The 57,671-nt window shown below is 38.8% G+C and carries 62 protein-coding genes and 2 pseudogenes (1 of these 64 cut by a window edge); 46 read left to right on the top strand and 18 right to left on the bottom strand.

Features of this window, described 5'->3' with window-relative positions:
* The 4 genes from EDX97_RS06250 to EDX97_RS06235 form a co-directional block, all read left to right on the top strand.
* Positions 1–245: the 3' portion of a tetratricopeptide repeat protein gene (locus tag EDX97_RS06250; RefSeq protein WP_128520308.1), read on the top strand. It extends 475 nt beyond the left edge of the window; only the last 245 of its 720 coding nucleotides appear in the window; its start codon lies off the left edge, out of view; it ends in the stop codon at positions 243–245.
* Positions 235–921: an N-acetylmannosamine-6-phosphate 2-epimerase gene (locus EDX97_RS06245; protein WP_128520307.1), complete on the top strand. Its 687-nt coding sequence runs from the start codon at positions 235–237 to the stop codon at positions 919–921. Before EDX97_RS06250 ends, EDX97_RS06245 begins: the two co-directional genes overlap by 11 nt.
* Positions 922–1,039: 118 nt before the next feature.
* A complete protein-coding gene (locus EDX97_RS06240) occupies positions 1,040–1,471 on the top strand; it encodes a LytTR family DNA-binding domain-containing protein (protein WP_128520306.1) in 432 nt (143 codons plus the stop codon).
* Between the two features lie 9 nt (positions 1,472–1,480).
* Entirely contained in the window at positions 1,481–1,876 is a 396-nt protein-coding gene (locus EDX97_RS06235) for a DUF3021 domain-containing protein (RefSeq protein WP_128520305.1), read from the top strand.
* A gap of 21 nt (positions 1,877–1,897) precedes the next feature.
* On the opposite strand, the gene EDX97_RS06230 is transcribed toward EDX97_RS06235, so the two are convergent.
* Positions 1,898–2,581, bottom strand: coding sequence for a dioxygenase family protein (locus tag EDX97_RS06230; protein WP_221175900.1), 684 nt, complete (start codon positions 2,579–2,581; stop codon positions 1,898–1,900).
* A gap of 196 nt (positions 2,582–2,777) precedes the next feature.
* On the opposite strand from EDX97_RS06230, the gene EDX97_RS06225 reads away from it, so the two are divergent.
* Together EDX97_RS06225 and EDX97_RS06220 are read left to right on the top strand one after the other, a co-directional pair.
* On the top strand, positions 2,778–3,125 hold the full coding sequence (locus tag EDX97_RS06225; RefSeq protein WP_128520304.1) for a winged helix-turn-helix transcriptional regulator: 348 nt from the start codon (positions 2,778–2,780) through the stop codon (positions 3,123–3,125).
* A gap of 46 nt (positions 3,126–3,171) precedes the next feature.
* Positions 3,172–4,926: a 1-deoxy-D-xylulose-5-phosphate synthase gene (locus tag EDX97_RS06220; protein WP_128520303.1), complete on the top strand. Its 1,755-nt coding sequence runs from the start codon at positions 3,172–3,174 to the stop codon at positions 4,924–4,926.
* Positions 4,927–4,994: 68 nt separating this feature from the next.
* Here the strand turns inward: EDX97_RS06220 and EDX97_RS06215 are convergent, their stop codons facing one another.
* The gene (locus EDX97_RS06215) at positions 4,995–6,587 is read right to left on the bottom strand and encodes a hypothetical protein (protein WP_128520302.1); all 1,593 of its coding nucleotides are present in this window, start codon (positions 6,585–6,587) and stop codon (positions 4,995–4,997) included.
* Between the two features lie 123 nt (positions 6,588–6,710).
* On the opposite strand from EDX97_RS06215, the gene EDX97_RS06210 reads away from it, so the two are divergent.
* The 4 genes from EDX97_RS06210 to EDX97_RS06195 all read left to right on the top strand — a co-directional run bounded on the left by EDX97_RS06210 (position 6,711) and on the right by EDX97_RS06195 (position 11,402).
* Positions 6,711–8,099, top strand: a complete 1,389-nt coding sequence (locus EDX97_RS06210; RefSeq protein ID WP_128520301.1) for a TldD/PmbA family protein — start codon at positions 6,711–6,713, stop codon at positions 8,097–8,099.
* The gene (locus tag EDX97_RS06205) at positions 8,092–9,417 is read left to right on the top strand and encodes a TldD/PmbA family protein (protein WP_128520300.1); all 1,326 of its coding nucleotides are present in this window, start codon (positions 8,092–8,094) and stop codon (positions 9,415–9,417) included. Before EDX97_RS06210 ends, EDX97_RS06205 begins: the two co-directional genes overlap by 8 nt.
* A 10-nt stretch (positions 9,418–9,427) precedes the next feature.
* Positions 9,428–10,198: an enhanced serine sensitivity protein SseB C-terminal domain-containing protein gene (locus EDX97_RS06200; RefSeq protein WP_128520299.1), complete on the top strand. Its 771-nt coding sequence runs from the start codon at positions 9,428–9,430 to the stop codon at positions 10,196–10,198.
* A gap of 70 nt (positions 10,199–10,268) precedes the next feature.
* Positions 10,269–11,402 carry a toxic anion resistance protein gene (locus tag EDX97_RS06195; protein ID WP_128520298.1) on the top strand — a complete coding sequence of 378 codons (1,134 nt, stop codon included), beginning with the start codon at positions 10,269–10,271 and terminating at the stop codon, positions 11,400–11,402.
* Here the strand turns inward: EDX97_RS06195 and EDX97_RS12250 are convergent.
* Positions 11,382–11,639 carry a sugar phosphate isomerase family gene (locus EDX97_RS12250; protein ID WP_183164294.1) on the bottom strand — a complete coding sequence of 86 codons (258 nt, stop codon included), beginning with the start codon at positions 11,637–11,639 and terminating at the stop codon, positions 11,382–11,384. The two genes, EDX97_RS06195 and EDX97_RS12250, sit on opposite strands and share 21 nt — an antisense overlap.
* Here EDX97_RS12250 and EDX97_RS12105 point away from each other — a divergent pair.
* From EDX97_RS12105 to EDX97_RS06180, 3 genes are all read left to right on the top strand, one after another.
* The gene (locus EDX97_RS12105) at positions 11,590–11,721 is read left to right on the top strand and encodes a hypothetical protein (RefSeq protein ID WP_276330008.1); all 132 of its coding nucleotides are present in this window, start codon (positions 11,590–11,592) and stop codon (positions 11,719–11,721) included. The genes EDX97_RS12250 and EDX97_RS12105 overlap by 50 nt on opposite strands.
* Before the next feature lies 1 nt (position 11,722).
* A complete protein-coding gene (locus EDX97_RS06185; protein WP_221175899.1) occupies positions 11,723–12,451 on the top strand; it encodes a PTS system mannose/fructose/sorbose family transporter subunit IID in 729 nt (242 codons plus the stop codon).
* Between the two features lie 345 nt (positions 12,452–12,796).
* Complete coding sequence (locus tag EDX97_RS06180; protein WP_128520296.1) at positions 12,797–14,185, top strand: glycoside hydrolase family 1 protein; 1,389 nt, start codon at positions 12,797–12,799, stop codon at positions 14,183–14,185.
* Positions 14,186–14,213: 28 nt separating this feature from the next.
* Here the strand turns inward: EDX97_RS06180 and EDX97_RS06175 are convergent, their stop codons facing one another.
* On the bottom strand, positions 14,214–17,405 hold the full coding sequence (locus EDX97_RS06175) for a CAP domain-containing protein (protein ID WP_183164293.1): 3,192 nt from the start codon (positions 17,403–17,405) through the stop codon (positions 14,214–14,216).
* 215 nt (positions 17,406–17,620) lie between these two features.
* Positions 17,621–18,976 (bottom strand): dicarboxylate/amino acid:cation symporter, encoded by a 1,356-nt coding sequence (locus tag EDX97_RS06170; protein ID WP_128520294.1) that lies wholly within the window; start codon positions 18,974–18,976, stop codon positions 17,621–17,623.
* Between the two features lie 268 nt (positions 18,977–19,244).
* On the opposite strand from EDX97_RS06170, the gene EDX97_RS06165 reads away from it, so the two are divergent.
* Positions 19,245–19,568 carry a GNAT family N-acetyltransferase gene (locus EDX97_RS06165; RefSeq protein ID WP_221175898.1) on the top strand — a complete coding sequence of 108 codons (324 nt, stop codon included), beginning with the start codon at positions 19,245–19,247 and terminating at the stop codon, positions 19,566–19,568.
* A gap of 120 nt (positions 19,569–19,688) precedes the next feature.
* Here the strand turns inward: EDX97_RS06165 and EDX97_RS06160 are convergent, their stop codons facing one another.
* From EDX97_RS06160 to EDX97_RS06145, 4 genes are all read right to left on the bottom strand, one after another.
* Positions 19,689–20,090, bottom strand: coding sequence for an Hsp20/alpha crystallin family protein (locus EDX97_RS06160; RefSeq protein WP_128520293.1), 402 nt, complete (start codon positions 20,088–20,090; stop codon positions 19,689–19,691).
* A 15-nt stretch (positions 20,091–20,105) separates the two neighbouring features.
* Positions 20,106–20,510 carry an Hsp20/alpha crystallin family protein gene (locus EDX97_RS06155; protein ID WP_128520292.1) on the bottom strand — a complete coding sequence of 135 codons (405 nt, stop codon included), beginning with the start codon at positions 20,508–20,510 and terminating at the stop codon, positions 20,106–20,108.
* A 13-nt stretch (positions 20,511–20,523) separates the two neighbouring features.
* Complete coding sequence (locus tag EDX97_RS06150) at positions 20,524–20,910, bottom strand: Hsp20/alpha crystallin family protein (protein WP_128520291.1); 387 nt, start codon at positions 20,908–20,910, stop codon at positions 20,524–20,526.
* Positions 20,911–21,041: 131 nt separating this feature from the next.
* A complete protein-coding gene (locus tag EDX97_RS06145; protein ID WP_128520290.1) occupies positions 21,042–21,668 on the bottom strand; it encodes a hypothetical protein in 627 nt (208 codons plus the stop codon).
* Positions 21,669–21,718: 50 nt separating this feature from the next.
* On the opposite strand from EDX97_RS06145, the gene EDX97_RS06140 reads away from it, so the two are divergent.
* The 5 genes from EDX97_RS06140 to EDX97_RS06120 all read left to right on the top strand — a co-directional run bounded on the left by EDX97_RS06140 (position 21,719) and on the right by EDX97_RS06120 (position 26,048).
* Complete coding sequence (locus EDX97_RS06140) at positions 21,719–23,038, top strand: CCA tRNA nucleotidyltransferase (protein ID WP_128520289.1); 1,320 nt, start codon at positions 21,719–21,721, stop codon at positions 23,036–23,038.
* Positions 23,029–23,931 (top strand): DNA recombination protein RmuC, encoded by a 903-nt coding sequence (gene rmuC / locus EDX97_RS06135; protein WP_183164292.1) that lies wholly within the window; start codon positions 23,029–23,031, stop codon positions 23,929–23,931. Before EDX97_RS06140 ends, rmuC begins: the two co-directional genes overlap by 10 nt.
* The gene (locus EDX97_RS06130) at positions 23,928–24,452 is read left to right on the top strand and encodes a macro domain-containing protein (RefSeq protein ID WP_128520288.1); all 525 of its coding nucleotides are present in this window, start codon (positions 23,928–23,930) and stop codon (positions 24,450–24,452) included. Before rmuC ends, EDX97_RS06130 begins: the two co-directional genes overlap by 4 nt.
* 5 nt (positions 24,453–24,457) lie before the next feature.
* Positions 24,458–24,967 (top strand): tRNA 5-(aminomethyl)-2-thiouridylate-methyltransferase MnmM, encoded by a 510-nt coding sequence (mnmM, locus tag EDX97_RS06125; protein WP_245978012.1) that lies wholly within the window; start codon positions 24,458–24,460, stop codon positions 24,965–24,967.
* A 151-nt stretch (positions 24,968–25,118) separates the two neighbouring features.
* Positions 25,119–26,048: an alpha/beta fold hydrolase gene (locus EDX97_RS06120; RefSeq protein ID WP_128520286.1), complete on the top strand. Its 930-nt coding sequence runs from the start codon at positions 25,119–25,121 to the stop codon at positions 26,046–26,048.
* A gap of 65 nt (positions 26,049–26,113) precedes the next feature.
* Here the strand turns inward: EDX97_RS06120 and EDX97_RS06115 are convergent, their stop codons facing one another.
* From EDX97_RS06115 to EDX97_RS06090, 5 genes are all read right to left on the bottom strand, one after another.
* Positions 26,114–26,764, bottom strand: coding sequence for an InlB B-repeat-containing protein (locus EDX97_RS06115; protein WP_183164291.1), 651 nt, complete (start codon positions 26,762–26,764; stop codon positions 26,114–26,116).
* Positions 26,765–26,961: 197 nt separating this feature from the next.
* Positions 26,962–27,711, bottom strand: coding sequence for a hypothetical protein (locus EDX97_RS06105; RefSeq protein ID WP_128520284.1), 750 nt, complete (start codon positions 27,709–27,711; stop codon positions 26,962–26,964).
* 245 nt (positions 27,712–27,956) lie between these two features.
* Entirely contained in the window at positions 27,957–29,696 is a 1,740-nt protein-coding gene (locus tag EDX97_RS06100; RefSeq protein WP_128520283.1) for a DUF885 family protein, read from the bottom strand.
* Positions 29,697–29,736: 40 nt separating this feature from the next.
* Entirely contained in the window at positions 29,737–30,891 is a 1,155-nt protein-coding gene (locus tag EDX97_RS06095; protein WP_128520282.1) for a hemolysin family protein, read from the bottom strand.
* A gap of 51 nt (positions 30,892–30,942) precedes the next feature.
* Positions 30,943–31,353 (bottom strand): CBS domain-containing protein, encoded by a 411-nt coding sequence (locus EDX97_RS06090; protein WP_128520281.1) that lies wholly within the window; start codon positions 31,351–31,353, stop codon positions 30,943–30,945.
* A 144-nt stretch (positions 31,354–31,497) separates the two neighbouring features.
* Here EDX97_RS06090 and EDX97_RS06085 point away from each other — a divergent pair, with 144 nt between their 5' ends.
* The 10 genes from EDX97_RS06085 to pyrE all read left to right on the top strand — a co-directional run bounded on the left by EDX97_RS06085 (position 31,498) and on the right by pyrE (position 42,767).
* Positions 31,498–31,731 (top strand): hypothetical protein, encoded by a 234-nt coding sequence (locus tag EDX97_RS06085; RefSeq protein WP_128520280.1) that lies wholly within the window; start codon positions 31,498–31,500, stop codon positions 31,729–31,731.
* A 115-nt stretch (positions 31,732–31,846) separates the two neighbouring features.
* Positions 31,847–32,749 carry an aspartate carbamoyltransferase catalytic subunit gene (locus tag EDX97_RS06080; protein WP_128520279.1) on the top strand — a complete coding sequence of 301 codons (903 nt, stop codon included), beginning with the start codon at positions 31,847–31,849 and terminating at the stop codon, positions 32,747–32,749.
* Positions 32,746–34,002, top strand: coding sequence for a dihydroorotase (locus EDX97_RS06075; protein WP_128520278.1), 1,257 nt, complete (start codon positions 32,746–32,748; stop codon positions 34,000–34,002). The genes EDX97_RS06080 and EDX97_RS06075 overlap by 4 nt, the downstream gene beginning before the upstream one ends.
* Before the next feature lie 5 nt (positions 34,003–34,007).
* Positions 34,008–35,087 carry a glutamine-hydrolyzing carbamoyl-phosphate synthase small subunit gene (gene carA / locus EDX97_RS06070; protein ID WP_128520277.1) on the top strand — a complete coding sequence of 360 codons (1,080 nt, stop codon included), beginning with the start codon at positions 34,008–34,010 and terminating at the stop codon, positions 35,085–35,087.
* Positions 35,080–38,289: a carbamoyl-phosphate synthase large subunit gene (gene carB, locus EDX97_RS06065; RefSeq protein ID WP_128520276.1), complete on the top strand. Its 3,210-nt coding sequence runs from the start codon at positions 35,080–35,082 to the stop codon at positions 38,287–38,289. Before carA ends, carB begins: the two co-directional genes overlap by 8 nt.
* A gap of 1 nt (position 38,290) precedes the next feature.
* The gene (locus EDX97_RS06060; protein ID WP_320853364.1) at positions 38,291–39,016 is read left to right on the top strand and encodes a dihydroorotate dehydrogenase electron transfer subunit; all 726 of its coding nucleotides are present in this window, start codon (positions 38,291–38,293) and stop codon (positions 39,014–39,016) included.
* A gap of 1 nt (position 39,017) precedes the next feature.
* Positions 39,018–39,929: a dihydroorotate dehydrogenase gene (locus EDX97_RS06055; protein WP_128520275.1), complete on the top strand. Its 912-nt coding sequence runs from the start codon at positions 39,018–39,020 to the stop codon at positions 39,927–39,929.
* Positions 39,922–40,620, top strand: coding sequence for an orotidine-5'-phosphate decarboxylase (pyrF, locus tag EDX97_RS06050; RefSeq protein WP_128520274.1), 699 nt, complete (start codon positions 39,922–39,924; stop codon positions 40,618–40,620). The genes EDX97_RS06055 and pyrF overlap by 8 nt, the downstream gene beginning before the upstream one ends.
* A 66-nt stretch (positions 40,621–40,686) precedes the next feature.
* Positions 40,687–42,078 carry a C69 family dipeptidase gene (locus EDX97_RS06045; protein ID WP_128520273.1) on the top strand — a complete coding sequence of 464 codons (1,392 nt, stop codon included), beginning with the start codon at positions 40,687–40,689 and terminating at the stop codon, positions 42,076–42,078.
* A gap of 26 nt (positions 42,079–42,104) precedes the next feature.
* Complete coding sequence (gene pyrE / locus EDX97_RS06040; RefSeq protein WP_128520272.1) at positions 42,105–42,767, top strand: orotate phosphoribosyltransferase; 663 nt, start codon at positions 42,105–42,107, stop codon at positions 42,765–42,767.
* 13 nt (positions 42,768–42,780) lie between these two features.
* Here the strand turns inward: pyrE and EDX97_RS06035 are convergent, their stop codons facing one another.
* Positions 42,781–43,668 (bottom strand): LysR family transcriptional regulator, encoded by an 888-nt coding sequence (locus EDX97_RS06035; RefSeq protein WP_128520271.1) that lies wholly within the window; start codon positions 43,666–43,668, stop codon positions 42,781–42,783.
* Between the two features lie 101 nt (positions 43,669–43,769).
* On the opposite strand from EDX97_RS06035, the gene EDX97_RS06030 reads away from it, so the two are divergent.
* The 17 genes from EDX97_RS06030 (at position 43,770) to EDX97_RS11865 (ending at position 55,665) form a co-directional block, all read left to right on the top strand.
* Positions 43,770–44,282, top strand: coding sequence for a flavodoxin (locus EDX97_RS06030; RefSeq protein WP_128520270.1), 513 nt, complete (start codon positions 43,770–43,772; stop codon positions 44,280–44,282).
* A 12-nt stretch (positions 44,283–44,294) separates the two neighbouring features.
* Complete coding sequence (locus tag EDX97_RS12100) at positions 44,295–44,879, top strand: DapH/DapD/GlmU-related protein (protein WP_128520269.1); 585 nt, start codon at positions 44,295–44,297, stop codon at positions 44,877–44,879.
* Positions 44,880–44,961: 82 nt separating this feature from the next.
* A complete protein-coding gene (locus EDX97_RS06020; RefSeq protein WP_128520268.1) occupies positions 44,962–45,618 on the top strand; it encodes a nitroreductase family protein in 657 nt (218 codons plus the stop codon).
* Between the two features lie 93 nt (positions 45,619–45,711).
* Positions 45,712–45,867 carry a hypothetical protein gene (locus EDX97_RS12050; protein ID WP_245978011.1) on the top strand — a complete coding sequence of 52 codons (156 nt, stop codon included), beginning with the start codon at positions 45,712–45,714 and terminating at the stop codon, positions 45,865–45,867.
* A 113-nt stretch (positions 45,868–45,980) separates the two neighbouring features.
* Positions 45,981–46,277 (top strand): MBL fold metallo-hydrolase, encoded by a 297-nt coding sequence (locus EDX97_RS06010; RefSeq protein ID WP_128520267.1) that lies wholly within the window; start codon positions 45,981–45,983, stop codon positions 46,275–46,277.
* Between the two features lie 72 nt (positions 46,278–46,349).
* Positions 46,350–46,649, top strand: a complete 300-nt coding sequence (locus tag EDX97_RS06005; RefSeq protein WP_128520266.1) for an MBL fold metallo-hydrolase — start codon at positions 46,350–46,352, stop codon at positions 46,647–46,649.
* A gap of 51 nt (positions 46,650–46,700) precedes the next feature.
* Entirely contained in the window at positions 46,701–47,063 is a 363-nt protein-coding gene (locus EDX97_RS06000; RefSeq protein ID WP_128520265.1) for a nucleotide pyrophosphohydrolase, read from the top strand.
* Positions 47,060–48,922, top strand: a complete 1,863-nt coding sequence (locus tag EDX97_RS05995) for a DUF2075 domain-containing protein (RefSeq protein WP_128520264.1) — start codon at positions 47,060–47,062, stop codon at positions 48,920–48,922. Before EDX97_RS06000 ends, EDX97_RS05995 begins: the two co-directional genes overlap by 4 nt.
* 34 nt (positions 48,923–48,956) lie before the next feature.
* Complete coding sequence (locus EDX97_RS05990; RefSeq protein WP_128520263.1) at positions 48,957–50,291, top strand: replication-associated recombination protein A; 1,335 nt, start codon at positions 48,957–48,959, stop codon at positions 50,289–50,291.
* A 1-nt stretch (position 50,292) separates the two neighbouring features.
* Positions 50,293–50,745 (top strand): tRNA (adenosine(37)-N6)-threonylcarbamoyltransferase complex ATPase subunit type 1 TsaE, encoded by a 453-nt coding sequence (tsaE, locus tag EDX97_RS05985; RefSeq protein ID WP_128520262.1) that lies wholly within the window; start codon positions 50,293–50,295, stop codon positions 50,743–50,745.
* Positions 50,738–51,334: a tRNA (adenosine(37)-N6)-threonylcarbamoyltransferase complex dimerization subunit type 1 TsaB gene (tsaB, locus tag EDX97_RS05980; RefSeq protein WP_128520261.1), complete on the top strand. Its 597-nt coding sequence runs from the start codon at positions 50,738–50,740 to the stop codon at positions 51,332–51,334. Before tsaE ends, tsaB begins: the two co-directional genes overlap by 8 nt.
* Positions 51,331–51,744 (top strand): ribosomal protein S18-alanine N-acetyltransferase, encoded by a 414-nt coding sequence (gene rimI / locus EDX97_RS05975; protein ID WP_128520260.1) that lies wholly within the window; start codon positions 51,331–51,333, stop codon positions 51,742–51,744. Before tsaB ends, rimI begins: the two co-directional genes overlap by 4 nt.
* A gap of 10 nt (positions 51,745–51,754) precedes the next feature.
* Positions 51,755–52,756 carry a tRNA (adenosine(37)-N6)-threonylcarbamoyltransferase complex transferase subunit TsaD gene (gene tsaD, locus EDX97_RS05970; RefSeq protein WP_128520259.1) on the top strand — a complete coding sequence of 334 codons (1,002 nt, stop codon included), beginning with the start codon at positions 51,755–51,757 and terminating at the stop codon, positions 52,754–52,756.
* A complete protein-coding gene (locus EDX97_RS05965; protein ID WP_245978010.1) occupies positions 52,756–53,205 on the top strand; it encodes a gamma carbonic anhydrase family protein in 450 nt (149 codons plus the stop codon). The genes tsaD and EDX97_RS05965 overlap by 1 nt, the downstream gene beginning before the upstream one ends.
* Positions 53,198–53,860: an HAD family hydrolase gene (locus EDX97_RS05960; RefSeq protein ID WP_128520257.1), complete on the top strand. Its 663-nt coding sequence runs from the start codon at positions 53,198–53,200 to the stop codon at positions 53,858–53,860. Before EDX97_RS05965 ends, EDX97_RS05960 begins: the two co-directional genes overlap by 8 nt.
* 24 nt (positions 53,861–53,884) lie before the next feature.
* Positions 53,885–55,426, top strand: a complete 1,542-nt coding sequence (gene guaA / locus EDX97_RS05955) for a glutamine-hydrolyzing GMP synthase (RefSeq protein WP_128520256.1) — start codon at positions 53,885–53,887, stop codon at positions 55,424–55,426.
* 68 nt (positions 55,427–55,494) lie between these two features.
* The gene (locus EDX97_RS11865) at positions 55,495–55,665 is read left to right on the top strand and encodes a hypothetical protein (RefSeq protein ID WP_221175897.1); all 171 of its coding nucleotides are present in this window, start codon (positions 55,495–55,497) and stop codon (positions 55,663–55,665) included.
* Between the two features lie 441 nt (positions 55,666–56,106).
* On the opposite strand, the pseudogene EDX97_RS11725 reads toward EDX97_RS11865, so the two are convergent.
* The 3 genes and pseudogenes from EDX97_RS11725 to EDX97_RS12245 form a co-directional block, all read right to left on the bottom strand.
* Positions 56,107–56,385, bottom strand: a pseudogene (locus EDX97_RS11725) (transposase); the annotation flags it as partial.
* 3 nt (positions 56,386–56,388) lie between these two features.
* Positions 56,389–57,120, bottom strand: a pseudogene (locus EDX97_RS05950) (IS256 family transposase); the annotation flags it as partial.
* 1 nt (position 57,121) lies between these two features.
* A partial coding sequence (locus EDX97_RS12245) for a transposase (protein WP_420884684.1) occupies positions 57,122–57,555 on the bottom strand: 434 nt, incomplete at its 3' end.
* Between the last annotated feature and the right edge of the window lie 116 nt (positions 57,556–57,671).

The raw sequence follows: 57,671 nt of genomic DNA, 5'->3' as shown, positions 1-57,671 counted from the left end.
TTTCCAAAGACTTGGTAAAAGCACATTATTGGTTGTCTCAAGCAGCCAATCAGGGGTATCATAAAGCTGGTGAATATTTAGGTCAATTACCATCGTATTATGTTGTCGAAGATCTTGAACGAGTCAGTGAACAATTGGAATCCATCGAACAAGAAATTGATGGACCGGTTGAAGCCGATAAGATCATTCGAAAAATACGACGGATACTCGATCATATTGAGGAGGAAACAAAAAATGGAAATTAGTAACACAAAAGGACATTTAATTGTGTCTTGTCAAGCTTTGCCAGATGAACCATTGCATTCAAGTTTCATCATGGGAAGAATGGCTTTAGCTGCCTATCAAGGAGGCGCCAAAGGAATTCGTGCGAATACAGTCGAAGACATCAAAGAAATTCAAAAAACGGTTGATTTACCAATCATTGGAATCATCAAACATCCATATGGTGATAATCCCGTATTTATTACGCCAACCATGAAGGAAGTCGATGCTTTGATGGAAGTGAAACCAGCCGTCATTGCGTTGGATGCGACATGTCGACCTCGTCCAGATGGTAAAACATTGGATGAAATGGTCAAAGAAATTCGCGCCAAATATCCCGATCAAAAGATCATGGCGGATTGTTCCACTTTGGATGAAATGAAACACGCCGATGAATTAGGCTTTGATTTTGTAGGTACGACATTGGTTGGTTACACCGAAGAAAGTAAAGGCAATCATATTGAAACGAATGATTTTGAATTGATTCGTACGTTCATTGCTCAAAGTGATCGTCCTGTGATTGCGGAAGGAAATATCGATACACCAGAAAAGGCACGAAGAGTATTGGATTTAGGATGTTACAGTGTGGTGGTTGGTTCCATCATTACCCGTCCACAATTGATCACAAAACGCTTTGTGAAAGCTGTTGATGGTGAATAAGTCATGCAGATGCATGGCTTTTTTTACGCCTTACCAACAAATATGGACCACTTACCGATAAACACAAGACAAGAACCAGCCAATTTTATATAGTGTAAGTGAAGAAAGATAACGGCCCATGAAAGCAGAAATCAAAATTGAAAATTGCCCAGAACCCTATGCGATCATTTATACACCCGAAATCAATAAAGAAGTCCAACGCATCCTATCGTATATGCAACAGAATACCCAGACGTTGATTGGCCAAAAAGAAGATCGACAATATGTGTTATTCATCAATGAGATTGTCTTTGTACAAGTCAAAGAGGAAAAAACTTATGTTTATACCATGAATCAAATGTATCGTTCCAAACAACGATTGTATGAATTAAAACAAATCTTAGGTCATGATTTTGTACAAATATCCAAATCATCCATCGTTCGTATGCAAGCTTGTGAAAGTGTAGAAGTTGATTTTGGTGGCGTATTGGTCTTGCATGTGAAAAATGGATTGAAAACCTATGTATCACGACATTATTTGAAAAATTTTAAGAAACAAATTGGATTGTAGGAGGTCAATATGAAACAAGTCATGAAATCCAGTTGGATTGGTGTAAGTATAGCTTTGCTTATTTTTGTGATCATTGGCATTATCTTTGATCAAACGCACCAAGGCTTTTTACCTCTGGAAAACTATCAATATACAAAAATGGCAGTAGGAACCATCATTGTTGGACTGGGATTTGGGTTACCAAGCCTCATCTACGATAAAGAACAAATACCGTATAGTATGCAGGTGCTTTTCCATCTGGGTATTGGTTGTGCAATCCTTTTGATAACGGGATATATGGTTGGATGGTTTACGAATTTAGTCGGTGCATTTATCGAAATTGGCATGAGCCTTGTTGTTTGGATTGGTTTTGCCTATCATTATCGCAAAGAAGCCAAGCAAATCAATCAACAATTGAAAAAGTAGGACAATCGACGTCCTACTTTTTTATCCAAATACATATCCAGTCATGGCCATGGAGCCTAGGTTACATACATTATTAAATACCTTGACCTTGTCGTTTCTGGCTGCACCTAAACAATACAATAAAGGTAAGAAATGATCGGGTGTTGGTACGGCATAAGCGGCATCGGGATGGGTATCATAATGAATCACAGATGCATGATCATGAGATACGATGGACTGGGTAATGGCATCATTGAATCGATGTGTCATTTCAGTACCATCGGGATTGTCCCATTCCACACGACCTAGGTTATGAACAACGTTACCACTGCCAAAAATCAAATAGCCTTGTTCACGAAGAGAGGCTAGTTTTTGACCCAATTCATAACTTTGTTGCGGATCCAAATGGCGATTTACTGATAGTTGCACAACTGGAATATCGTCATCCGGAAACATATGAACAAGAACCGTCCAAGTGCCATGGTCAATGCCCCACGTATCATTGATGGAAACCGAAGATTCAAGCAAGGATTGGACGGATTCGGTCAATGGGGCATAGCCTGAAACGGGATATTTGACTTCATATAATTCTTTTGGAAATCCGTACATATCATAAATTTGTTTAGGGGTAGGTGCACTTTGAATATAGGTTTGATCCGTAAACCAATGTGCTGAAATTGCCAAGATGGCTTTGGGCTTATCAATCGAATCACCAACGGCTTTCATGGTTTGAGTGATTTCATTATTTTCCTATGCAATCATTGGACTGCCATGTCCCGAAAAAATAATGGGCATTTTCATTGTGATTCCTCCTTAGTATAAAAAATATACTTGATAAAAATATTATACTTATATACACTATAAGCAACAAGTAGGATTTTTTACTAAAGTAAGTATCTTTTCCTTAACTATTGGAGAAATAATGAAAAAAGAAACATGTCAAAAAGCTGGTGAATTTGGAAAGTGTCCATTTGTGACAGCGCAACAATTGTTAAAAGGCAAATGGGCCATCTTGATCATGCATGAATTGAATGAAGGTCCCAAACGATTTGGTGAATTACGAAAAAGTATCGATATTACCCAAGCCACTTTGTCATCACAATTGAAAAAGATGGAAGAAGAAGGTTTGATTTTACGAACCATTTATCCAGAAGTGCCACCAAAAGTGGAATATACATTAACGGATATTGGCAAAGAATTTCATATTGTTTTAGATAGTATTGAAAAGTGGGGCAATGCGTATATTGCATATTTAAAGAAAAAAGCTTGACTTAAAGTATCCTTTAAGTCGTAGGATACTTCCCGGGAGGTATCTTATGTACGATATTTTAAAAACGATTTCTGGTCCAGAAGATGTAAAAAAACTATCAATGGATCAATTACATACATTATCGAATGAAATGCGTGAGGCTTTATTTAACCGTCTAACCAAGATTGGTGGTCATTTTGGACCAAACTTCGGGATGGTCGAAGCTGAAATTGCGATGCACTATGTGTTTGATTCACCCAATGACAAGTTTGTGTTTGATGTTTCGCATCAGTCCTATCCGCACAAGATGTTGACAGGACGTTGGCAAGGCTATGTGGAAGACGAACATTTCTTAGAAGATTCAGGCTATACGAATCCCAATGAAAGTGAACATGACTTCTTTAATGTGGGTCATACATCCACTTCCATCACATTGGCGCTTGGTTTGGCCAAAGCTCGTGATTTAAAAGGGATGTATGAAAATGTTGTGGCTGTCATTGGTGATGGTTCTTTAAGTGGTGGTCAAGCACTGGCTGGTTTGAATGTAGCGGGTGAAATGCATTCCAACTTTATTATTCTTGTGAATGATAATGAAATGGCCATTGCGGAAACGCATGGTGGTCTCTACAAGAGCTTGCAGGATCTTCGCATATCAAAGGGAACTAGCCCTAACAATATCTTTAAAACATTTGGTTTGGATTATATTTATGAAGAAAATGGCAATGATATCGAATCGATGATTGCGGTATTTGAAAAAGTAAAGGATATCGATCATCCTATCGTTGTGCATATGCATACGCAAAAAGGAAAAGGGTATGAAATGGCTGAACAAAATAAAGAAGCTTGGCATTGGTGCCTGCCATTTGATCGAAAAACCGGTTTGCCAACGGTTGATTTTGGTCAAGGTGAAAATTATTTGACCATGACACAAAACTATATCCTTGAAAAAGCGAAAGCCGATCCAAAGTTTGTGGTGATAACACCGGCTATGCCTGGTTCTATTGGCTTGATGCCAGAACAAAGAGAACAACTAAAAAATCAGTATGTGGATACGGGTATTTCGGAAGAAGCAGCGGTTTCTATGGCTTCCGGTGTAGCTCGGAATGGTGGTAAACCATTGGTCATCACCAATATGACCTTTATTCAACGTGCGTATGATCAAATTTCGCAAGATGTTTGTATCAACAACAATCCTGTAACGATGGTCATGAACTTTTCATCGTTTGATGGTTTGACGGATGTGACGCATTTGGGTATTTTTGGTTTATCGACATTTATCAATATCCCCAATTTAGTTGTATTGGCACCTACTTGTGTAGAAGAATATAAAACCATGCTGGATTGGTCGGTCGATCAAACTGATCATCCGGTATTGATCTTGATTCCAGGCAATGAGCCAGTTCATCGAGATGTGGATACCACATATGAAGATTTGAAGTATCGTATCGAACAACAAGGTGAGAAAGTTGCTATCTTAGCTTTGGGTGATTTCTATCAAAGAGGTCAAGAATTAGCGCAAGCAATAGAAGAGAACTTTGGTTTTCAACCAACTTTGATAGATCCACGCTTCGCATCGAATGTGGATGAAGATATGTTGAAGCGTTTGGAAACAAATCATGAAATTGTGATTACCTTAGAAGATGGGGTATTAGATGGCGGTTTTGGTGAAAAGATCAGTCGTTTCTATGGTGCCAAACCGATGAAAGTAAAAAACTATGGGCTCCAAAAAGTTTTCTATGATCGATATGATCCAGCAAAACTATTAGAAGAACTGGGTATGACAACTCCACAAATCATAGAAGAGATCAAACAAATGATATAAGTACTACCGATGGCATTTTGTCATCGGTATTCTTTATAAAAAAAGACCTCCACCAAAGTGGAGGCATATTAATGATTTCGTTTGGTAATAAACATAAGGCCCATTGTGGTGATCAAAAGGCCAAAGAAAGAACCAAGAATATGTGTTTGTGTACTTGTTTGTACGGAGGTTGTTGCAACGGATTGAACCGTTTTTGTTTCTTTTTCGTTATTGATTTGTTCTGTTTTTGACGCTGGATCTTGGGTACTAGGGGTCGTACCTGGATCTGTACTTGGATCTGTACTTGGGTCTGTTCCTGAATCTTCTGTATATGGTTCAACCGATAGTGCCGTTGTAGCTGCAATCTTCTTTTGTTGGATCATGGCACCAACCATGTTTTGGAAACCTTTTCCGTTTGAGTCTACGGCACCAGCGGCAGGAATATACACACGTGTCTTACCATATATGTAAGCTAAAGTAGAAGCCAATTCCATCGATGTATCTTTGGAAGGTTCTTCTTGGGATACTAAGACAAATGAACCATTGTTTGTGATCGAAGTAACACCTGTTGTGGTTTCGATACCAGCCGGTAATGTTAAAGTGAAATCACCATAGTATGTATCGGGTACTTGTAAGGTCAATGTACCGGTATACCATTTGCCATCGGCTTTATTGTAGCGGAAGGTTGTATCACCGACAACTTTGATCTGATCTGAAGATGGTTCTTCACTTAATAGAGTGGCAGATGCATTCAATAATTTTACGGCTAATGGATAACGAGAAACATCCGAAATGTTGTTGTTGGTAATGCCATTGTCATACATTAATTTCCATAGTGCATAAGCGGTGCTTTTATACGCCTGGGCTTCGGTAACGGCATAATCGGTACCGTATTCTCTACTATAGTCTTCCAAAGGATTATTCGAATTTAACATTAAGTAGATCGCGTTGTAGAACGATGTATTGGTGATATCTGTATGGCTATGGCCCGAAGGGGTAGTAGAATGGCCCGAAGAGGGAGTAGAGCCATAATAAGATGCCATTTCCGACGTAAATTTTACCAATTTTTGATAGTTTTCCGTCTTATTTTTGTAGTCATCGTACGTAAATATCGTATCACCTAGAGTGGTATAAAAATCGGAACGAAGCCAATCTGGTGGGCTCAACAAAGCATTGAATTCATTTTCGGACATGATCACGGGTTCCGAAACGACTTTGTATAGATTTAGACCATTGTATGGATAACCAGCATATAATAAAGTTTGAATTTTCTGGATCAATGCTGGACTTAATTTGGTCGTATCGATATTGACATACGTATAAGTAGGTGCCTTAAAAGTTGGCGTATCATGAGGCCAATGGAGTACATTATTCATACAATAAAGAATAATAGTTCCATTTTCAGCTGAATGGATATCTGTAGCCTCGTCATATTCAATCTTTATGGGGTCATTAGCCGATGTTGTGGTATTTTCTTCAGTAGTCGTTGTATCGGTTGTCTGAATATTGGCATTGGATGTATCTTCTGTTGTTGCTTCTACTGTTGTGTTTGTTGTTTCTGTAGCGACCGGTTCTGCTTCTTCCGCATGGATGGTAGAAGAAACCGTTATAAAAGAAAACAGCAGACCAAAGGTAACGCAGAAAAGCAATAAAGGAAAATAGTGTTTGAATCGTGTTTTCATAGGTATTCTTCTCCTTTCTAACAAAATGTTGTGTAAACAACAAAATTGTGATGCCATTATAGCATCTTACATTGCATCCTTCAAAGGATAGGCTATAATAATGGGATAGAATGAGGTGAAAAAATGCTGAAAAAAGAACAATTGGAAGCACTTTTAACACGTGCTATGCATTCTTTCGCAGATTTTGCAGAAATCTTCGAAGAAGAAGGCACAAATGAAAATATTGCCATGATCAATGACGAAGTGGAACGTGTCAATCGCACCCAAAAAGCCGGTGTTGGCATTCGTCTATATCAAGGCGTACAATCTGTATACGGTTATACCAATGATACCAGCATGGAATCGTTAAATGAATTGGTTGATTCCTTGCGGGATGGATTTGGACGGAAGGATACATACATTTCCGTTTCTTTACATCCAGAAACCATTGAAAATAAACATCTTGTGAAAATTGATCCCATCGATGCGAAATTAACCGATAAAGTCGCATTGATCACACGGATGGATACCGCTGCTAAACAATACGATGCACGCATTTCCAAAACACAAACCGGATTATTATCCGTTCGTCAACATGTTCAAATTTCCAACAGTGAGGGAAAATTGGTACAAGATACACGAACTCGATGTCGTTTGGTTTGTTCGGCCTATGCCAATGAAGGAAATAATATGCAGTCTGGTTTTTATGGACCAGGAGCTAGTAGTGGCCTAGAATATTTTGAAACCATTACGCCGGAAGAAATTGGGAAAGAAGCGGCTCGTATTGCGATTGTTATGTTGTCGGCCAAAGATTGTCCATCTGGCAAGATGCCAGTCATTATCGATAATGGCTTTGGTGGTGTCATATTCCATGAAGCTTGTGGACATGCACTGGAAGCAACGGCCGTATCCAAAAACCAAAGTGTTTTTGCGAATAAATTAGGTCAACAAATTGCCAGTACAAAAGTAACAGCTATTGATGATGGTACCATTCCCAATGGTTGGGGTTCAGAAAATATCGATGATGAAGGCAATCCACAGACTCGACGTGTATTGATCAAAGAGGGCATCTTACAGTCGTATATGATCGATCGTTTGAATGGACGTCGTATGGGTATGGAATCCACAGGTTCCGCCCGTCGTCAATCGTATAAATTTGAACCAACGAGTCGTATGTCCAATACATACATTGCTGCTGGTACAGATTCATTCGAATCCATGTTTGTGGGTATCAAAAAAGGTTTATATGCCAAAAAAATGGGCGGTGGATCGGTCAATCCGCAAACAGGTGAATTTAACTTTGCGGTCAACGAAGGCTACTTGATTGAAGATGGTAAGATCACAGATCCAGTGAAAGGCGCTTCTTTGATTGGTACGGGTTCTGAAATATTAATGAATATTGATATGGTCAGTGATAACTTAGAGCGCGGTCAAGGCATGTGTGGATCAGTGAGTGGTTCGATTCCTGTAGATGTCGGTCAACCAGCCATTCGTGTTTCCAGTATTACAGTAGGAGGTACGACCAGTGAATAAAGAACAATGGATCAAGCGTGCCTTACAAAAAGGCATAGAAGCTTTTGAAATTTATCAAAGTGTACAAACGGAAAAAAGTATCACATGGTTTGATGGTCATATGGATACCATGACGACCAGTCATGTATTAGGCACTTCCATTCGTGGGATTTATGATGGAAATATGGCCAATATAGCTATGGAAGAAGTCAATGACGATCAGATGGATGATGTACTAGACGAATTGATTGAACAAGCCAAGGTGATTACGACCAAAGACAAAGATGTGTTACGAAAACCAGAATCCTTTGATGATGTGGAATCACCGAAAGATTGGGTAGCCCCTACAACGGATGACATCAAAGATTGTTTGATGTCATTGGAAAAAGAATTGTTGGCTTATGATCCCCGTGTGATCCAAGTGGCATCCTTGGGATGGGAAGAAAGCACATCCAGTCGCGAAATCACGAATTCCTATGGCATGCACGTAGCCGATCAAACGCAAGTACAATATTTAATAGCCAGCGTTGTTGTGCGTGAAAATGATGTCATTAAAGATGATTATCAAATTGAAATTATTGAAAATTTAAATCAATTTGACCATCAAGCCTTCGTGAAAAAGTTATGTGATAAAGCTTTATTTAAGCTTCATGCCACATCATTAAAGTCAGGCGAATATCCTGTGATTTTCTCTTATGAAGCCATGACATCCTTATTTGGATCTTTTGTGAATTTTTTTAATGGGGATTTGATCTATAAAGGCATTTCACCCATTAAAGATAAATTAAATGAGCGCATCTTTTCCAATAAGATCACGATCATTGATGATCCTCAAAATACCGATTGTTTAACGATTGCGAACTTCGATGATGAAGGTTGCCCAACCCGAGCCAAAGTCCTTGTCAATGATGGCATTTTCGCCAATATGTTGCATGATACAAAAAGCGGCAATCGCATGGGCATGGAATCGACTGGAAATGGTTTTAAATCCGGGTATGCCGGCGCCGTTAGCGTGCAACCTATGAATTGTTATATCGAACCTGGACAATATACGTTGGATGAATTGTGTGAACAAATGAAAGATGGCGTGGTGATTACCGATCTTCAAGGACTCCATGCAGGTTTGGATTTTGTGAGTGGCAATTTTTCTCTACAGGCCAGTGGCTATACAGTCAAAGACGGTAAAAAAGATCATGCTTTGGCATTGATCACAGTGGCTGATAATTTCTTAGAATTAATGAATAAAGTCGTTGAAGTAGGAAATGATCTCGATTGGCAATATCATCAAGTCGCAAGTCCAAGTATTCGCTTTACAAAATGTGCCATAAGCGGCCAATAAGGAGGTTTTTATGCAACAATTTCGAAACACAGCCATGAAACAAGCAATCAAATCATTGCGTCAAGATGAAAATCCCATAACGATTCAACATATGCGCGATTGCTTGGTTGTTGGGCAATTATTAGTACCGGCTCAATGGGATAAAGACCCCGTTAAAGATAATCATGGACAAATGGTTTTCTCACCAGATACAAAATTTCAATTGATGGTGATTGCCGATGATGAAGGCAACTATTATTTTCCAATGTTTACCAGTATGGAAGAATTGCGCAAATGGGATAAAGATGAAGAAGTGCAATCTTTGGTCATGACTTTTGATCAATATTTACCATTTGTGAAAGTGGCCCAACATGATATCCAAGGCATCGTGATCGATCCCTATAGTGAAAATGTACCATTAAGTTGTGAATATATCATTGATATCAGTGAACAAAAAGATAGTGAATTCCAAGCCAGAGATATTCGCGCTGACGATGAATTTGATCTTAGAGAACCCGTTGCGAATGTGGAAGCGATGATCAGCCAACTGCAATATCTAGGAAAACGATATCCGGAAATCAAAGCCATTTATTTTAAAGAACGCTTGGTCAAAGGAAAACCATCTCATTGGCTCGTGATGGTGGACATGGATCCAGAAAATCCAGAAATATTCCGAAGCATGGGAACGACATGTGCCCCTGTTGCCAAAGGCAAAGGTATTGAATTTATGTTTGCTTCTACTCCACAAGGTGAAAAGATTGCACAGGAAAACGAGCCGATTTATCAAGAAAAAACAAATTAACAATTAGGCATATTCTTTATATGGAATATGCCTTTTCTAGTGGTACACTAGAAATAAAGGAAGTAGTACTATGCAAGAAAAACCACATTTAACATTAAATCCAGATGAAGATACGAATATCGAAGAAAATCTCACAAAGAAAAATCCTCCATTGGCAGAAGATATTCAAATTGATGAAAGTCAATTTACTCCCGAAGAAAAGGAACAAATCCAAGAATTTGCCAAAAAAATCGATATTACCGATAATATGGTCGTTTTACAATATGGCATCAATGCCCAAAAGAAATTAGCGAATTTCTCGGATAAAGCCTTAGCTGAAGTACGCACCAAAGATTTAGGCGAAGTCGGCAATATGCTGAGTGATGTTGTTACGCAACTGCGCGATTTTGATGTCAACGAAGAAAAGAAAGGATTTGCCGGACTTTTTAATAAAGGCAAGAATCGTGTCGAAAAATTAACGGTTCGATATAATGCGGTAGAAAGCAATGTGAATAAAGTAGCCACCATGTTGGAAGATCATCAAGTGCGATTGATGAAAGATACCAGCATGTTGGAACAAATGTTTCAAATGAATAATACCTATTATAAAGAATTAAATATGTACATCATTGCCGGTAAACAACGGCTAAATGAAACGTATCAAAAGGAATTACCGGCATTGCGTGCCAAAGCGGAACAAACCCAAAATCCCGAAGATATGCAAGCCGCACAAGATCTTGCCCAAGCCTGCGATCGTTTCGATAAGAAATTACATGATCTACAAATGAGTCGTATGATCGCTATCCAAACGGCACCACAATTGCGCTTGCTGCAAAACAACAATTCCTTGATGATCGAAAAGATTCAGTCAACACTTGTCAATACGATTCCATTATGGAAAAGTCAAATGGTCATTGCTTTGGGCTTGAATCATGCCACCCAAGCAGCCAAAGCACAACGAGAAGTCACCAATACGACCAATGAATTATTACGACGAAATGCAAATGCATTACATACCGCAACGGTAGAAACGGCCAAGGAATCCAATCGGGATATCGTGGATATTGAAACTTTAAAACATACCAATGAACAATTGATCCAAACGTTAGATGACGTGATGCAGATACAAAATGAAGGCCGTCAAAAACGTCAAGAAGCCGAACAAGAATTACGACAAATTGAATCGGAATTGAAACAAAAAGTATTAGAAGTCACAAAGCAATGAAGGCTGGGTATTGACCCAGCTTTTCTTATGGGACGAGAACAAAATATCCGGCAGTTTCGGCCATTCTCTTTGTGGATCTTGATCGCAAAAAACAAGATCAAAAGTAGAGAGGGGAACAAACTTACAAAAAGCTTTCACATTCAATTTATGTGAGTCAAAAACCAAGAGGTTTTGTTTGGCGTTGCGCATGGCAATTTGTTTGATGGCTGTTGTTTCGGTTTCTGCGGTGGATGTCATATCATTCGCAATATCAACACCTACACAAGCAATTGTAGCTGGTGTATCTGTTGATGATGACGATATGGACGAGGTGTTATAATATGAAAAAGAAATTAAGTGAAAAGACATTAAAACGTTCGTGGATGCGTTGGGAAATGGCCTTTGCCTTTTGCGATTCGATGATCCCCGTGTTTAAAGAACTGTATCCCGCTGATGCCCAAGCCCTGCAAGAAGGCATGCAACGACATAGTGATTTTTATTGTACCGAACCACAATTGGGATCAATCATTGGTGGAATCGTTTGTGGTCTTGAAGAAGATCGTGCCAATGGTGCGGAAATTGATGATGAAATGATCAATAGTATCAAGATTGGTTTGATGGGACCATTAGCGGGAATTGGTGATTCAATGATCCCGGGTATGTATATCCCATTGTTGTTGTCGATTGGCGTTGATTTATCAACGGGTGGAAATCCATTGGGTCCACTCTTCTATATGATCGTTTATTTTACTACGGCAGCATTTGGTTCTTGGTATTTATTTAAAAAGGGATATGAACTGGGAACAAAATCCATTGATGCATTGATTGGTGAAAAAGCCCAGAAAGTGCGTGAAGCCATCAATCTATTAGGTGCCATTGTTGTGGGTGGTGTTGGTGCTTCCTATGTGAATTTGAATTTAGCCGTAACTATTGGTGCTATGAATGGTAGTAAAGGAATCGTTGCGAACGATATGATCAATACTATTTATCCAAAATTATTACCATTATGCGTTGTTCTATTGGCTTGGTTTTTGATGTCCAAAAGAATGTATCGGCCATCAAAATGTTAGGTATATTCTTTGCGATTGCCTTGATTGGTGTCGGTATTGGATTATTCTAATGACATTACGAGAATATAATAGCCAAATTATCTATTCGCTGACGAGCCAAGAAGCTTTTAGTGAAGATACAAGTCTATCTTTTCAACAAATTGATACACAATGTCCGGATAAACTAAAGTTTTTATTGCTCAACGAATTTGTGCGAAATGAAATGATCTATGTTACGAATAATCGATTTTATTTAAACAAACAAAAATATCAACACGAAAAGCGCAGGGCATATGTTGTTTATCTATGTATCTTGATTGTTCCAATTATCATAGGATCATGGATGTTCATAAGAGGAGTTGGATCATGAAAAAAACATATGAAATTCCTAATCATTTTATGATTGGAACCAGTTCAAGTGCCTGGCAAATTGAAGGTTGTGCCGGTAAGAAACCAGGACAGGAAAGCTGGGCTGAATTGTTTTATCAAACCAATCCACATCGTTGGTATGATGAAAGGGGGCCACAAAAGGCAAGTGATTTTTATCATCACTATAAAGACGACATCGCCACGATGGCCAAGTTTGGGATGAATACCTTTCGGTTTACGATTCAATGGCCGCGGTTCATGCAAGGCAATGAAGTTGATCCCGATGAATCGGCCTATTATCAAGATGTCATCAATACCATCAAAGCCCATGGTATGAAACCAATCATTTCTTTGGAACATTGGGAGATACCTGCAAAGCTATTCAAAGAACAAGACGGGTGGGTATCCAGAAAAACGATCGATGCGTATCTTCATTATGTGGATTGTGCACTCCATGCTTTTCATGACGATGTCGATACGTGGTTTGCGTTTACGGAACCTAATATTCCTATCGATAATGGATATATCAAAAAGATTTGGTATCCTTTTGTCCATGATCCCCAAAGGGCATATCAAGCTCATTTTCATAAGATCTTGGCAACGGCCAAAGCGGTAGCCTTAGCGCATCAAAAATATCCAAATATCACGATGGGAGCAATGGTGCATATGACACCTATTTATGCCGCTTCCAATGATATTCGGGATGTACAAGCGGCGTATTATACCGATTTGTTTGAGGTTCGTCTTTATTTGGATGCCTACTTAAAAGGCGAAATCCCTTCGGAAATTTTTACGGAGTTAAAAAAGTACAATTGTTTATTTGCGTATGGACCGAATGATCTTGAGATCATTCATGAAAATCCAGTTGACTTATTGGGTATTGATTATTATTTTCCAATTCGGGTCCAAGCTCGAAATACACCTTATGAAGGACCTTTCTGCTCAAAGGTGTATTATGAAGACTATGTTTGGCCAGAACGCGAATACAATGCCAATCGCGGATGGGAAATCTATCCAAAAGCTATTTTGGATGTAGGACGACGTATCCAAAAGGATTATGGTAATAAGCCATGGTTTGTATCAGAAAATGGCATTGGGATCGAAGGAGAAGATCGATATCGAAATGACAAAGGGTATATCGATGATGATTACCGCATCGATTTTATCCAACGACATTTGGGTTATGCTCTACAGGCGAAAGAAGAAGGCTGCAATGTGTATGGTTATTTGATTTGGTCATTTATTGATAATTTATCAGCAATCAATGCTTTTAAGAATCGTTATGGATTGTTGGAATTGGATTTGAATACATATCAACGTATCCCGAAAAAATCATTGCATTGGTTACAAAATGTCATGCAAAAAGGAGAACTATCGGTTGAATAGTTCTCCTTTCTAATTTAAGAATCAATTATTAAATATTTCTTCTTTTCTTAGAAGCTAATACCATGCCTAGAGCAGCTAAGCTGGTTGCTAATTCAGCACTGAATAAATCTAAATGAGTACCAGTGTTGGTAGAAGTGGATGATTGATTTGGTTTTACCTTTGAACTAGTTGATATAGCATTTGTAGATGCATATGGATTTGCCATAGCACTCATACGAGCACGAGCTTGTGTTTCTTTGATGGCCTGTTTATTTGCTTCTTCTCGATCAAAAATCGCTTTGATTTCATCGTATTTGCTTTGCGCTTCTTTACGTGCGGCATACGCTTTATCCAAATTATCTTTTGCGTTTTTAGCAGTTCTTAAAGCATCCCGATATTCTGTCATGGTTGGCATGAGACTATCCATAATATCATCATTGTAAGAATAAGATGGATCGGATTCCCATGGAAGCACAGAATCCGCAGTGATAGCAGCTAGATCTGCTTTTTCTTTTTGAATCTTCGCTAAACGAGTCTTATGGGTGTTAAAATCGGATTCATACTTGTTGATCAAATCTTTTGTAGTACTTTGCTCTTTTTCATTTGCAGCTAAACTATCTTTTGTAGTCTGGATGTTAGATAACGTTTTATCCAGATCCTTTTGTGCATTTGCCACAGCATCCAATTTAGCACGTAAATCAGAAGCGATGGAAGACTTCTTCTTGGCATCAGTTTTAGCTGCATCTGCTGTAGCTTGCGCTTTATTAGTATCTAAAGTGATCGCATCTACAGATGTTTTTAAAGTTTTGACTTTCTCTAAAAGATCATTATGTTTTTTCGTTGATTCATCAACTTTGGCTTGACTGCTCTTTGCTTTGTTTTGTGCATCTTCTGTAGCGTCTTTGGCTTTATCCAAATTGTTCTTAGCAGTATTTAATGTTGCTCCGTATAAATCAACAGCTTTTTGACGTTCTGATACGGTATTTTCTGCATCTTTTTGAGCATTTTCAGTCGCAGTAACAGCACTTGTTTTGGCATCCAGATCAGCTTTGGCATTTGTGATATCAGTGTTTATTTGATTGATCTCATTTTGTTTTGCCGTTTGTTTTTGCTTGTTTTGATCAGCAACTTGCTTTTTGGCTGTAAGATCAGATTGAGCTGAATCGACAGCTTTTTGTGCTACATTAACAGCAGATTTGGATGTTTCGATAGCTTTGCTCAGCTGCTCACCGGATTTATATATTTCTGGCCAATCTTGACTATCTTCTGTACTGTCCCATCCACCATATGTTCGTAAATAATTTATATCTGCTTTAGCGGATTCATATTCGGCTTTGGAATTATTATATGCATTTTTAGAAGCTATCATAGCTCGATTCATTGTATAGTATGCAAATTTTTCTGGTGCAATGCTCTTCCAATATTCATCCAGATAATTCTCAAAATCCGTTACGGTAAAGTCGTTTTCAGGTTTTGATGCCGTTCCAAAGTTTTGGATAGCACTGCCTACAGCTGAGAAACCAGTGACATTCCAGTCAGGATTGACAATATTTAAATAGTGACCAACTGTTGAAAAATTTCTTTCTCCGGCATCATATTTAGCTTTTTCTTGGTCATACCACATGTCAAATGCTGCTTTTTGAGGATTTGTTGAAGTTTGTTCATCTAATTCTGACCATCTAGGAATCATATTTTCACCTACGGAATAAATCTGATCAGAACCTCCCATTGGGAAATTACCGGTATGACCATATAGATTTTTAGCAGCTGTAACATTCACATTATTAGCAGCGATAGCCATCGCATTCGGAGAAATCATTAATTCATTCAATCCCAATTCTTTACGTCTTTCATTGAAGTATTTAATATACGAGATAGCATCTTTCACATGTTTTAATGTAGTGGCATCTGCTTCTTTTGAAGAATCTGTATATCCATTAAGATTTGTATTTTTAATGGCAGTTGTCAAATCTACACCTGTCTTTTCTTGTAACCATGTGTAGAATCCAGCTAGTCCTTTATCATACTCCGTATTAGCTTCATCTGCTTTTGTCTTCAATTCCGGATCATATGCTTTCAATGCAGCATCATAATCTGCTTTGGCCTTATTATAGGCATTCGTAGCCTCTGACAATTTTGTTTCCGCTTGATCCAAGGCTTCATATGCGTCCTTATGATTATTTTTATAGGCATTATATTTGTTCTCTGCATCCGTAACTGCTTTTTGTTTTTCTGTTAAAGTAACTTGAGCAGCATCCAAGTTAGATTGAGCATCTGATACAGCCTTATCCAAGGAATCTTGTTGAGCAGTGATCGATGCCAATTCTGATTGAGCTTGAGCTAAAGTCTGATTCAGTGTGGCAATTTGTGCATTGACGATATCACGAGCAGCAATTGCATCTTGTACCTTTTGATTGGCTTCTTCCAATGCACTTTTTGCATCTTCTAAAGATTGAACGGCTTCTTTATATTTTTCTCCTTGTTCTCCAGTTGTGATCAGATCATATGCATCTTGAGCTTCTTTTTGAGCAGCTTGTGCATCGGCCAAATTCTTCTCTAATTCACTTTGTTTAGATGTTAGCTCATCTAATTGAGTTTTTGCAGAAGCTTCATCCAATACAGCTTGGTTATAATCAGCCGTTTGTTTATCTTTTTCAGCTTGTTTAGCATCTAAATCTGCTTTGGCCGTATTGTATGCGTCTTGAGCAGCATCTGCATTTTTCTTAGCCGTATTGTAATCGTCTTCTGTGATATTTCCTGCATTAGATTTTGCTGTATCCAATGCTTTTTGATACGTATCTTGTGCCTTTGATAGATCTTGTTGCTTTTGGGTTAGTTCATCTTTTTGTTTTTGAAGATCATTCAATTTTTGCGTATTTTCATCCAATCCCTTTTGGCTTTCATCAATCGCTGCTTGCTCTTTTGACTCTTCGGTTGTGATGGTTGAGTCAATGGAAGCTTTAATTTCGTTAGCAGTAGTTTGTTTGTTGTTGTAATCTTTTTGTGCAGATGATTCGTTTTCTTTCATTTGATTTAATTCCGATTGAGCATCCGTTAATTTCTCACTTGTTGTTTTTTGAACTTCTGTCGAATTCGAAGTTTCTGCAGTAGTTGTCGTAGTATCCATAGCATTTGTTGCCGGTTGAATATCTTCTGCATGAATTGTTGTACTAGCCAATGCGGTCATACCTGTAGCTACAAATCCCATAGCTAAACTCTTTTTTAAAGCTAAAGTTTTCATATACATTTCGCCTCTCTCTATTTAGTCATCTTTATACGTTTAACTTCTATACTATAGGATAGTATATTAATTAATATTTGTTAATAACTATTATTACTTAAATATAAATTCAGCATTTTGAAAATGTAGAATCATAGAGATAGAGAGAAAGGATATTGGAGTATTATTTTATATAAAAAAAAGAGAACTATCGCTAAAATAGTTCTCCCTTAATGTTATGCATTCGCATGTTCTAGATCAACGGATTCAGAATCTTGTTTATCTTCTGGATTTTTCTGATTGTATGCGACTAAATCTAATTCGTTTTCCGTTTTTGCAACTAAGACGGTTGCTGTTGCGGCACCAACCACATTGGTTGCGGTACGAGCCATATCGGCAATACTGGAAATTGGTGTTAATAAGACGATAACTTCAACCGGTAATCCAGCAGCAATAAATACAGCTGTTGCGGTAATGGTGGCTGTTCCTGGTACACCAACAGTACCAATGGCTACAACTAACGTTAAGACAATTAAGAAGATGTATTGACCAACGCTGTAATGAATTCCTAATAGATTGATAGCAAAGATAGCAGATACAACAGGCCAAATACCGGCGCATCCTGGCATACCAAGATTGGCACCTAAACTAGCAACAAACGATGCAATATCTTCTTGTACACCTAATTTCTTTAAGGAATCTGTCGTGACAGGAATGGTACCAACCGAACTTTGGGATGTAAAAGCAACCAAACCAGCTGGGAAAATGCCTTTAAAGAAGGCAATTGGATTCAATTTGCCAATCGCTGTCAATAAAGATCCTTCGACTAAGAAAATCTGAATTGCACATAAAACATAAACGATAACAAGAACACTAAGCAAAGGTAATAAATCAGATAATGTATGAGAACTAATGGCACGACCAATCAATGCCAATACAGCATATGGCGTATAATCAATCAAATAACTAACGACGGTACCTAAAATCTTATTGGTTGCATCGACAAATTGTTTAAAGATCTTGATATCGGTTTCGCCATATTTGATCAATGCGTTGTAAGCCAAAGCCACAAAGATGGCAAAAAGCACGATGGGTACGATTTCTCCATTCACATAATGACTGGCTAAATTGGATGGAAATAAATTTGTGATCGTATCAATAAAAGATGGAACTTCTTCTGCTTTATAGTCTGTAGCTAGTTGATATTGGAATCCTTTGCCAATATGGAAGAAAACACTAAACAATAAAGCGAATGTACTCGCAATCAATGTATTCAATAGTAAGAAACCAACGGATTTTAAACCAATCTTTTTTAAATTAATTTTTTCGGTAAGGTTGGTGATGCTGGAAATAATACTAAAGAATAGTAATGGAACAACGATGGCACTGATCAATCGTGTATAGATCGTTCCGAAAGCAGAATAGTAAGTATATTTATTCTTAAAGGCAAGACCAACAATCACGCCAAGACCAACGGCAAGGAAGGTTGCTTTGGTGAAGCTCCAATCTTTTTTCTTTCGTAAGTACCAAATAATCGCATAAAATACAAGGACAAGGCCTAAAGCGGCTAATTCTAAAATATCTATATTCATAATGTTTCTCTCCTCCTAAAAAATATAAATACATAAGTGGTTATTGTTTAAACCAACACATTCGTTTATTCATGTTGCGACAACACATCAAGACCACCTCTTTCTTAAAACTTATATATCTTATGTGATTACTATGATAAATGGAGAGAGTGCTGTTGTCAAATGATATATATATAAACTATAGGAATAATATGATTAATAAATAACACAATATGTTTTGAAAAAAGAAAATAACCCTTACAGTATGAATATAGATAGAAGGAATACGATGAATATTTATTACACAGAAGAAAAGCGATTTACCCAAGATCAAGTCCAACAGTTATTTTTATCTGTTCATTGGATATCGGGTCAATATCCACAAAGACTATATAACGCATTGATGCATTCTTCTACGGTCATTACGGCATGGGATGATAAACACCTAGTTGGGGTGGTTCGTGTTTTGGATGATAGTGAAATGTTGGCGTATATACACTATGTATTGGTGGATCCAGCTAATAAAGGACATGGTATTGCGGGGCATATAATCGAAAGGATCAAAGAAAAATATAAAGATTATTTGTATATCGAATTGATGCCTGAAGAATAAAAAATGCTTCCTTTTATGAACGATTTGGTTTTGAAGTTATGGATGATGGCGTAGCCATGCAACGATGTAACTTCTCGCATTAGCAATAAAAAAACCAGCTTTTTCAAGCTGGTTGAATGCCTATTCGATAGAAATGGTTTCATGATTTTCAATGGCATCTTGTTTATCAGGAACTGTGATTTGTAGTTCACCATTTTCGAAGTGGGCCTTAACATCTTCTGGTTTTACATTGTCGCCTACATAGAAGCTACGTGTATAACGTCCATAATTGCGTTCCTGACGAATGAGCTGATCATTATCATCTTTATCTTCGTGATTTTGATCACGACTAGCTGTGATATTTAATACTCCATCATTCAATTCAATTTGGATATCGTCTTTGTTTACACCAGGCACTTCCATATTGAATTGGATGTTGCCGTCCTTTTCAACGATATCTGTCTTCATGACATCGTTTGAGCCGGTCCATTGGGTATCAAAGAAATCATCAAATAAACGATCAAATGTTGGATAGTACATCATAATATCACCTTCCTATTATTCAATAGAGATATACTGTTTCGTTGCTTCGATCTTCTTTGCTTCCGTTGGTAAAGTAATCGTTAATTCACCATTATCAAAGGAAGCTTTGATATCTTCTTGATGATAGTTATCACCTACATAGAAACTTCTTGATTGCGTTCCTGAATAACGCTCTTTACGAATGATCCGACCATTATCATCTTTCTCATCCGTGTTGCTATGTTTTGTAGCAGTTACTTTCAAATAACCCTCGGTCAATTCAATTTGAATATCTTCTTTTTTGTAACCAGGTACTTCCATGGATAATACATAGTTACCATCTTTTTCAACAATATCGGTTTTTAATACACCGGTTTGACTTGAAAAACCACCATTAAAGAAATCATCAAATACACGTCCAAATCCTGGATAATATGCCATAATTTATACCTCCTTACTCAATTGTGATCATTTTGCTTTTTGCTTCTGGCTCTTTTACTTCCTTTGGCAAGGTAATCTTTAATTCACCATTATCGAAAGAAGCTTTGATATCTTCTTGATGATATCCATCACCAATATAGAAGTTTCTTGAACAAGTACCTTCATACCGTTCTTTATGAACATAACGACTATTTGAATCATCACGATTGGTCTTACGCGTTGCGGTTACTTTCAAATAGCCATCGCTCAATTCGATTTGAATATCCTCTTTTTTGACACCGGGAATTGCCATATTCAATTCATACATACCATCTTTTTCATGAATATCGGTCTTCATTAGTCTGGATGGCTCATCGGTGAAGAAGTCATCGAATAAGTGATTCAATGGATAATATCTCATATATCTGCACCTCCTGTTTCTTTCTACGAGTATAATAACACGTTTTTTAGCAGCGTCAACACAAAAGTGCTAAAAAGTTTATTTTTATAATTTATAGCAATCAAAAATAAAAAGTGCTAAATAAAACAGACCTACACATGTAGGCCTGCATATTCTTCTTTCCATTGTTCACGAGAAAGTTGTTTATAATCATCATCAACTAACACCTTGCCAAAGTTTTCATACAATTCAGTAGGCGTTGTTTTGATTTCCGGAATCTGTCTTTTCAATGCCTTTAAGAAACGCTTGGCTTCTTCGGTTTCCACATCACCAATTCGAATTTCTTTGCCATTGACGGTTTGTACATAGAAGATCGTATAATGACGTGATTCTTGACCACTCAATCGTGTGATCATCTTACGAGGAATATATACTTTTCCCATATACGCCCAATGTTTCGATAAACAAATATCCGAAGGCAAATAGGCCTTTTTGGTCAATGAGAAGGACAATTTATGATATTTTTCATCTTTCATGATTTCCTCTAATTCTTTATAAGAAATCTTATCTTTCACAACCTTTAAACTTTCTGGAATATATAAATAATGAATAATAAATCCCAAAACAACCAAAACAGTCAAAAAATTAAAATGAACGATCCATGAATAAGAAGCCAGTTGTGTTAAGATTACGGCATATTGTGCCAACCAAATGACCTCGATCAAAATCGCAATGATCAGAAGGATCTTTCTTTGTGTTGTATATTTTTCTGTAATCATGATGGTACCTCGCTAAAGGGTATTATACGCTATGTGCTATAATGTAGCCAATGAAAATACTTTGTCCCGATTATGTGAAAAATATACTCGATACATTCCATCAAGCCGGTTTTCAAGCCTATATCGTCGGTGGTTGTGTACGCGATGCTTTATTGAATTTAACCCCAAAAGATTATGATGTAACGACCAATGCCAAACCCGAACAAGTACAAGCCCTATTTGAACGAACCATTCCCACAGGCATTGCCCATGGCACCATTACGATTTTAAGTGATCAACCCGTGGAAGTGACAACCTTTCGACAAGAATCCATGTATTCCGATCATCGTCATCCGGACCATGTTGCCTTTGTGAATGATTTGACTGAAGATCTTGCTCGTCGTGATTTTACGATCAATGCGATGGCCTATGATCCCAAAACCGGATTGATCGATCCCTTTGGTGGGCAAGCCGATCTAAAAGCACAAAGGATCCGTGCGGTAGGCGATCCCTATCAACGCTTCCAAGAAGATGCCTTACGCATGTTACGTGCCCATCGGTTTGCAGCTCGCTTTCATTTTCAAATTGAAACCCAAACCGAAAAAGCCATCCAACAATTGCATGAGGATATTCAATACGTATCGGTAGAACGTGTTCGCCATGAAGTTTTAGAAATTTTAAGATCCAATCCCTACGAAATTGAGAATATGACATTGTTACTGTCACATTGGATGCCAGAATTAGAATCGTGCAGAACATGTCTCCAACAAACCCCTTATCACGATACAAATGTTCTGCACCATATTTTAAGAGCCGTTAAGCTATTGGATCCATTTGATGAAACACTAGCCTGGACACTATTGTTTCATGATCTCGGAAAACCAGCTTGTCATACAACAAAAAATGGCATTGATCATTTTAAAGGCCATCCCGCCAAGAGTGCCGAAATCTCATCTCGTATCTGTAAAGAATTTAAAATGACCAATACCCAAAAAAAAGTCATTCCCTTATTGGTTCGTTATCACGATGAAAAGATGAAAGACCCCTTGGCCTTCATTCGTAAATTTCGGATCGAAAAACATTGGAGCGATGCATGGATCAAACAATTATTTATTGTGAAATATTGCGATATCATGGCTCATTCCGTTTATGGCCAACAAACAATAAAAAAATTAGAAACACTGGAAGATTGTTATCAAGGATGTGATCGTCCCATGGAGTATTCCCAATTGGCCATCAATGGCAAAGATATTGTCGAAAATACCAATCTTTCTGGTAAAGACATTGCGAATGCTCTGCAAGCCTGTTTGGAATATGCATTTGACCATCCCGAAAAGAATCACAAAACAGATTTATTCGTATATATAGAATCGAGGTATCCATGGAAATAGGCATTTTACTTTTATTGATCTTGGTTTTATGCGCTTTGATCGTATTGATCCTACAATTGAAGAACCAACAAACCAACAGTCTTCAAATGATGATGAAAAGTCAGGAAAGTGCAACACATACCCAAGACATTTCCCATCAATTTGATCATATTCTCCAACAAATCCAGAATTTACGAAGTGAGCAGAGCGTTTCATTTCAAACCATGGATGCGATGGATGCTCGATTGGATAGTATCAACCGTATCATGACCAACACCAAGGCGCGCGGAAATTGGGGTGAATATCAACTCGAATCTTTATTAGAAATGTATGCCGGATCCAATCCGGAAATCTATACGATGCAGTATAGTCTACAAAATGGGAAAATTGCCGATGCGATCTTGCATCTTCCCGATACGCCAAAGGTTTTATGTATTGATTCCAAATTTCCCATGGAGAATTATATATCCAAACAAGATCATTTATTTGTTCGGGATATGAAAAAACATATTGATGATATTGCTGATAAATACATCATATACGAAACCGTAGATCAAGCCATCTTGTTTTTGCCAAGTGAAGCTATCTATCAATTTATCTGTGCCAAACAAGTTGATGTATTAAACTATGCCCTACAAAGGCATGTTTTATTGACATCCCCCACGACATTGATTGGGGTAATCTATACATTATTAGCCAGTACACGTGATTTTTATCGTGCCAGTCATATGGAAGAAATTGAATCCACGATTCTTTCTTTACAGGAAGACGTAAAGCGATTATGTTTAAGAAGTGAAAAGGCGGAAAAAACGATGGATACGCTACAAAAACAATTTCATGAAGTATCCATTTCCGCACATAAAGTAGCCGGACGTATGGAACGTATGGCAAATGGAAAGAATGATGAACTATGATGCATGTACTAAAAGGAGATATTACCCGTTTGGATTTTGATGTGATCGTCAATGCAGCCAATGAACAATTGGCACCAGGAGGTGGTGTTTGCGGCGCTATCCATCAAGTGGCTGGAAAAGCATTGGCCGCTGAATGCTGGAAATTGGGTGGTTGTCGAACGGGACAAGCGAAAATGACACATGCGTATGAATTACCTTGTAAAGCGGTCATTCATGCCGTGGGTCCGATTTATTCGGGTTCACCAAAAGATAAAGAATATCTAGAAGCAGCATATTGGAACAGCATGGTGCTGGCCTATGATTTCATGACAAAAAATCATATGGATCATTTGACCTTGGCTTTTCCATGTATTTCTACCGGTATTTATGGCTATCCCAAAGAAGCAGCATGTAAGATCGCTATTCGCACCGTACAACGGATGTATGCCCAATACAAAGATACACGACATATTGATGTGACTTTTGTCTGTTACGATGAAGAAAATTATATGATCTATAAGAAAGCGATGCATGTACGATGAAATCCATGGTTGAAAGATCACATGACTTTTTAAGCAAAGCTTTGCATCCCCAAGCCATTTGTATCGATGCAACATTAGGCAATGGCAAAGATACCAAATATTTCTTATCGCAAAATGTACAAAAAGTCTATGCATTTGAGATCCAAGAAGATGTGATCGCAAAGACAAAAAAAGAAATCGATGATGATCGTGTGTTCATTTATCATATAGGACATGAACACATGGATCGTATCCATGAAGTGGTGGATGCCATTATATTTAATTTTGGTTATTGTCCCCATGGTAAAAAAGAAATCACGACATTACCAGAAACGAGTTTGGAAGCCGTACAAAAAGGAATGGATTTGTTGCGGAAAAAAGGCAGAATGGCTTTGGTTTTCTATCATCATTCTCAAGCCCAGCAAGAACAACAAGCCATTGAATCCTATTTATCTTGTTTAACTTCATGCGATGTCTGTAAAGTACAAATGATGAATCATGATGCCCCATATCTTATTGAAATTGAGAAAAAGTAGTAACAAGCACATCATCAAAGATGTGCTTTTTTCGTATGTATGAAACTCTTTCATTGTGATTAAATTCATGAAATGCATATTTTATTTTAAAATGTAAGCGTTATAATAGCTTTGTTAGGTGTATTCATATCATACCAGGAGGTGTATTTGTATGTTATATGAAGTACAATTTCTATCGTATAATCAGCGCGATCAAGTCCAAGGCTGGATCTATGTACCAGCTGCCAAACCCAAAGGCATCGTGCAATTGGTGCATGGCTTTGGGGAACATTCCCGTCGTTATTTGAAGATGATCGTACAATACTTAGATGCTGATTATATCGTTGCAGCCGATGATCATGTCGGCCATGGAAAAACCGCTATCGTCAATAATAATAGCTGGGGCGATTGGGGCGATAAAGGCTTCCATACGATGATGGAAGATGAGCACAGTTTACATGATCTTGTGGTAGAGAAATATCCAGATCTACCATATTTCCTATATGGCCACAGCATGGGTTCGTTCATCGTACGTGACTACATGTCAAAATATGGCGATGAATTGGCTGGTGCTACCATTTGTGGAACGACCGGTGTTTGGCCAGATTTGGAAAAAGGAATTCAGATATTGGAACAAGATGTGGCCGAACATAAAGGCAATGAATCCGATCCAGAAGCAGCCAATGCCTTAATGGGTTGGATGTTTGCACGTTGTCCGGAAGGTGTGAAATTAGGCAATGAATGGATTTGTTCCGATCCAAATGTACAATATGATCATGCTAATGATCCATTTGATGCCTTCACAAAACCAACCACCAATCGTGCCTTCTTATATTTTGCCCAAATGATGGAATATATTTCCAGTGTGGATTGGGCCAAGAAAGTACCAACAAGTTTACCAATTTATAATATTGCCGGTGATCAAGATCCCGTTGGTCAATATGGTAGTGGCATTTATCAAGTAGCCAATTGGTTGATTGATACAGGTCATGATGTTACGACCAAACTATATCCTGGCTATCGTCATGAAATTCATAACTATAAGGATATTCAAGACGAAGTTGTTGCAGGTATCATTGATTTTATGAATGATCATTGTTGATGTAAATGAAAAGGGCCTCATTATCATGAGGCCCACTTTTTATTGAATCTATGACCTATCAAGAATTAGTCTTGAAGAGTTCTAAATTTTAAAATCAATACAAATAGAATGAGCGAAGCAAGGACTGTAATCGTATAGCTTAGAATGTTTATATTTGCTGCTGTACTAACAGACTTTGTTTCTTTTGAAGAAGATGAATCTTTTTTAGATGTTGTATTGGCAGAGTTTTTCGTTTTTGAAGACGAATCATTGGCAGTGGCTGGATTCTTTTCCCAAACAGCTTCTAATGTATCGCTGGTATAGTATCCATCTTTTGCTTTTTCACTATATGCATCACCTGGTTGATAAGAAGAGCTACCTTTCCACTCTTTGAAAGTATATCCTTCCTTCTTTGGTGCTTCTAAGATTTTTGTGCCTTCTGTAACATCATGTGTTTCGGTTTTATTTTTATCACTGCCATCTTTCCATACACCACCATTTGTCTTGTATGTGATCGTATAACAATATGTCGCATACAGATTGACCGTCTTTGGCTGGATATTTTCATAGCCGGCTTCTGGTGCCTTGAATACAGTATCGATATCTACTTTGTTTCCATTTTCATCTACAAACCCGGTGAATTTTCGACCTTTCATCGAAGGCTCTTCTTTCAGTGCATCAGCAAGTGTCAACTGATCAAACGATTTTGCATGACCTAATTCTGTCTTATGATCCACATCATATACGTGCAATTGAATAGCTGGTTGCCACCAAGCATGAGCTTCTTCTGTCGTATTTTCCGTGAGAGCCGTTAAATCTTTTGTATAGGTATCGCCTTCTTTATATGGATTCCCATTTAATTCCCAATATAAGAATTGATAATCCTCTTTTGGGGTTCCTTTTGAAGGATCCGAAAAAGTCTGTGTATAATTTGTTACAGTAGCGGCATTTTCTCTTTATCGCTCCAATGAAAACTACCCGTAGATATGTTATCAATACCATTCAACGTATAATCATAATAATGTACCACATGAAATTGAATCAATATTTTTGCTACACCATTGTTTGCATGTTGTGCTACGGTTTGATAATCTACATTACTTTCTACTTCGGTTTGTGTATCTGCCCAGACCATTGTTTTATAGGTATAAAAATCATTGTCAACATTGAATTTTGTATATTTTTGACGACCATCATCAACTTCGGCAAGATTTTCAATGCCTTTACGTGCTTTGCTCGATCCCGGTTGGGATTGATACAATGAAACTTCTTGGCCTTGTAGGGCAGCTGCATCATAAATACCTACGACTTGAATAGGGGCCTGTGCTGGCTCCTTGGAATATTTTACCAATCCGGTGACGATACCATGACCATTAGATAATGCTTTTAAATCATTGTAACTATAATATTTGGAATAATCTACACTGGTATTATTGCTTTGCCAAACAATGCCTGACATAGTGTATTTTGCACCATCAGTATCCTGAAAAGAAGAATAGCCGGTAATTTGACTTTCCATAAATTTTTTCTGTTGGTTACTAACAATGGTGTAGTGCATGGTTTCTTGTCCGGCATAAGGACCAGCATTGTCATCATACACGAAACGTACCGATAAAGGATCGCCATCTTGCCAACCTGCATCAAGCGCAAATACCTTGTTTTGCATGCTGAATGTCAATGCCATAGTCAAACAAACGACAATCGCAAATAAATGTTTAATCGTACTTTCATCTCTTTCTCCTCCTAATTAATTAAATTATATCATAAAATTAAGAAAACTAAATCAAAAAGAAGTATTTATATAGTATTAATGAGCATCGGTATAAAAAACCACCAGACTACAGGCCATGACATAACTACAAGGCTATTCAAAAAGAAGTTGTTGCTGGAATCATCACATTATAGATGCAATAAAAAGGGCATCGAATCTTAAGATTCGGTGCCTGTTTTTTGGGCAATATAAGTATTGACATTCTTACGAATGATATCAAAATTAACTACGCCATATTTTAATAACGTATCAATAAATTCTTTATTATCATAGGAATCACCTAATGCTTTTTTGACTTTGTCTCTTAGACTATCCAATTGATACCATCCATAAGCATAAGGTAAATACATACAAGGCTCATAGCAGAAGCTATCATACATATCTTTTAATGTATCTTCGTCATACATATCTTTCATTTGATCCACAAATTCAGATTTTGATAATTTACGAAGATGAATCATCAAATCAAATGTGGCTGGTAAATAATAAGAAAACTTATCATTCGCAAGTTGCATTTCTTTGGCATCATTGCTAACCAAATTTGTATCTAAATAGCTCAAAGCATCTTCTTCAGCCAACATCGCAAATCCTTCTGTAAAAGCAATTTCTGAGAAACAATGTTGGATGGGATAGGTCAAGTGTTGATGGTTGTAGTTGGCTTGATACATATGGCCCGGAATACCTTCATGTGCAAAGGTCATATACGTACTCAATGAAGTGACATCTCCACCATAATCTATCGCATTGAAACGAATGCGATTGGTATCATTACTATCAAATGGAGGTTCTACATAATAAGCAACTACATTATCACTTGTTTGTTCTTCAGGCAAGTCTTGAATTTCATAATTTGGAATCTGAATTTCAGGATTATTTTGCGTATAGTTTGCTTTTAAAAACTCCATGATCTCGTTGGCCGATGTAAAATTGGTCTTCGCTTCTTCACTTGTCGAATTGGAAGATTGTAGCTGCGAAATCATATCATCACAACCATTCGCAAGATCGACCATAATCTTATTGGCACTCCGCGTCGTTCCCGCATTTTGTTCCACCAATAATTTATAGTAAGCTAAACCATTTTTTTGTTTTGTGATTGGTGTAGCCTTACTATTTTTGGATTTCAATTTCTTGAGCTCCGTTTTCATCGTTTGATACGCTGGAAAATAATCCGTATCCAAAGCTTTTTGAACTTGTTCTTTGTATTTGGCGGTTTTGGCCGCATCTAAATTTAAAGCATCGATTTCAGAAGATGCATTATTATATATTTCATTTTGATCTTTATTCTTGATGGTCGTATTGATCGTATCCATCACATCGTCATAGTCAAAACACAACGTTCCTTTTTGCGCCTGTTTTTTGGAAAACGCAATCGCATCATCCGTATAACGATCGGTATCTTTCAATAATTTAACGAAAGCTTTAACATCATCTTCACTATACATATCAAAATTAGCGAAGTAATTGGATAGAACACTTTGAATTCCATTGGAACTTGACCAAATATTTGGTAGATAACGATACTTTGCCTGCATCTGCTTTTTTGCCAAGGTATTGGATGAAACATATTCATCATAGATTTCTTGTTGCGTTTGATCCAAAGAACTACGCTTAAATTTTTTTAGTTTTTGGATCGTATCGCTCAGTTCTTTTTTATCTTCTTTGGTGTAACTAATCGTACCCAAAGTTACCTTCACATCCGAAGCTTTGATGCCATAGGCTTCTGGATTGGAAAGATAACTATGCATGGTCGTATAGTCATCTTCCATGGTTTCCTTAAAATCTTCTCGTAAGAAAGTATCAAAATCCGCATTGGGTGTGCTTGCGGTTTTGGCATAGACCGGCACAACGGAAGTCGCACACAAAGTTGCTGCACACAGAATGGATAGTATTTTTTTCATATTGCTTCTCCTTAATTTGTTTATCAAAAAAGGACGACATCTAAGATGCCGTTTCCCTCAATTCTACGATGGTTTGGCCAATTCGATGATTCTTTACTTCACGTACAATGATGCGCATCTGATCCGTATCCACTTCAAAATGGGATCCATCTTCCGGAATATGACCATATTGCGATAAGATATAGCCATTAAACGTTTCATCATCTTCATCATGCAAATCAATGTGCAACGCTTCTTCTACATCTTCGAGTTCGGCACGCCCATGAATACGCCACTGATATTGATCCAATCGTTGAATATCTTTGGTGTCGACTTCATCTTCTTCATAGATTTCACCAACTAAGCTTTCCATAATATCATGAAGCGTACAAATACCAGTTAGTCCGCCATATTCATCTAAAACGATCGCAAAATAATTCTTTCGAGCTGTCATTTCTTTAAATAAATGATCAATCTTTGTACTCTCTGCCACAAAGAAAGGATCATCCACTGCGACCTTCATGATTTCTTCTTTGGATGCATTTTGATTCATGCGAAAATAATCACGCGTATCCAATAAACCAACAACATCATCTTCATCATCTTTATAGACCGGATAAAAGGTATGCCGATGATCATGAATGATTTGATGCCATACATCTACATCTTGATTCAAATTTAGAGTGATGACTTCACTTCGATGGGTACAAATTTCTTCTACGGCGACATCATCCATCTCAAAAACATTTTCAATCATAGCTGTTTGGGCTTGATCAATATGACCCGATTCCGAACCATCTTTGATCATTTCACGAATTTCTTCTTCCGATATATCTTCATCTTCAAAGAAAGTGGTGATTTGAACCGGCAAGCTGAAAAGATAAAAAAGCCCTTCAAATGCACGATATATATTGAGTGGCCATTTCGCTGGATGCTGATGGATCCAGCGCTTTGGCAATTGAATACAAAGTAATGTAAACACATAAATCAATACGATCGCAAATAACCATCGATATTGATCAAAAAACTGCACACCACATTGCACAAAACAAAAACCACAAAAAATATGTAACCAACGCGTAGTGGCATACGTTCGATTGGTCTTTGGGATATCATCTTCATCAATGGCTGTTTGAGCAATGGATGCGAAAATCGCAACAATAGCACATAAAATAAGAATTCCTATACAATAGGGTCGACTCGGGAAATCGTCCATAAAACGGTTCTCACTCCTTTTTAGCTATGATAGCGAATTTTACATAGGAATTCAAACCGACTTCGTTTTATGATCTTGTAGTTGTTTCATCAAGAAAGTTAAGATCCGCTTTCTCGTAACGATCCCAATAAAAATATTCCGATCATCGACGATGGGGACAAAATTTTGATCCAATGATCGCTCAAACAACTCCGCTACCGGTGTCGTAATCGTACAGGCCGGATTAAAATTCTTCCGAATCAATTTTTTGATTGGAACACTTTGATTCTCATGACTTAAACAATAATAAAGAAAATCACCTTCACTCAATGTGCCCACATAAGCCCCTTCCTTATTAATAACGGGAAGGGCTGTAAAGCGATATTGTTTAAATATTTCAAGTGCTTCGGAAATACTCATCTCATTATATAAATATTGGACATCTTCTTTATGTCTCAAAAAGAAAAATACATTATCTAACATACTTCTTACCTCGTGTTCCATCCTAACAAATTTTTATGCCAAGAAAGTCAATAAATTATGGGAAATCTTTGGAATACGAATTATTTGATTTATCAACAAATTTATTATATAGTAATAGTCATTATCTAAAAAGGGGTGATTGAATTGACAAGATTATCAGAAATTCTTCAATCAAAAATGAATCAAAACAATTGGGGATATCGTCAACTGTCAGCAAAATCCAGACTATCGGAAATCTATATATCCGATAACTTAATGAAAGACAAAGGCATCTTTATCCCTTATTATGTATCTCATCAATTATACAAAGCGTTTCCCGATGAGGATTGGCAGAAAATTTGCGAAGAAGAACTGCACGCAAGGAAAGCCATTCATTAACGAAAAAGGAACTTGAAATTCATATACATTATGGTAGAATATATCCGATATAGAGATATAGTTGATGCGGGATTTTGAAAATCCTTTTTTTTAAAAAGATAGGAGGTTTGATTCTATGAATCAATATTCGTTGCTATCGATGAGTGACTTATCCGATGATGATATTTTTAGTATTCTTCATGATGCTAAACTTTTTGATAATTCTATGAAAGATTGGCAATTGCCAATGCATAACGCATTGGTTGCTAATCTTTTTTTTGAAAATTCAACACGGACCCATTTCTCATTTGAAAGCGCCCAACTACAACTCGGCTGCAAAGTGGCTGATTTTGATGCCAAAGCATCCAGCGTACAAAAAGGTGAAAGCCTCTATGATACGGTCAAAACCTTTGAAATGATTGGCTATAAATGTGTCGTCATTCGCCATCCCAAAGATGAATACTTTAAAGAATTAGAGGGAATAAACATTCCTATTGTCAATGCTGGTGATGGCAAAGGCAATCATCCTAGTCAATGTTTATTGGATCTATTGACCTTCTATAATGAATTTGGCACATTGCGTGGTCTAAAAATTGTGATTTGTGGCGATATCAGTCACTCTCGCGTTGCTTCCTCTGACAAAGAAGCCTTGGAACGATTGGGATCCACCGTTGTCTTTGCTGGACCCAAAGAATGGGAACGACCCGGCTATCCAACAATGGATTTTGATCAAGCCATTGAATGGGCTGATGTTGTCATGATGCTACGCATCCAAAAAGAACGCGGTGCCTCCTTGGCCAGTATGACCAATGAAGAATATTTAAAACAATATGGCCTGACTAAAGAACGATATAGTCGCATGCAAAAACATGCCATTGTCTGTCATCCAGCTCCTGTGAATCGCGGCATTGAAATCGATACCGATTTAGTGGAAGCCCCAAAAAGTCGCATCTTCTTACAGATGCATAATGGTATGTTGGTCCGCAAAGCCATCATGAAACGTGCATTTGGCTATGCACCCTTTAAGGAGAATCTATGAAAGTAATAAAAAGTGGCAAAGTCCTGACGGAAAATGGCCTACAAAAGGTCGATATCCAATTTGATGAAAACCGGATCATCGCGATTGGTGAAAACTTAGATGGAGATGAAATCGTGGATGCCCATGGCTTAACCGTCTTACCTGGGTTGGTCGATGTCCATGTCCATTTACGACAACCTGGACGCGAACAAAAAGAAACCATCCATACTGGAACCTTGGCAGCAGCCCATGGTGGATTTACCTCGATTTTTGCGATGCCCAACGTCATTCCTTTTCCGGATGATGTTAAAACCATGCAAGAATACAAAGCCCTGATTCAAAAGGAATCCGTGGTTCGTACCTTCCCGTATGCGACGATCACGACCGAAGAAGCCGGCAAAGAAGTGGTTCCTATGCATGATCTAAAAGCCTATACCCATTGGTTTAGTGATGATGGCGTAGGCATTGATAATGATGATGTAATGAAAGAAGCTATGGAAACTGCTAAAAAAGAAGATGTGCTCATTGCGATGCATACCGAAGATATGGCCTATCGCAAACCAGGAGCCTCCGTTCACGATAGTCCAATCAATCGAGATCGTGGATACATCGGCATTCCCAGTGCATGTGAAGCCGAACCCCTAAAACGTGATTTGGACTTGGCGGTTTCAATTGGAAATAAATATCATGCATGTCACATTTCTTGTATAGAAAGTGTACAATATCTACAAGAAGCAAAAGCCGCTGGTGGCAATATCAGTGCTGAAGTCACGACCCATCATTTGTTGCTGGAAGATAAAGATGTTCAGGGACCCATGTGGAAAATGAATCCACCCCTTCGTAGCCATGCCGATCGGATGGCCTTGATTGAAGGTTTGGAAAATGGCACATTGGACTTCATTGCCAATGACCATGCCCCACATACCTTAGCGGAAAAAAATCAATCGATGGAAAAAGCTCCATTTGGCATTGTTTCTTTGGAAACCAGTTTTCCTTTGTTGTATAGCGAATTTGTTGTAAAAGAAAAACGCTGGACATTGACACAATTGATCAACTGGATGGCCACGAAACCAGCCAAACGATTTGGTATTCCTGCTGGCGAAATCAAAGTCGGTAAGTATCCCGATTTTGTGTTTGCCGATTTGGATGCCACCTATACGATCGATGCTTCGACATTTGTCTCAAAAGGCAAGAATACGCCATTTGATGGATGGCAAGTACAAGGAAAGATCTGTCAAACCATTGTTGGTGGTAAGACAGTATGGAAAGGATAAAATCTATGGAAAGACTATTGATTTTAGAAGATGGTAGCGTATATCACGGAATAGCTTTCGGATCCGATCACTTCCGTATGGGAGAGCTCGTATTCAATACTTCGATGACAGGCTATCAAGAAATTATTACGGATAACTCCTATTGTGGACAAATTGTCATGATGACTTATCCATTGATTGGAAATTATGGCTTTAATGGCGATGATAGCGAATCCATGATTCCGGCAACTTTTGGATTTGTGATTCGCGATTATTGCGACGTCCCAAGTAACTGGCGTTCCCAAGAAACCTTAGATGATTATTTGAAACGTACCGATATCCCCGGTATCTATGGCATTGATACCCGAGCCATCACATTGAAATTGCGCGAATATGGAACGATGAAAGCCATTCTTGCCGATCCCGATGTAGATGTGGACGCCATGGTACAAGATTTGAAAAATGCCGATTATCTACATGATCAAGTCAAACGCGTATCGACTACGAAAGTATTCCCCATTCCGAATCGCGGCAAGAAAGTCGTATTGATGGACTTTGGTGCTAAATTAGGTATCGTTCGTGAATTAAGCAAGCGCGGCTGCGACTTGATCGTCGTACCATATGATACCCCAGCCCAAACCATTTTAGGTTATCATCCCGATGGTGTCATGTTGTCCAATGGTCCAGGCGATCCGCAAGATGTAACGATTGCGATCGAAACCATCAAACAATTGATTGGTAAAACATGTATCTTTGGCATTTGTTTAGGTCATCAATTGATTTGTTTAGCTTGTGGTGCAAAGACTTATAAATTAAAATTCGGTCATCGAGGTGCCAACCATCCGGTTGTCAACCTCGCAACCGGTGCGGTTGAAATCACCAGCCAAAACCATGGTTTTGCGGTCGATATCGATAGTTTGAAAAATACTGATCTAGTAATGACCCACCAAGCTTTGAATGATAAATCCTGTGAAGGCGTACGACATACAAAATATCCTGTCTTCTCGGTACAATATCACCCCGAAGCCAGTGCCGGTCCACAAGATAGTAACTACTTATTTGATGAATTCATGGCCATGATGGATAAGGAGGAAGCCCATGCCTAAACGTACGGATATTCATAAAATTTTGGTGATTGGTTCCGGACCTATCATCATTGGTCAAGCGGCTGAATTCGACTATTCCGGTTCACAAGCTTGTCAGTCATTGCGTGAAGAAGGATATGAAGTTATTTTGATCAACTCCAATCCAGCCACCATTATGACCGATACGACTATTGCGGATCGTGTATACATTGAACCATTGACCGTTGATTTTGCGAAACGTGTCATTTACAAAGAAAGACCCGATGCCATTTTAGGTACCCTAGGAGGACAAACCGGATTAAATCTGGTTGTCGAACTGCATGAAGATGGAATCTTGGATGAATTCGGTGTAGAAATTTTAGGTACTCACCTAGAAGCCATCAACCATGCGGAAGATCGTGAATTGTTCCGTGCTTTGATGAATGAATTGGGCGAACCCGTTCCAGAATCACGTATCGTTCACACCGTTGAAGAAGCGGTTGAATTTGCGAAAACCGAAGGCTATCCATTGGTTGTTCGTCCAGCCTATACATTGGGCGGTACTGGTGGTGGTTTTGCGCATAACGAAGAAGAACTACGCCATATTACCGATGCGGGATTAAAGATGAGTCCCGTTACTCAATGTTTGATTGAACAAAGCATTGCTGGCTATAAAGAAATCGAATACGAAGTTATGCGCGATGTCAAAGACAATGCCATCGTTGTATGTAATATGGAAAATGTGGATCCGGTTGGTATCCATACGGGTGATTCCATTGTTGTCGCACCCGTTCAGACCTTAACGGACCGCGAAAATCAAATGTTGCGTAATACCTCTTTACGAATTATTCGTGCTTTAGGTATCTGTGGTGGATGTAACGTCCAATTAGCCTTGGATCCGCATAGCTTTAAATACTATGTTATTGAAGTTAACCCTCGTGTATCGCGAAGTTCTGCTTTAGCTTCGAAAGCAACGGGTTATCCAATCGCAAAGATCAGTGCCAAATTAGCTGTTGGCTTAGGTTTGGATGAAATCATCAACCCTATCACGAAAACAAGTTATGCATGTTTTGAACCAGCCTTAGACTATATCGTAACGAAATTCCCTCGTTTGCCATTTGATAAATTCCCGAATGCCGATCGTCAATTGGGTACACAAATGAAAGCAACCGGTGAAGTTATGGCCATTGGCCGTACCTTTGAAGAAAGTTTCTTAAAAGCCGTTCGTTCTCTGGAAATGAAAGTGGATCATTTGGAAAAAGCCGAATTGAAAGAAATGGACAAAGAAGAATTGTTCAATAAGATTAAAGCCCGTGATGATGAACGCATCTTTGCGGTCATGGAATGGTTGCGCAAAGGCTATGACATGGAAACCGTCATGCATGTGACAAATATTGATTTATTCTATTTGGCCCATCTACAACGAATCCTAAAATTAGAGAAACAAATGGCCAAACATGTCAAAGATGTAAATACATTGCGTACTTTGAAACAAAACGGTTTTAGTGATTCTTATATTGCTCGTAACTGGAATATGTCGGAGATGGAAGTCTATAACTTGCGTAAAGAAAACAACATCATGCCGGTTTATAAAATGGTCGATACTTGTGCTGGTGAATTTACCAGTGAAACACCATATTTCTATTCCACTTACGAACAAGAAAATGAATCCATTCCAAGCAACAATAAAAAAATCATCGTTTTAGGTTCGGGACCTATTCGTATCGGTCAAGGTGTGGAATTCGACTATGCGACTGTCCATTGTGTGGAAACCTTACGTGAATGTGGCTATGAAGCCATCGTCATCAACAATAACCCTGAAACCGTGTCTACCGATTTCAGTATCAGTGATAAATTGTATTTTGAACCATTGACCACCGAAGATGTCATGCACGTTATCGAAGTGGAACAACCATTGGGTGTCATCGTTCAATTTGGTGGTCAAACCGCTATCAATATTGCGGATAGTTTAGCGCAACATGGCGTGAAGATCTTAGGTACATCCTTAGAAAATATCAATCGTGCCGAAGATCGTCATGAATTTGAAGAAATGTTGGAAAAATTGGATATTCCACAACCCGAAGGACAAACGGCTACAACCGTCGAGGACGCTTTGGTCATTGCCAATAAAATTGGTTATCCTGTTTTGGTTCGTCCAAGTTATGTCTTGGGTGGACGAGCTATGGAAATCGTTCATGATGACGATGAATTACGTGTATATATGGCCACAGCCGTTAAAGAAATCAGCCATGATGCACCAATCCTTGTCGATAAATATGTCTTAGGAAAAGAATTGGAAATCGATGCCATTGCCGATGGTGAAAATGTATACATTCCAGGTGTTATGGAACACATTGAACGTGCCGGTATCCATAGTGGTGATAGTATTTCTGTCTATCCAACGCAGATCGTGGATCAAACCGCTAAAAATACGATCATTGATTATGGTACACGCATTGGTAAAGGATTCCATTTTGTGGGATTGTACAATATTCAATTCATCGTCGATAAAAGTAATAAAGTCTATGTATTGGAAGTCAATCCACGATCCAGTCGTACGGTACCTTTCTTAAGCAAGATCACCGGTGTACCAATGGCCAATATGGCAACACGTGCTGTTTTGGGTCAATCCATTGTGGATCAAGGCTATACACCAGGCTATAAACCAGAAGATAAGAACCGTGTATTTGTCAAAGCACCGGTATTCTCTTTTGCGAAATTACGTAGTGTTGATACGGTTTTAGGACCAGAAATGAAATCAACGGGTGAAGCTTTGGGTGGCGATGTGAATTTAGAAAAAGCATTGTATAAAGCGTTGATTGCCAGTGGTGTCAAAGTTCCAAGTCATGGTTCGGTATTATTGACGATTGCGGATGAAGATAAAGATGCTGCCTTGGATGTAGCGAAACGTTTCTCCAATATTGGCTATGGCTTATATGCGACCGCAGGAACAGCTAAGTTCTTATCGGATCATGGCTTATTTGTCCATGTCGTTGCGAAAGTCAGTGAAGAAGGCGAACAAGAAAATGTTTTGGATGTCATCAGTAAAGGCCATGTCAACTTTGTGATCAATACCATTTCAACCAAAGAACGTTCCAGTTCCAGTGATGGTTTCTTGATTCGTCGTGTTTCGGCCGAAAATAATATTTCTTGTATGACAAGCTTAGATACGGCCTATGCTTTATTAGGTGTATTGGAATCACGATCTTTCTCTTTGGTCAGCATGAATGAAATGGAGAACTAAGATGATTCAAGAAGCACGCATTCGCTCCAATCAACCACTCTGTGCGGATACTTTCCGTATGGAGTTGATTTGTGATAGTAGTGAAGTACAACCTGGACAATTTGTGCAAGTCCAAGTACCTGAATTCTTTTTACGTCGTCCCATTTCGATTTGTGAAAAAACGGATGATGGCATTGTTCTAATTTATAAAGTAGTGGGTCAAGGAACGAAGAAAATGTCCGAAATGCAGGATCAAACCATCAATATCTTTGGTCCATTAGGAACGGGGTTTCCTATCGAACAAAAAGACCATGTGGTTTTGATTGGGGGAGGTGTTGGTGTTCCTCCATTGTATGAAACGGCCAAACAATTTCTGAATCAAGGAACAAAAGTCGATGTGGTTTTAGGCTTTAATTCCAAAGAACAAGCTTTCTATATCTATGAATTTCAAACGTTAGGTTGTTCGGTATCCGTTGCGACCATGGATGGTTCACTCGGAACCAAAGGCACGGTCATCGATGCCATACAAGAAAAGAAAATTTCTGTGGATTTCTTAGAAGCTTGTGGTCCCTTACCCATGTTGAAGGCACTACAAAATACGTATGATCAAGGCTATCTATCCCTAGAAGCACGGATGGCCTGTGGTATGGGTGCTTGTATGGGATGTGTCGTAAAAGATCAAGAAGGCCATGCCTTACGGGTTTGTAAGGATGGTCCGGTGTTCCCGTTAGGAAAGGTGGTTTTATAAGATGGATATTTCGATAGAATTACCTGGCTTACATTTAAAGAATCCCATCATTCCTGCTTCCGGTTGTTTTGGATTTGGGAAAGAATTTGCTGAACTCTATGATTTGAGCATCTTAGGTGGTATCGCCATTAAATCAGCTACCCCCAAAGAACGATTTGGGAATCCCACCCCTCGAATTGCCGAAACACCAATGGGCATATTGAATGCGATTGGTCTCCAAAATAAAGGCGTTCAATCCATTATCGATAATGAATTACCGTTTTTAGCTCCATACGATACCGAGATCATCGCCAATGTGGCAGGTGCTACCGAAGAAGATTATGTTGAAGTGGTACAAGCTTTGAATGATCAAGACGTTGTGAAAGCGTATGAATTAAATATTTCTTGTCCCAATGTCAAACATGGTGGTATGGGTTTGGGTACCCAGCCGGAATTGGCTGCGCATGTAACGCAGATGGTCAAGGCCGTAGCCCAAAAACCTGTCTATGTGAAATTATCACCAAATGTGACGGATATTGTTGCGATTGCCAAAGCCGTCGAAGCAGCTGGTGCCGATGGATTGGTTTTGATCAATACGTTAATGGGTATGCGCATTGATTTGAAAACAGGTAAACCACTGTTAGCGAATAAGACGGGTGGGCTTTCTGGACCTGCCATCAAGCCTGTAGCGATTCGTATGGTCTATCAAGTCGCTTCTGCCGTACAGATTCCCATCATTGGTGTGGGTGGTATTACGTGTGCGGAAGATGTTTTAGAATTTTTGAATGCGGGAGCTAGTGCGGTCGAAGTTGGTGCACAAAATTTTGTGGATCCGTATTGTTGCCCAAAAATCATAAAAGATCTACCAAGAGTATTAGAAGAATATGGCTATGAATCCATTACACAAGCCATTGGAAGGAGTTTAGATGAGTAAAACAATTGTTGCGTTGGATTTTTCCAGTAAACAAGAAGTTGTTGATTTTTTATCACAATTTGATGAACCCGTATATGTCAAAGTCGGTATGGAATTGACCTATGCGTGTGGTCTTGAAATTATTAAGACCATCAAAGAAATGGGACATCATATTTTCTTGGATCTAAAGTTACATGATATTCCCAATACCGTAAAAGGTGGTATGAAAAACTTAGCTGCCTTAGGCGTGGATATTGTTAATGTGCATGCAGCGGGTGGTATTCCGATGATGCAAGCGGCCATCGAAGGTTTGGAAGAAGGTGCCATCGATGGTAAGCGTCCATTGTGTATTGCGGTCACCATCTTAACATCTATTTCTCAAGAGATCATGAATGATCAATTAGGCATTGAAGGCGAAGTCATCGATACGGTCAAACGCTATGCCCAAAATGCGAAAGCAGCCGGTTTAGATGGTGTAGTTTGTTCGGTCCATGAGGCCAAAGCCATTCATGAAGTATGTGGCGATGATTTCTTGACCGTTACGCCAGGTATTCGTTTAGCAACCGATGCCAAAGGAGATCAAGCCCGTGTAGCAACACCAGATTTTGCTCGCGAACAAGGATGTGACTATATTGTGGTTGGTCGATCCATCACCAAGAGTGAGGATCCTGTCAAAACGTATCATTTGATCGAAGATACGATGCAAAAGTAATGGAAAGAAGAGTTGTATCATCCCCATCGATACAGCTCTTTTTAAGATACATAAGGAGGAATAAACATGTCTTGTACAACCGTATTAGTGGGTAAGAAAGCTTCCTATGATGGATCTTGTATGATTGCACGAAATGATGATTCACCATCGGGACAATTTACCCCAAAGAAATTTGTGGTTGTTCATCCCGAAGAACAACCGAAACAATATTGTTCGGTTTTATCGCATGTCGAAATAGAATTGCCGGATGAGCCAATGCGTTATACATCGATGCCCAATGCGATTGAAAGTGAAGGCGTATGGGCAGCCAGTGGGGTCAATGCAGCCAATGTGGCCATGACCGCTACCGAAACGATTACGTCCAATCCTCGTGTATTAGGTGCGGATCCATTGGTTGAAAATGGTATTGGCGAAGAGGATATGGTGACATTGGTCTTGCCATATATTCATTCGGCCAAAGAAGGAGTACTACGTTTGGGTTCCTTATTGGAAACGTATGGAACTTACGAAATGAATGGGATTGCCTTTTGTGATGTCAATGAGATCTGGTGGTTAGAAACGATTGGTGGTCATCATTGGATGGCACGAAAAGTACCCGATGATGTCTATGTGGTCATGCCCAATCAATTAGGTATTGATCGTTTTGATTTTGAAGATGAAGAAAATTATATATGTTCATTCGATCTAAAGAAATTTGTACAAACGAATCATTTGAATCTATCTTCGTATGGTGCTTTTGATCCTCGGGCGGCGTTTGGTTCCCATGAGGATAGTGATCACATCTACAATACGCCAAGAGCTTGGGATATTTTACGAACCTTGAATCCGCATACAAAGTTTGAACCCGAAGCCGATGATTTACCATGGTGTATGGTTCCAGAAAAGAAAATAACGGTAGAGGATGTCAAATATGTTTTAAGTTTGCATTATCAAGGCACACCATATGATCCGTATGGAAAAGAAGCCCAAGCAGGTAAGTATCGTTCGATTGGTATCAATCGCAATGATTTTTTAACGATTACCCAGATGAAACCAAACTGTGAAACGATTGAATGGGTTGCTTTTGCTTCCAATGTCTTCAATGCATTGGTGCCATTCTATGCGAATATTGAAACGACACCAGAATACATGGCCAATACCACAAAAGATGTTTCGAGTGATAATTTTTACTGGTCCAGTCGTTTATTAGCCGCTATGGCCGATGCTTCCTATCGCCAATCAATTTTTGAAATTGAACGCTATCAAAACAAAGTTGCTGCTAAAGCGCATCAAATAATTCATACCTATAATGGTCTATTGGAACATGAAACCGATGAGGGCAAAAAGTTACAATTGCGTCATCAAGCCAATGAAGACATGGCACAATGGCTACAAGATCAAACAACCGAAGTATTGAATCAAGTCCTTTATATCCTAAGTAATCAAATGAAGAATGCATTCAGTCGTTCGGATGCATGATATAATAGCGAAAAAGGAGTACAAATATGAACGAATATAAACAAGAATTTATTGAATTTATGTTGGCATCCGATGTCTTAAAATTTGGGGATTTCACCTTAAAATCCGGTCGAAAAAGTCCTTTCTTTATGAATGCAGGGGCTTATGTCACAGGAGAACAATTAAAGAAATTAGGCGAATTTTATGCCAAAGCTATCGTGGATACATATGGTCTCGATTTTGATGTATTATTTGGACCCGCATACAAAGGGATTCCATTGGCCGTTGTGACAGCGATTGCGTTACATACCTTATATGGCAAAGAAGTTCGCTATTGTTCGGATCGTAAAGAAGCAAAAGATCATGGTGCGGATAAAGGCAAATTCTTGGGTACAAAATTGAAAGATGGCGACCGTGTTGTAATGATTGAAGATGTCACAACTTCGGGTAAATCGATGGAAGAAACGGTGCCAAAAGTAAGAGGGGCTGCTAATGTCGATATTGTTGGTTTGATGGTTTCTTTGAATCGATATGAGAAGGGAAAAGGCAACAAGACCGCATTAAAAGAAATTAGTGAGTTGTATGGTTTCCCAACAGCAGCCATTGTCTCGATGCCAGAAGTTATTGAATATTTAGGTGATCGTTTGGATGATGATCTAAAAGCACGCATTGATGCATACTATCAAGAATATGGTGCAACAGAAGACTAGTTCTTCTGTTTTTTTATACCGCAAAATCCGGATGGTCTTCATACATTTTCTGGATCATTTGGACAAAATTATGAATAATGTCTCGATGATCTGAAGCATGGGTACATAATACACAAGGTATGGTTTCTTCACAATCAAAGGGAATCCACGCAAATTCATTGGTATGATCATTTAAAAAACCAGGAGAAAGCACAAGGGCTCGATTGGCTGCGACATTGGTCAAAGAAGTATCATAATCATCACTATTGAAATAATCAATCGGTTGGGTTTCGATCATGCGTTGTTGGACTTGACGCAAAGGAATAGGGGAAGGACCGCCTACCATCAAGGTTCGACCCGCTAGATTTTCGGGTTCAATACGTGATTTTTGCGCTAACGGATCATCATGACGAGCTACTAAATAGATTTTAGAGTCATACAGTGGATGAACTTGAATATTAGGAATATGACGAATCTCATCTTGGATCGCAAAGAGTACATCTTGTTCGCCTTGTAAAAAAGAATCCAATATATGATTTGAATCAAAAAAAGGCGTAACCAAAATACCCGAATCTCCCTTTGAAATTTCTTGGATCACTTGGGGCAAGAAATAGAGTGCCGAACGAACGGGTAAGGCAATTTGAATATTTTCACGATACTTGGTTGAAAAGTTTTGCCCTTGTTCAATGGCTTTTCTTAATTCAGCCCGAATACTACGAAGACTCGCCACAAATTGTTGGCCGGCCGGCGTGATATTCGTTCCCTTGCCACTCCGATCAAAAATAATAAAGCCAATTTCTTCTTCGGCTGCATGAATCTGATAGGTCAAGGTTGGTTGGGAAATATAAAGATTTTCAGCGGCACGATTAAAGTTTAAGGTTTGTGCGAGTTCTAATATATAGTCAATTTGTTTGGTGTTCATTTTATCTCCTTATAATTTAATAATTCTATTATATATCGATTATTTCAATTTGAAAAATTAATATATCGATTTTAAGATGAATACAGAAACGAGGTATACAGATGTCAAAAAACTTAATTCTATATTACTCACGAACAGGTGAAAATTATGTCAATGGAAGTATTCAAAAAATTTCCAAAGGCAACACGGCCTATGTGGCTACATATATTCAAGAAGCAATTGGTGGGGATTTGTTTCCCATTGAAACGGTTGATGCGTATCCAAATGATTATATGGCCTGCATTGATCAAGCGAAAAAAGAAATGAATGCCCATGCACGACCTGCTTTGGTTCACTATATCGATGATATTTCCGATTACGACAACATCTTTATTTGTGGACCCTGCTGGTGGGGGTTGTTCCCCATGCCAATCTATTCTCAATTGGAACGATTGGATTTTACGAATAAAAATGTATATGTTGTCGTAACGCATGAAGGTAGTGGCATGGGAAATTGTGAACGCGATTTGAAAAAAGGATTGAAAGGTGCCACGTTTGGTCCTGGCTTAGCTATTCATGGTGCCGATGCCCCAAAGAGTGCCAATCAAGTAAAAACATGGGCAAAAAGTTTATAGGGGGAAAAGATTATGGAATATAAAAAAGGATATGTTTATGAATTGATGGACCGAGGCGGTCCTACTGATGTGCGCGAATCGTATTTTAAAGAAGCCGTGGAAGAAATGATGCGAGCTCGTACCCTTTGTCAAAAAGCCAATGCGACTTTACCTGATGATCCATCGTATGTGCAGTATTTGGAAGAATTATTTGGTCGTAAATTGGATGATGTACGAATCTTAACTCCCTTTATTTGTGATTTTGGCAATCGGGTTACATTTGGAAAAGATGTATTTATCAATCATTCCGCGATTCTATCAGCTTCGGGTGGTATCGAATTTGAAGATGGTTGTATGGCAGCTCCCGGTTTACGCATTGCCACAATCAACCATGATATGAATGAAAGACATACGATTTATACCTATGGCAAAGTCACTGTGAAACAAAATGCTTGGATTGGCATGAATGTAACCATTTGTCCCGGTGTGACCATTGGTAAATATGCCGTCGTTGGAGCAGGCGCTGTGGTCACAAAAGGTGTCCCTGACTATGCCGTGGTTGCCGGTGTACCTGCTAAAGTAATCAAGATGTTAGATCCAAATGATCAAAAAGAATGATCCATCTCGATTTTCTTTACAGATGATCTATTTCTATTTTGATTTGGTATAATGTTCAAGCAAATGAACGGAGGAAACAAGTATGGAATGGATCGAAGTCATGAAACAACGACATAGTGTCCGTCAATATACGGATCAAAAGATTCCCATGGAAATACAAGAAAAATTGAAAGCAGAAGTGGAACGCTTAAATACCGAAAGCGGCCTCCATATGCAACTATTCTTTGATGAACCCGTTTGTTTTGATTCTCGCATGGCACATTATGGAAAATTTACCGATGTGAAAAATTATCTTTCCATTGTCGGTAAGAAAGAACCAAAACTAGAAGAAAAAACTGGATACTATGGTGAAAAAGTGGTGTTGTTGGCGCAAAGTTTAGGTATCAACAGTTGTTGGGTCGGCATGACCCATGGTAAAAGTGATGCGATCATAAACAAAGACGAGAAACAAGTCATCGTTGTATCCCTGGGATATGGAGAAAACCAAGGCGTTGCCCATAAAAGTAAACCCATGGATAAACTATGTTCTGTTACCGGAGATGTACCCACTTGGTTTCATACGGGCATGGAAGCAGCCATGCTTTCGCCAACCGCTGTTAACCAACAAAAGTTTTTGATTTCTTATGATGGAAAGAAACTGAGTGCTAAAGTGAATGGTCGAGGTTTCTTTTCCAAAGTGGATCTAGGCATTGTGAAGTGCGATTTTGAATTGGCAAGTGGGCATACTTTTGATGAATAAGAAGATTGAAAAACTTGCCCGTGCATTTGGTGCGAGTCAAAAATTGTTGATTGCGTTGGGTGATGAAAGTCGCCAGCACATCATCTCCAAATCATGAAAGATGCGGGATTATTAAAGACACGAAAAGAAGGGACCAAGATCTTCTATTATTTTGATCCCGATATGAAATCCATGAATGCGTTGATTGATGTGTTGCATTTAGCCATAGAAATCACCAAAGAATTACCCAATCGGAGTGGGGATGAATGAAAATTTATACCTTACAAACCGGTAGTACCTTGGTTTCCAGTGCGGTTCCGGATCGAAGCTCGCATCGATGGACCTATGCCTATACGGGCTTGTTTCAATGAAGAAAGAAGCGAATTTGTGTACCTGTTAAAGCCTTTTTGGTGGAAAACCAAGGCCATCGGGTATTGATTGATACAGGTTGGTCGGAAGCATGTGTCGATCATCCCCTTTCTCATCTTGGATTTGGTTTATGGTTTGCGAGTGAACCGGTTTTGAAAAGAGAAGAAGCAATACCGTATCAACTACAGAAATTGTCACTGAAACCATCAGACATCGATGCGATTGTATTGACGCATCTGGATTGTGATCATGTGTCGGGTTTACGACCTTTAAAAGAAGCCAAACACATCTATTGTTCCAAAGAAGAATAGCAACATGCCCAAACCAGAGATGTACACTATCGCAAAGCTTTTTGGGAAGGTGTTCACATAGAAACAGTATCTATGAAAAAGGATACATCGGCCCCATTTGGAAAGAGTTGTGATTTATTTGGCGATGGTAGTTTTATCTTGATTTTAACACCGGGACATAGTGAAGGATCAATGGCAATCTTGGTATACGAGCACAAGCAATATGCCGCCTTTATTGGCGATGATTCCTATAATCATCATTCGTGGGAAGAACAAAAATTGCCTGGACCAATATATGATATACAGTCCATGAAAAAAACCTTACGTTGGGTCAAGCAATTGAGTGAAGATCCCCATTGTATAGATATTTATGCTGACCATGAAAATGTGTAACTCGATTCGAGTTGCACTTTTTTTGTATAATAGGTAACAGAGGTGATTTATATGGAAGATACCATCCAAACCATAACACAAAAAATCATTGCGTTTCGTGATCAACGCAATTGGCAACAATTTCATAATCCCAAAGATCTGGCCATTTCCATTTCTTTGGAAGCAGCCGAACTATTGGAAGTATTTCAATGGACCGGTGCAGATACGCAAGCCGATACAAAAGAGAAAATGGATAAGATCAAAGAAGAGTTAGCAGATGTATTGATTTATTCACTGATGATGGCACATGATCTTGATTTAGACGTGTTGCAGATCATTCAAGATAAATTAGCAGTGAATGAGAAAAAATATCCGGTGGAACAAGCCTATGGGAAGTCATTGAAATATACGGCCTACCAAGGAGATCAGAAATGATTGTCTATGATGGTTCGCGACGGGATTTTCTTGAAAGTGTTGAAAATGATACCATTGCGATCGATATTGAACAAAATATATTAAAAAAGATGGGACGCCATACATCAAAAAATGAATTTCGAGCATGGGACAATTCTATGCAGTATATGTATAAAGTGATGAATGATCCCGATATACCAGATAACGTAGGCATTGCGATTGAATACAATATTCCCCAAACGGCCAAACGTGTCGATTTTATGATTTCGGGCTATGACGAAGAAAATCATCCAGGCCTGATCATCATTGAATTAAAACAATGGGAAGAACTTCAAAAAGTTGGCAATTCGCATACTTTGGTGGAAACCTATACTGGCCATGCCCAACGTAAAGTGGTCCATCCTTCCTATCAAGCTTGGTCGTATGCGCAATTGATCCAAGATTATAATACGGCGGTTCAAGATGCACATGTGCAATTGATTCCTTGTGCCTATTTACACAATTATATTCGTTCGGATCAAGATCTATTGGATGATGAGCAATATGAAGCATACACTTCCGAAGCACCCGCTTTCACCAAAGGTCAAGTGAGTCAATTACGCGCATTGATCAAACGATTTGTGCGAAAAGGAGATAATGAAGACATATTATACAAGATCGATCATGGCACGATTCGGCCTTCAAAAAGCTTGCAGGATGCGATTGCTTCGATGATTGCGGGAAATCCTGAATTTATCATGATCGATGAACAACGTGTTGTGTATGAAGAAATTCTTCGCTTATCTTGTCAGTGTCAAAAAGATCATCAAAAACGAACGATCATTTGTACCGGCGGACCTGGAACAGGTAAAAGCGTGATTGCGGTTCAGTGTTTGGCGACTTTGACCCAAAAAGGCCAGTTTGTCCAATATGTTTCCAAAAATAGGGCACCACGGCAGGTGTATGCATCAAAATTAAAAGGGCAAATCACAAAAAGCAGTGTAGATAATATGTTTAAAAATTCTGGTTCCTATGTGGATGTAGGACGTAATCAAATCCATACATTATTGGTGGATGAAGCGCATCGATTGAATGAAAAATCGGGTTTGTTTCATAATAAAGGCGAAAATCAAATCAAAGAAATCATCCATGCGGCTGGTTGTTCCGTCTTCTTTATTGATGAAAGTCAACGAGTCACTATGTCAGATATAGGGTCGGTAGAAGAAATTTGCAAATGGGCCAAAGCGGAAGGTTCTCAAGTAACAGAACTCGAATTGCTTTCGCAATTTCGGTGTAATGGATCCAATGGCTATTTGGCTTGGGTGGATGATGTCTTAGAAATTCGACAAACAGCCAATTTTAATCTGGAAGGCTTGGACTATGATATTCGTGTTTTTGATGATCCCCAAGATGTACAAGATTTGATCTTAGAAAAAAATAAGGTCGCCAATCGAGCCCGAATGTTGGCGGGTTATTGTTGGGAATGGCCTAAAGCCAAGCGACAGGATAGTTCCTATCATGATATTCAGATTGGTGATTTTGGCATCAGTTGGAATTTGGATGATGGCCAAGCCTTTGCGATTAGTGAAACATCCGTCCATGAGGCTGGTTGTATTCATACGACCCAAGGCTTGGAATTTGATTATGTGGGTGTGATCATTGGCGATGATATGCGTTATGAAAATGGTCATATCGTGACTGATTTCACTAAACGGGCCAAAAGTGATCAATCCATTCGTGGTTTAAAGAAATTATATAAACAAGATCCGCAACAAGCCTTAGCACGAGCGGATGAAATTATCAAGAATACCTATCGAACCTTGATGACGCGAGCCATGAAGGGTTGTTACATCTATTGTACGAATGCTTGTCTTCGTGACTATTTACGACAGCGCCTATAAGGAACCATGCTATAATGGAGGACGGAGGAACGATATGGAACAAGCTTCTTTATTTGATACGACGGATTCACGTCCTTTAGCGGATCGCATGCGACCCGAAACCTTGGAAGAATATGTGGGTCAAAAACAATTGGTAGCTCCTGGACGGATATTATGGCAAATGATTGAACATGATAGTGTACCATCCATGATTTTTTGGGGCCCGCCCGGTGTTGGCAAGACGACATTAGCGCGAATGATCGCGCATAAGACCAAAGCCCATTTTGTGACATTTTCCGCGGTTTCGTCGGGAATCAAAGATATCAAGGCAGTTATGAAAGAAGCGGCACAACACAAAGTATTGGGACAAAAAACCATTGTGTTTGTGGATGAAATTCATCGTTTCAATAAAGCCCAACAAGATGCATTTTTACCGTATGTAGAAAATGGCAGCATCACCTTGATTGGGGCAACGACGGAAAATCCGAGTTTTGAGCTAAATAACGCCCTTTTATCGCGTTGTCGTGTTTTTGTGTTGCAGTCCTTAAGTCAAGAAGATATTGTGGAACTTCTCCATCGGGCTATTTCCAGTCCCAAAGGATTTGGGGAACTACATATTGATATGAGTGATGCGCAAATCGAAGCCATTGCGAATTTTTCGGGTGGAGATGCTCGATTTGCTTTAAATACTCTAGAAATGGTGGTATATAATAGTCCAAGTGATGTGGAAGGCATCCATGTTTCCCAAGATATCATCAAACAATGTCTGCAACGACGATCACTATTATATGATCGTCAAGGTGAGGAGCATTATAATATCATTTCAGCTTTGCATAAAAGTATGCGAAATAGTGATGTACAAGCATCCATCTATTGGTTAGCACGCATGTTGGAAGCTGGCGAAGATCCCTTATATGTGGCTCGTCGCATTGTTCGATTTGCTTCGGAAGATATTGGTATGGCCGATTCACGGGCTTTGGAAATTTGTATTGCCGCCTATCAAGCGTGTCATTATTTAGGCATGCCCGAATGCAATGTGCATTTAACGCATGCGGTCGTGTATTGTGCCTTGGCACCAAAATCCAATGCCTTAGAAACGGCATATATTCATGCGTCGCAAGATGCTAAAGCAACATTGGATCAACCGGTACCGTTGCAAATTCGCAATGCACCGACACGATTGATGAAAGATCTTGGCTATGGCAAAGATTATGAATATTCCCATGACTACAAATATCACATGACGGATATGGTTTGTTTGCCAGAGGCATTAAAAGATCGTGTATATTATGTACCGAAAGATCAAGGATCGGAATTAAAAGTAAAGAAGCGTATGCAAGATATCAAGAATATCAAGCATATGATTCATGAACAGAAAAGGAAGAAATAGTATGAAAATCCAAATTCATTCATTAGCAGAAACGCAACGATTTGCACAAAAAATGGCAGATCTTTGTCGAGATAAACATGTCATCCTTTGTTTGGATGGAGATTTAGGTGCAGGAAAAACGACTTGGACACAATCGTTTGGCAAGGCTTTAGGTATTCAACAAGTCATAAATTCACCAACGTTTACGATCATGAAATCGTATACCCAAGGCAATGGACAACCTTTTTATCATATTGATGCCTATCGATTAGAAGGCATTGATCAAGATCTAGGGTTTGAAGATTGTTTTGATGAAGGCATTTGTGTGATCGAATGGGGAAATTTTATCGCCAATCAAATTCCTGACGATCATATCTCGATCTCGATTGAAGAAGGCATTGATGAAGAACGAACAATTGAAATGACCTATACAGGAAGTGTAAGTCAAACGATAGTGGAGGCATACAATGATTAGTTTATGTATGGATAGTGCCTATAAAAATTTAGTCTTAGGCCTATATGAAGATGATCGTTTATTGGCAGGAATTGCCAAGGAAGCGTTTAAGCAACAAAGTGAAACCATTTTTGTGGAATTGAATCAATTATTGGCACAAACCCATTTGGATTATGCCGATATTGATCGGGTGATCATTACCGATGGGCCAGGTTCGTATACGGGCATTCGGATTGCGATGACCATTGCGAAAGTGTTGTGTACCCAAATGCATAAAGAACTATATTGTATTTCAACGATGCAGTTGTATGCCGGTATGGAACCAAGTGCTAACGTAATCTTGGATGCACGTAGTCATCGTGCCTATATTGCACATGTGGAAAATGGCATCATTCATCCGGAAACACAAGTTTTGTCATTGGATGAAGTGAAGACATTTATTGATCAACATCCAGGTACCTTAATGGGTGATGCGTACTTATTGGATCAAGAAGGCAAACCAAGTGATTTCTTAGCGAATTTTATGCAGGTACCGGCTCGAAAAATCGAGAATATTCATGCGTTGGTTCCGCAATATTTAAAGTCTTCCAATGCATATAAAAATAAATGATGTTGGTGGATGATAAGAAAGCCAATGTTTTGGCAAATTTTGAATCGCAATGTTTTCTAGATGCATGGACCAAGGAACAAATTGAATCCGAATTTCAAAACAATCCTTTTTTTCATGCGTGGATGACAAAGGAAGGATATGCCTTTGTGTGGGAAGCTTACGAACAAGCAGAATTGGTACGAATTGGCATTTTGCCAACGTATCGTAAACAAGGCTATGCCCATCGTTTATTGATCGAATGTATGGTCCATGCCAAACAAGCTGGTTGTGAAACAATGACATTGGAGGTGCGGGTATCCAATATACCAGCGATTCGTTTATATGAAATGTGTGGTTTTATCAAGAGTCATTGTTCGAAGCATCATTACCAAGATGGGGAAGATGCTTGGATCATGATCTGTGAATTATAGGAGGATGACGATGATCGTTTTAGGAATTGAATCGAGTTGTGATGAAACAGCGGTAGCGATCGTAAAAGATCGCAAAGACATTTTATCGAGTGTTGTAGCCTCACAAATCGATGTACATAAAGAATTTGGTGGAGTCGTACCCGAAGTAGCGAGTCGAATTCATGTCGAAAATATTTCGTATTTGATTGAAGATGCTTTAAAGAAAGCCAATTTGACGATGGATGATGTCGATGTGGTAGCGGTAACCAAAGGACCTGGTTTGATTGGTTGTTTACATGTCGGTGTACAAGCAGCCAAAACATTGGCGTTTGCGTTTCATAAACCGTTGGTGCCAGTGCATCATATTGCGGCCCATATCTATGCCAATGAATTGGTTACAGATGTACACTATCCGGTATTGGCATTGGTTGTATCGGGTGGCCATAGTCAATTGATCTATATGAAAGAAGAGGGTTCCTTTGAAATCTTAGGAACGACCCAAGATGATGCGATTGGGGAAGCGTTTGATAAAGTCGCACGTGTCATGAATTTGGGTTATCCAGGTGGACCAAAGATTGATAAGTTAGCAAAACAAGGAAAGAACGTCTATGCTTTGCCAAAACCAAAAACACAAGGTAAATATGATTTTAGTTTTTCGGGATTAAAGAGTGGCGTTCTGCAATTTACGAAGCGAATGGAACGCCAAGGAAAAACATATAGTGATGCGGATTTGGCTTGTTCCTTCCAAGAATGTGCGTTGAATGAGATCTTTGATAAGATTCGCTTGGTGTTGAATGATTTTCCAGACATCAAACATTTTGTTGTTGGTGGTGGCGTTTCGGCCAATAGTCGTTTGCGTGAAAAAGTGGAAGAATTAAAAGGTGAATATCCAAATGTGACATTTACGGTACCACCAATGTTTGCGTGCACAGATAATGCGACCATGATTGCGGTTGCCGGAACGATTGCGTATGAACATGGTCGTCGAGCCGATGCTTCGTTGACAGCCGATGCCAACTGGGAGATCCAATAGTGCAAAAAGGAATTGTGAAAGGCAATGTCATTTTAGGCAAGGATGTCAGTGTTTGGTACAATGCGGTCATTCGTGGCGATAGTGATGCAATCGAAATTGCGGATGGAACCAATGTTCAAGATGGTTGTGTGATCCATGTGGACAAGGGTTTTCCCGTTCATATTGGACAACGCGTAACGATTGGACATGGCGCCATTATTCATGGTTGTACGATTGAAGATGAAGTGTTGATTGGTATGGGAGCTATCGTTATGAATGGGGCTTCCATTGGGACGCATTCCATCATTGGTGCGGGTGCCTTAATTCCTGAAAATACCCAAATTCCAGCTAATAGTGTAGTGGTTGGTTGTCCAGGAAAAATCATTAAACAAACCACAAAGGAACAAGTAGAAATGATCATCAACAATGCGAAGCAATATATAGAGGAAGCGAAGAAAGAGAATGATTGAAGCGGTAATTTTTGATATGGATGGATTGATGTTTGATACCGAAGCGACTTTTTTTAAAGGATTCAAACAAGTCTGTCATGAACGAGGCGTTATGATCACGGATAAAGAAGTGAGTCAATTGATTGGGTGTGATTCGCGAACGGTGCAGAAGTTTGAAGATGCGTATCCAGGTATCATTGCGTGTATGGACCATTTCCAAAAAGTGCGTTTAGATATTTTTATGCGGATGTTTCCCAATCCGAAAGATGGTTGTAAACCGGGATTGAAAGCGTTGATTCGTTATTTGAATCAAAAGAAGATTCCGTATGCGATTGCTTCGAGTTCCATGCGAAAAGACATTGAGCGTTTGATTGCGTATGCGCATTGTGATATTCATCCACGAGAAATTGTTTCCAGTAAAGAAACAGGCATCCCTTCCAAACCGGATCCGATGATCTTTAAAGAAGCGGCAAAGCGATTGGGCAAGGCACCCGAACAATGTCTTGTCTTAGAAGATTCGAAATTTGGCATCATGGCGGGTCGTCGAGCTGGTTGTCAAACGATTTTTATTCCGGATCGGATCGAGCAGGATCGGCAAATGTATCCGTATATTCAATTGCGTATGCATACGCTCCATGACGTTATAGATTATTTAGAAAAGAATATGCTAGAATAATAAACATAAGAAGGAGAATAATTCATGCCAGATAAAATTATTGTTTTGGATTTTGGAAGTCAATATAATCAATTGATTGCTCGTCGTATTCGTGAATTTGGAGTGTATTCCGAGTTGCATTCGAATGAAATGAAATTGGAAGATATTCTTGCCTTAGGTGATGTTAAGGGAATCGTATTTAGTGGTGGTCCGAATAGTGTCTATGAAGCGGATGCACCAAAATGTGATCCAGCTATCTTTACCAGTGGCTTACCAATTTTAGGTATTTGTTACGGTATGCAGATGATTCACTATGAAATGGGTGGAAAAGTCGAATCCAGTGAAGAAAGACAATATGGTCGTACGGAAATAACGATTGATCATGAAAATGAATTATTTGCGGGAACGCCAAAGAAACAAACCGTTTGGATGTCACATGGGGATAAAGTATCCCAATTGGCACCGGGATTTGAAGTATTGGCAACGAGTGATACGTGTCCAAATGCAGCGACAGCCAATATTGAAAAGAAGATTTATACATTACAATTTCATCCGGAAGTACGAAATTCGGAATATGGAAATGATATTTTACGAAACTTTGTATTCAAGATTTGTCAGGCCAAAAACAATTGGTCGATGAAAGATTTTATTGCGACACAGACGAAGAAAATCCAAGAACAAGTCGGTTCGGATAAAGTCTTATTAGGTTTATCTGGTGGTGTGGATTCTAGCGTAGTGGCTGCTTTACTACATCAGGCCATTGGTGATCAATTGATTTGTATGTTTATTGATCATGGTCTATTGCGTAAGGGTGAAGCCGAAAGTGTTGTAGAGACATTTGGTAAGAACATGAATGTCAATTTGGTCAAGATCGATGCGAAAGATCGTTTTATGTCCAAGTTGAAAGGTGTTACGGATCCAGAAAAGAAACGTAAGATCATTGGTAATGAATTTGTATATACATTTGATGATGAGGTCAAGAAGTTAACAGCTGGTGAAGAAATCAAGTGGTTGGCACAAGGGACGTTGTATACCGATGTCATTGAATCGGGTACCAAGACGGCACAAACGATCAAATCGCATCACAATGTAGGTGGTTTGCCAAAAGATATGCAGTTTCAATTGATCGAGCCATTAAATACATTATTTAAAGATGAAGTACGTGCTTTAGGTGAAGAACTAGGTCTTCCAGAAGAGATGGTATGGCGTCAGCCGTTCCCAGGTCCTGGTTTGGGTATTCGTATCTTAGGCGATGTGACCGATGAAAAGATCAAGATTGTACAAGATAGTGATTATATCTTGCGTGAAGAAATTGCCAAGGCTGGTTTAAACAAGGAAATCTGGCAATATTTTACAGCTCTGACGAATATGCGTAGTGTGGGTGTCATGGGGGATCAAAGAACCTATGATTATGCCGTAGCGATTCGAGCTGTTACTTCAATCGATGGTATGACAGCCGATTGGGCAAAGATCCCATTTGAGGTATTAGATCGTATTTCCAATCGTATCGTCAATGAAGTAGATCATGTCAATCGCGTAGTGTATGACATCACTTCTAAGCCTCCTGGAACGATTGAGTTTGAATAATTCAATAAACATTAAAAGTCCTTTATATAAGGGCTTTTTTATATGCCAATTTTGGCCGTGAGTACAAAATGATAAATAAAAAAGATATTGAAAGTTATGAAAAAACTTATGCTGAAATAGAAATATTTATTAAGCAATTTCCACATCTAAAAAATATAGTGATAAATGGTTTGAAACAAAATAATAATAAATGCTTATTTAAAAGCTTAAATAATCGTTCTAAGGTAAGCGTCAGATAAATCAGTGTCTATGATGTTATAAACAAAACCCGTTGTGAACAAACAGTTATTTGTATCATAACGGGTTTATTTACATATTGTCTTTATATCACTGCACCATGGCAGATAATCATCCAGTAATGAAGGATCGGATATAAAGTCTAGTCCAGGTAATGAATTGAATAGAAGATTCAGATATTTATATGGATCCAGTTCATTGGCTTTCGCGGGTTTGTCAAGAAAAGTGTGTATTTAATATTTTATAGTCGATTTTGATAAGTTCTCGATCTTGTTTTTAAAATGATGTTTTATGCCGAGAAAACTTGTTTATAATGATCGACCCTAAGGTATGCTTAAAACGGCCAGCTGAAAATTGATTTTTTTGACTGGCCGTTTTTTCGGGTTCTTAGGGGCGGAGTCTCATTGTAAACAAGGAACTTGGAATATATATCATTTCAAGATTCAGTATTGAATGTACTTTTCGATACGATCCTTAAACTGATCGTTGACCAACAATTGATTCAATACCATCGACCAATTATTCAAATGTCCTTTGTCCCATTTTTTCTGTAGTTCCTTCACCCGTAAATAGAGCAGCTTGAATACAGCTTCATGATTTGGAAATGACCCTTTTTTCGTCACTTTTCGAAAGGAGGAATTTACCGATTCGATCGCATTTGTCGTATACATGACTTTTCGAACAGCAGATCCATAATCAAACAGCTGTTCTACATGAAGGAANNNCTTTTCGAAAGGAGGAATTTACCGATTCGATCGCATTTGTCGTATACATGACTTTTCGAACAGCAGATCCATAATCAAACAGCTGTTCTACATGAAGGAAATTCCTTTTCCATACTTCGATCGCTCCAGGATATTGTTTCCAGTTGTCGCAGAATGTGTCGAACGCAGTCTTAGCTGCTTTTAGTGAAGAGGCTCCATATACTTTTTTAAGATCGGCAGTGAATTTTTTGTAGTCCTTGGTTGGTACATATCGGATGGAGTTCCGAATCAGATGAACGATACATCTTTGTACGACAACTCCGGGGAAAATAGCTTTGGCACCCGATTCAAGACCGGATACGCCATCCATAGAAATGAAAAAGATATCTTCGACTCCTCGTGCCTTGATCTCATCAAATACCTGCATCCAGTAGTTCTTTGATTCCGTGGAATCCATCCACAAACCAAGAATTTCCTTTTGTCCCTGCAGGTCATACCCAAGAATCACATAAACGGCTTCTTCTTTGGCTTCATAATCGTTTCTGACAGAAACATACATACAGTCGACAAAAACAAATGGGTAACATTTTTTGAGCGGTCTGTTCTGCCATTCTTCCACTTCCGGAAGGATAGCATTGGTTATATCCGAGATCATATCATGGGATACTTTAAAACCATAAATATCCTCGATCGTTGATGAGATATCCCGTTGTGACATTCCACGTGCATACATGGATAATACCTTTCCTTCGANATCATATCATGGGATACTTTAAAACCATAAATATCCTCGATCGTTGATGAGATATCCCGTTGTGACATTCCACGTGCATACATGGATAATACCTTTCCTTCGATATCGGAAACATCCTTTGATCGTTTGGGAACAATGACTGGTTCGAAGGATCCATTCCTGTCTCTTGGCGCATTGATTTCTACTTCTCCCATTGTGGTTTTTAAAGTTTTGGGATTGGAACCATTTCTTCTGTTCTTTGTAGATTTTGGCTCTTTTGAATTGGATTTATAACCAAGATGATTGTCCATTTCCCCCTGAAGCATGCCTTCAAACAATGGACCAAAGATTTCTTTGAGAGCATCCTGCATATCGGCTAATGAATCACAGTCATATTCTTTAAGGATTTCATTGGCAATCTTGACAGCGGCGGGATTTCTTTTAATTTTACTCATTTCATTCATTTTCCTTTTTCTCCTTCAACCATATCATGAGATAGGCATAATAAAAACTGTGTTCATTAGTTAGCCGTACGCATCTAACTAACTTACACAGTTTAGATTACACTCTC

Source organism: Absicoccus porci, assembly GCF_003725415.1.
Taxonomy (GTDB): domain Bacteria; phylum Bacillota_I; class Bacilli_A; order Erysipelotrichales; family Erysipelotrichaceae; genus Absicoccus; species Absicoccus porci.
This window is presented reverse-complemented; position numbering and strand designations above follow the sequence as displayed.

What these genes read in the sequence shown, in the direction of transcription:
- EDX97_RS06245 (WP_128520307.1), top strand. Translation starts at nt 235, where the DNA reads ATGGAAATTAGTAACACAAAAGGACATTTAATTGTGTCTTGTCAAGCT.
- EDX97_RS06240 (WP_128520306.1), top strand. Translation starts at nt 1,040, where the DNA reads ATGAAAGCAGAAATCAAAATTGAAAATTGCCCAGAACCCTATGCGATC.
- EDX97_RS06235 (WP_128520305.1), top strand. Translation starts at nt 1,481, where the DNA reads ATGAAACAAGTCATGAAATCCAGTTGGATTGGTGTAAGTATAGCTTTG.
- EDX97_RS06230 (WP_221175900.1), bottom strand. Translation starts at nt 2,581, where the DNA reads ATGAAAGCCGTTGGTGATTCGATTGATAAGCCCAAAGCCATCTTGGCA.
- EDX97_RS06225 (WP_128520304.1), top strand. Translation starts at nt 2,778, where the DNA reads ATGAAAAAAGAAACATGTCAAAAAGCTGGTGAATTTGGAAAGTGTCCA.
- EDX97_RS06220 (WP_128520303.1), top strand. Translation starts at nt 3,172, where the DNA reads ATGTACGATATTTTAAAAACGATTTCTGGTCCAGAAGATGTAAAAAAA.
- EDX97_RS06215 (WP_128520302.1), bottom strand. Translation starts at nt 6,587, where the DNA reads ATGAAAACACGATTCAAACACTATTTTCCTTTATTGCTTTTCTGCGTT.
- EDX97_RS06210 (WP_128520301.1), top strand. Translation starts at nt 6,711, where the DNA reads ATGCTGAAAAAAGAACAATTGGAAGCACTTTTAACACGTGCTATGCAT.
- EDX97_RS06200 (WP_128520299.1), top strand. Translation starts at nt 9,428, where the DNA reads ATGCAACAATTTCGAAACACAGCCATGAAACAAGCAATCAAATCATTG.
- EDX97_RS06195 (WP_128520298.1), top strand. Translation starts at nt 10,269, where the DNA reads ATGCAAGAAAAACCACATTTAACATTAAATCCAGATGAAGATACGAAT.
- EDX97_RS12105 (WP_276330008.1), top strand. Translation starts at nt 11,590, where the DNA reads ATGGCAATTTGTTTGATGGCTGTTGTTTCGGTTTCTGCGGTGGATGTC.
- EDX97_RS12250 (WP_183164294.1), bottom strand. Translation starts at nt 11,639, where the DNA reads ATGACATCCACCGCAGAAACCGAAACAACAGCCATCAAACAAATTGCC.
- EDX97_RS06185 (WP_221175899.1), top strand. Translation starts at nt 11,723, where the DNA reads ATGAAAAAGAAATTAAGTGAAAAGACATTAAAACGTTCGTGGATGCGT.
- EDX97_RS06180 (WP_128520296.1), top strand. Translation starts at nt 12,797, where the DNA reads ATGAAAAAAACATATGAAATTCCTAATCATTTTATGATTGGAACCAGT.
- EDX97_RS06175 (WP_183164293.1), bottom strand. Translation starts at nt 17,405, where the DNA reads ATGAAAACTTTAGCTTTAAAAAAGAGTTTAGCTATGGGATTTGTAGCT.
- EDX97_RS06170 (WP_128520294.1), bottom strand. Translation starts at nt 18,976, where the DNA reads ATGAATATAGATATTTTAGAATTAGCCGCTTTAGGCCTTGTCCTTGTA.
- EDX97_RS06165 (WP_221175898.1), top strand. Translation starts at nt 19,245, where the DNA reads ATGAATATTTATTACACAGAAGAAAAGCGATTTACCCAAGATCAAGTC.
- EDX97_RS06160 (WP_128520293.1), bottom strand. Translation starts at nt 20,090, where the DNA reads ATGATGTACTATCCAACATTTGATCGTTTATTTGATGATTTCTTTGAT.
- EDX97_RS06155 (WP_128520292.1), bottom strand. Translation starts at nt 20,510, where the DNA reads ATGGCATATTATCCAGGATTTGGACGTGTATTTGATGATTTCTTTAAT.
- EDX97_RS06150 (WP_128520291.1), bottom strand. Translation starts at nt 20,910, where the DNA reads ATGAGATATTATCCATTGAATCACTTATTCGATGACTTCTTCACCGAT.
- EDX97_RS06145 (WP_128520290.1), bottom strand. Translation starts at nt 21,668, where the DNA reads ATGATTACAGAAAAATATACAACACAAAGAAAGATCCTTCTGATCATT.
- EDX97_RS06140 (WP_128520289.1), top strand. Translation starts at nt 21,719, where the DNA reads ATGAAAATACTTTGTCCCGATTATGTGAAAAATATACTCGATACATTC.
- rmuC (WP_183164292.1), top strand. Translation starts at nt 23,029, where the DNA reads ATGGAAATAGGCATTTTACTTTTATTGATCTTGGTTTTATGCGCTTTG.
- EDX97_RS06130 (WP_128520288.1), top strand. Translation starts at nt 23,928, where the DNA reads ATGATGCATGTACTAAAAGGAGATATTACCCGTTTGGATTTTGATGTG.
- mnmM (WP_245978012.1), top strand. Translation starts at nt 24,458, where the DNA reads ATGGTTGAAAGATCACATGACTTTTTAAGCAAAGCTTTGCATCCCCAA.
- EDX97_RS06120 (WP_128520286.1), top strand. Translation starts at nt 25,119, where the DNA reads ATGTTATATGAAGTACAATTTCTATCGTATAATCAGCGCGATCAAGTC.
- EDX97_RS06105 (WP_128520284.1), bottom strand. Translation starts at nt 27,711, where the DNA reads ATGGCATTGACATTCAGCATGCAAAACAAGGTATTTGCGCTTGATGCA.
- EDX97_RS06100 (WP_128520283.1), bottom strand. Translation starts at nt 29,696, where the DNA reads ATGAAAAAAATACTATCCATTCTGTGTGCAGCAACTTTGTGTGCGACT.
- EDX97_RS06095 (WP_128520282.1), bottom strand. Translation starts at nt 30,891, where the DNA reads ATGGACGATTTCCCGAGTCGACCCTATTGTATAGGAATTCTTATTTTA.
- EDX97_RS06090 (WP_128520281.1), bottom strand. Translation starts at nt 31,353, where the DNA reads ATGTTAGATAATGTATTTTTCTTTTTGAGACATAAAGAAGATGTCCAA.
- EDX97_RS06080 (WP_128520279.1), top strand. Translation starts at nt 31,847, where the DNA reads ATGAATCAATATTCGTTGCTATCGATGAGTGACTTATCCGATGATGAT.
- EDX97_RS06075 (WP_128520278.1), top strand. Translation starts at nt 32,746, where the DNA reads ATGAAAGTAATAAAAAGTGGCAAAGTCCTGACGGAAAATGGCCTACAA.
- carA (WP_128520277.1), top strand. Translation starts at nt 34,008, where the DNA reads ATGGAAAGACTATTGATTTTAGAAGATGGTAGCGTATATCACGGAATA.
- carB (WP_128520276.1), top strand. Translation starts at nt 35,080, where the DNA reads ATGCCTAAACGTACGGATATTCATAAAATTTTGGTGATTGGTTCCGGA.
- EDX97_RS06060 (WP_320853364.1), top strand. Translation starts at nt 38,291, where the DNA reads ATGATTCAAGAAGCACGCATTCGCTCCAATCAACCACTCTGTGCGGAT.
- EDX97_RS06055 (WP_128520275.1), top strand. Translation starts at nt 39,018, where the DNA reads ATGGATATTTCGATAGAATTACCTGGCTTACATTTAAAGAATCCCATC.
- pyrF (WP_128520274.1), top strand. Translation starts at nt 39,922, where the DNA reads ATGAGTAAAACAATTGTTGCGTTGGATTTTTCCAGTAAACAAGAAGTT.
- EDX97_RS06045 (WP_128520273.1), top strand. Translation starts at nt 40,687, where the DNA reads ATGTCTTGTACAACCGTATTAGTGGGTAAGAAAGCTTCCTATGATGGA.
- pyrE (WP_128520272.1), top strand. Translation starts at nt 42,105, where the DNA reads ATGAACGAATATAAACAAGAATTTATTGAATTTATGTTGGCATCCGAT.
- EDX97_RS06035 (WP_128520271.1), bottom strand. Translation starts at nt 43,668, where the DNA reads ATGAACACCAAACAAATTGACTATATATTAGAACTCGCACAAACCTTA.
- EDX97_RS06030 (WP_128520270.1), top strand. Translation starts at nt 43,770, where the DNA reads ATGTCAAAAAACTTAATTCTATATTACTCACGAACAGGTGAAAATTAT.
- EDX97_RS12100 (WP_128520269.1), top strand. Translation starts at nt 44,295, where the DNA reads ATGGAATATAAAAAAGGATATGTTTATGAATTGATGGACCGAGGCGGT.
- EDX97_RS06020 (WP_128520268.1), top strand. Translation starts at nt 44,962, where the DNA reads ATGGAATGGATCGAAGTCATGAAACAACGACATAGTGTCCGTCAATAT.
- EDX97_RS12050 (WP_245978011.1), top strand. Translation starts at nt 45,712, where the DNA reads ATGAAAGATGCGGGATTATTAAAGACACGAAAAGAAGGGACCAAGATC.
- EDX97_RS06005 (WP_128520266.1), top strand. Translation starts at nt 46,350, where the DNA reads ATGAAAAAGGATACATCGGCCCCATTTGGAAAGAGTTGTGATTTATTT.
- EDX97_RS06000 (WP_128520265.1), top strand. Translation starts at nt 46,701, where the DNA reads ATGGAAGATACCATCCAAACCATAACACAAAAAATCATTGCGTTTCGT.
- EDX97_RS05995 (WP_128520264.1), top strand. Translation starts at nt 47,060, where the DNA reads ATGATTGTCTATGATGGTTCGCGACGGGATTTTCTTGAAAGTGTTGAA.
- EDX97_RS05990 (WP_128520263.1), top strand. Translation starts at nt 48,957, where the DNA reads ATGGAACAAGCTTCTTTATTTGATACGACGGATTCACGTCCTTTAGCG.
- tsaE (WP_128520262.1), top strand. Translation starts at nt 50,293, where the DNA reads ATGAAAATCCAAATTCATTCATTAGCAGAAACGCAACGATTTGCACAA.
- tsaB (WP_128520261.1), top strand. Translation starts at nt 50,738, where the DNA reads ATGATTAGTTTATGTATGGATAGTGCCTATAAAAATTTAGTCTTAGGC.
- rimI (WP_128520260.1), top strand. Translation starts at nt 51,331, where the DNA reads ATGATGTTGGTGGATGATAAGAAAGCCAATGTTTTGGCAAATTTTGAA.
- tsaD (WP_128520259.1), top strand. Translation starts at nt 51,755, where the DNA reads ATGATCGTTTTAGGAATTGAATCGAGTTGTGATGAAACAGCGGTAGCG.
- EDX97_RS05960 (WP_128520257.1), top strand. Translation starts at nt 53,198, where the DNA reads ATGATTGAAGCGGTAATTTTTGATATGGATGGATTGATGTTTGATACC.
- guaA (WP_128520256.1), top strand. Translation starts at nt 53,885, where the DNA reads ATGCCAGATAAAATTATTGTTTTGGATTTTGGAAGTCAATATAATCAA.
- EDX97_RS11865 (WP_221175897.1), top strand. Translation starts at nt 55,495, where the DNA reads ATGATAAATAAAAAAGATATTGAAAGTTATGAAAAAACTTATGCTGAA.